The organism is Pseudomonas sp. NPDC090201 (assembly GCF_044746825.1).
Lineage (GTDB): Bacteria > Pseudomonadota > Gammaproteobacteria > Pseudomonadales > Pseudomonadaceae > Aquipseudomonas > Aquipseudomonas putida_AD.
In genome coordinates this window covers 784857-842010 of record NZ_JBIVCX010000002.1, presented here as the reverse complement: position 1 = coordinate 842010, position 57154 = coordinate 784857, and the positions used below count along the sequence as shown (strand labels likewise).

Genomic DNA, 57154 nt, shown 5'->3' with positions numbered 1-57154 from the left:
GACTCAAGCTTTGGGATGGCAACGAGTTCGACCTTGGGTCCGACCCAAGCGTCACCATCGTCGTGAAGGACCCCGCATTGGTGTCCGATTTCAGTCACCCCAGCCTTGACCTTCTGGGCAGCGCCTTCGTTGAAGGCCGGCTTGACCTTGTGGGTTCGATCAGCGAAGTGATGCGGGTCTGTGACGAACTGACCCTGGCCCTCGCCGACGAAGACGACACCAGCGCGCCCACCCGCACGCAGCACGACAAGGACACCGACGCCAAGTCGATCTCCTACCACTATGACCTTTCCAACGACTTCTACCGGCTGTGGCTGGACAAGGACATGGTCTATTCCTGCGCCTACTTCAAGACCGGCAACGAGACGCTGGATCAGGCGCAGCAGGACAAATTTCATCACCTGTGCCGCAAGCTGCGCCTCAAGCCCGGCGAGTATCTGCTCGACGTGGGCTGCGGCTGGGGCGGCCTGTCACGTTTCGCGGCGCGCGAGTACGGGGTGAAGGTGTTCGGCATTACCCTGAGCCGCGAGCAACTGGCGCTGGCGCGGGAGCGAGTCAAAGCCGAGGGGCTGGAGGACCGGGTGGAGCTGCAGTTGCTCGACTATCGCGACCTGCCCAAGGACGGCCGCTTCGACAAGGTCGTGAGTGTGGGCATGTTCGAGCACGTCGGCCACGCCAACCTCGACCTCTACGCCAAGTGCCTGTTCGCGGCGGTGAAGGAGGGCGGGCTGGTGATGAACCATGGCATCACCGCCAAGCACACCGATGGGCGCCCTGTGGGGCGCGGGGCGGGTGATTTCATCGACCGCTATGTGTTTCCCAACGGCGAACTGCCGCACCTGTCGATGATCACCGGTTTCATCAGCGAGGCGGGGCTGGAGGTGGTGGACGTCGAAAGCCTGCGCCTGCACTACGCCCGTACCCTGGATCACTGGAGCACGCGGCTGGAAGAAAAGCTGGAGGTGGCAGCGGCGATGGTGCCGGAGCAGGCCTTGCGGATCTTCCGCCTGTACCTGGCCGGATGCGCTTATGCGTTCTCCAAGGGCTGGATCAACCTGCATCAGATTCTGGCGGTGAAACCCCGCGCCGATGGCAGCCATGATTTGCCGTGGACCCGTGAGGATCTTTACCCCTGACGAAGACCTGTAGGAGCGCGCTTGCCCGCGATGGCGTCAGATCGGACGACATCGCAGCGGATGGTCGATCGCCGTCGCGGGCAAGCGCGCTCCTACAGTAATCGTCCGTCAGAGTATCGGTGAAATCAGCCGCGCCACGCGCATCCCCAGGCGCTGCAACTGATGCGTCTCGCGACTATCCTGCGTCGAGATTTCAACCGCATTGGCGAAGTCGTCACTGAGCATTGCCTCCACCTCCCGCGCGAAGTCTTCGTCGACGGTCAGCAGCATCAATTCGAAATTCAGCCGGAACGAGCGGTTGTCCAGGTTGGCGCTGCCGATCGCAGTGATCTCGTTGTCCACCAGCACCACCTTCTGATGCAGGAACCCCGGCTGGTAGCGAAACATGCGCACACCGGCACGCACCGCCTCGAACGCGAACAGGCTGGAGGCCGCGTACACCGTGTAGTGGTCGGGGCGCGATGGCAGCAGCAACCGCACGTCAACGCCGCGCAGTACCGCCAGACGCAGCGCGGCAAATACGGCCTCGTCGGGCACGAAGTAGGGCGTGGTGATCCACACCCGTTCGGTGGCTGCGTGGATCGCCTCGACGAAAAACAGCGAGCAGGTCTCCTGCCGATCCGCAGGGCCGGTGGCGAGCAACTGGCAGAGCACGCCGTCTTCGGGGTAGTGCTCGGGCAGAATCAGCGGCGGCAACTCCCGGGTTGCCCAGAACCAGTCCTCGGCAAAGGACTCCTGCAGGCACGCCACCACCGGCCCGATGATCGCCACATGGGTATCACGCCACGGCGCCAATGGAGGCTTGAGCCCCAGGTATTCATCACCGACGTTATGCCCGCCGACAAAGCCGCGCACGCCATCGACCACCACGATCTTGCGATGATTGCGGAAGTTGATCTGGAAGCGATTGAGCCACCCGCTTCGAGTGGCGAAGGCTTTGATCTGCACGCCACCGGCGCGCAGCTTATCGACGTAGCTGGCGGGCAGGGCGTGGCTGCCGATGCGGTCGTAGAGCACGAAAATCTCGACGCCTTCCGCGGCCTTTTCCAGAAGCAGGGTTTGCAGGCGGCGGCCCAGATCGTCGTCATGGATGATGAAGAACTGCACGAACACCACACGCTTCGCCGCCCGGATGGCGTCGAATATCGCGCTGAATGTCGCATCGCCGTTAATCAGCAGCTTCACTTCGTTATTGGCCAGGCACGGCATGCGGCCCAGCTTGGGCATCGCCCGCAGTGATTCGTAGGCGTCGGAGCGCCGTGCGGCGACAGCCTCTTCGATCCAGGGCTTCCAGTTGAAATCGGCGATGGCCTCACGCATCTCGGTGTTGGCCTGACGCCGCGCCTTGATATACGCATCAAAGGTGCTGCGGCCAAAGACGAGGTAGGGAATGAGGGTGATATAGGGGATGAAAATGAGCGGCATGGCCCAGGCGATGGAGCCTTGCGCGGTGCGCACCGTCAGCAATGCATGAATCGCTGCTACGATGCCCAGCAGGTGAGTGAAGCCGATCAGATAGCCGAAAAAATACGGGCTGTGATAGTCCATGAGCGACCTTGTTGCGGGTTCGATTGTGTCTAACAGACCACAGCCCGCCGCGATTGTCGCTATTTAATTCGGCCTGCAACTGGTTACCGGATTTGTCGTCTAAGCGTCATTGTCTACGGTAACGACAGGCCGCAACCGAACTGTCTCAGAAAAGAAGGAAACAGGGTTCATGAAAAAGCGCGTACTGGCGTTGATGGTGGGTCTGGCAGCGCCGTTCGTTCAGGCCCAGGTGCTGCAACCCGGATTGTGGGAACTGACGTCCAGCAACATGCAGGTCGATGGTCAGCAGATGCCCGACATGCAGGTCATGCTCGCCCAGCTGCAGATGATGGCTCCACAGCAACGTGCGGCCATGGAACAAATGCTGGAAAAACAAGGCATTACCCTGGGCGGCAAAGGCGTGCGGGTTTGCCTGACGCCGGAGCAGGTGAAGAACGAACAGATTCCACTGACCGATCCCAAGTCCGGGTGCAGTCAGCAAATCACTGATCGCAATGGGCCGACCTGGAAATTCAAGTTCAGTTGCCCTCGTGCACAAGGTACCGGCACCGCGCAGTTCCTCAGTGATCGCGAGTTCAACACCCACGTTGTGGGCTCGTTCAATGCCACCGGACAGCAGCAGAACGGCAGCATGGACACCAAGGCCGTCTGGCTGGGCCAGAACTGTGGAACCGTTAAGCCTCGCACCTGATTGACCGTTTGTCCGAACGCCCCGTTTACCGGGGCGTTTCTGTTTTCAGTGACCAATCCCCTGTCCATGTTCCACGTGGAACATCCTCTTGTTTCACATGAGTTTTTGCCCTTAGCCTTTGATTTTCAGCTTAAAAGTCCGGCCAATTCTGTAAAAAGCTTCATCTTCGAGTTCCCGGCGGCATGTTATATTGTTACGAACAATGTTCATGCCTACCAGAGCCGGGATGCTCGTCTTTTTTCGGAACGTGCCATGCATCGACGTCAAATGCTGCTCAATATGCTTTTGGCCAGCGCCGCTTTCGCGCTTCCTTTCTCCGTCAATGCCACGCAGATTCGCAACGCGCGACTATGGCGCTCCGAAAACAAGTCGCGGCTGGTGTTCGACCTTAGCGGTCCGGTGAAGTACAAGACCTTCACCCTGAGTGCACCTGAACGCATCATCATCGACGTCAGCGGTGCGCGACTGGAAGGCGACTTCAGTCAACTGGCGCTGGAAAACTCGCCAATCAAGGCGATCCGCTCCGGTCACTTCGGCCAGGGGGATACCCGTATCGTGCTCGACCTGGCTTCGCCCGTGCAGCTCAACAGCTTTTTGCTCGGGCCTGAGGGCGCGCAGGGCAACCGCCTGGTAGTGGACCTGGGTCATGACGTCGCCGCGCACCCTCCCGTGCAGCTGGCCGCAGCAGCGCCTGCCGCCGTCGTGGCCAAAGAGCCGCCTGCGCCAGTGCCTGACAAGAATCACCCCAAGCGCGACATCATGGTGGTGGTCGATGCCGGGCACGGCGGCAAGGACCCAGGCGCCATCGGCTCCAAGGGCGAGCGCGAGAAAGACGTGGTGTTGTCCATCGCCCAGTTGCTGGCCAAGCGGCTCAAGCGCGAGAAGGGCTTCGATGTGCGCCTGGTGCGCAACGACGACTTCTTCGTGCCGCTGCGCAAGCGCGTGGACATTGCCCGCAAATACAACGCCGACATGTTCATTTCGGTGCATGCCGATGCGGCGCCACGCCTGACTGCATCGGGCGCGTCGGTGTTTGCCTTGTCGGAGAACGGCGCGACCTCCGCGACCGCGCGTTTCATGGCCCAGCGCGAAAACGGCGCGGACCTGATCGGCGCCAACAGCTTGCTCAACCTGAAAGACAAGGACCCGATGCTGGCCGGGGTGATTCTCGACATGTCGATGAACGCCACCATCGCCGCCAGCCTGCAACTGGGCCACACCGTGCTCGGCAGCCTGGAGGGTGTGACGACGCTGCACCAGAAGCGCGTGGAACAGGCCGGATTTGCCGTGTTGAAATCCCCGGACGTGCCATCGATTCTGGTGGAGACCGGCTTCATCTCCAACAGCCGCGACAGCCAGCGCCTGGTGACGGCGCGTCATCAGCAGGCCGTGGCCGACGGGCTGTTCGATGGAATGAAGCAGTACTTCGAGCGCAACCCTCCGGCAGGTTCGTTCATTGCCTGGCGGCAGGAGCAGAAGGCGGCGGAGCAGGCGGTAGTCTAACGACAACCCGTCACGCGACTGCAGGTGATCTTGCTCCGGCTGCCGCTGGAGCTAGACACCCGGCTGATCGTCGTCCAGCCGACTTTCTGGATATACCCCACCCACGCCTCGCCATCCGAGGCCAGCCCCGTGAAGAACGTCAGCGACCCATAGCGGCTGTTGGTCTGCGCCCAGCGTCGCTTGCCGTCGCTTTCATACCCGCGCAGGAACATGGTGGTGCCTGACATCGCCACGCTGTAGCTGTTGCCATACGCGTCGATGCACGCCAGCACGGTGGCACTTCGCGTGCACAGCGCCTGATCCAGCCTGGGCGAGGGCGGTGCGGCAAACGCCTGTGTACTCAGCAGCAGAACAAGCCCCGAGAAAATACTGAAAACCCTGACCATTGAGCCGACCTTGCAAAATAAAGTTAGCAGCTTTGTATTGTTATATTATAACGTAAAAAGTATCCGAACCTGCTACCTGATGAGACCATGATGAACCGCCTCCCCGTTACCGTCCTGTCCGGCTTTCTCGGCGCCGGCAAAAGCACGCTGCTCAACCATATCCTGCGTAACCGCGAAGACCTGCGAGTGGCGGTCATCGTCAATGACATGAGCGAAATCAACATCGATGGCGGTGAGGTCCAGCGCGACGTCAGCCTCAACCGCGCCGAAGAAAAGCTCGTGGAAATGAGCAACGGCTGCATCTGCTGCACCCTGCGCGAAGACCTTCTGGAAGAAGTCAGCCGGCTGGCGCGCGATGGCCGCTTCGATTATCTGCTGATCGAGTCCACCGGCATTTCCGAGCCGCTGCCGGTGGCGGAAACCTTCACCTTTCGCGACGAGGCGGGACAGAGTCTGGCTGATATTGCGCGCCTGGACACCATGGTCACCGTGGTCGATGGCCTGAATTTCCTACAGGACTACCAGGCTGCGGAAAGCCTCGACTCTCGCGGTGAAACCATGGGCGAGGACGACGAGCGTTCCATCACCGATTTGCTGATCGAGCAGGTGGAGTTCGCCGACGTGATCCTCATCAGCAAGATCGACCTCATCAGCTCGGCCGAGCGCCAGGAGTTGATGGCGATCCTGAAAAGCCTCAACAGCCAGGCGGAAATACTGCCGATGGTGATGGGCGCAGTGCCGCTGGGCAAGATTCTGGATACCGGCCGCTTCGATTTCGAGCGCGCGGCCCAGGCGCCGGGCTGGCTCAAGGAACTGCGGGGTGAGCATGTGCCGGAAACCGAAGAGTACGGCATCGCCTCGACGCCCTATCGCGCGCGCCGACCGTTTCACCCGCAGCGGTTTTTCGATTTCATCAATGGCGACTGGAGCAACGGCAAACTGCTGCGTTCCAAGGGCTTCTTCTGGCTGGCGAGCAAGCATCAGGAGGCCGGCAGTTGGTCACAGGCGGGCGGGTTGATGCGATATGGCTTCGCCGGGCGCTGGTGGCGTTTCGTGCCCAAGGAGCACTGGCCGCAGGATCAGGAAAGCACCGAGGTCATCATGCGCAACTGGATGGCGCAGAGTGGGGATTGCCGGCAGGAACTGGTATTCATCGGCCAGAACATCGATTTCGCCCGGCTGAACGCCGACCTGGATGCATGCCTGTTGACCGATGTCGAGATGGCGGTGGGTGTTGAAGGGTGGAGAGAGTTGGCCGATCCGTTTGGTGATTGGCATGGGGAAGCGGCGTAGGTCCCCCGATCAAATACCCTGCACCGTCCCGTAGCAGCACGGCCGGGCGGCGCTTCGCTTGCCGGCGTCGGCGATATCGAAACCGCCGACGCCGGCAAGCCGGACTGCTACGGGAACGGAGGTGTTCTCATTGCGCCTTCCACACACCCTTGCTCTGCTGCTCGCAAAAGGGCTTGAGGAAGGCGGCATCGCTGGCCACGCCGTAATAGTGAATGTTCTGCCGATAGGGCATATTGGCGACTTGTGCGTTGCTGCACTGGCCGAAGGACCCCGAGGGGCATTGCTCCATGTAGGCGACTTCGACCTTCTGGTCCTTGAGCTGCGGTTTGCAGAAACCGTTGCGGAAGAGATCTGGCGGAATATTGAGATTTTCCTGACAGACTTTCACGTCAAGTCGCTCGGCCTGACTATGAACCACGCAGGATTCAGCCCACGCCTGACCCGACGTGACCGCCAACAGCACCAACGCCAGCCGCACGGGCAGCCAGTTTGCTCGCATCGATTACCTCCGTCTGCGCTCATTTTCGGGAGCGACGTTCAACAATGGCCGGACATGCTGCAGAACATTCCCACCCATGTCATTGCTGGCCCTTTGGGTGCCGGCAAGACCAGCCTCATCAAGCACCTGCTTTCGCTCAAGCCAGCGGGTGAGCGCTGGGCCATCCTGATCAACGAATTCGGTCAGATCGGCCTGGACGCTGCGCTGCTCAGCACGGCCGAGGATGGTATCGCACTTGGCGAAGTGGCTGGTGGTTGCCTGTGCTGCGTCAATGGCGCGCCGTTCCAGATCGGCTTGGGGCGCCTTTTGCGCAAGGCAAAGCCTGACCGGCTGTTCATAGAGCCATCCGGGCTGGGTCACCCGGTGCAACTGATGGCGCAACTGAAAGACGCGCCGTGGGCAGGTGTGCTAGCGGTGCAGCCTTGCGTCATGGTGCTCGATGCACTGGCGCTTGCCCAAGGCAAACCCTTGCCCGCAACCCAGCACGATGCGATGACGGACGCCGGGCTGCTGGTGCTGAATAAGTCGGCAGGGCTGGACGCAGCGGCTCGACAGGCAATCATCCACTCGCTGCCTGATCGCCCTGTGGTCTGGACCGAGTCGGGCGTCGTTGCGCTGGATCAACTGCCCGGTATCGACGTGCGTGCGCGTGAGGGTGTGGATAACTTCGTTGCGCCCAAGACCCTGGCGCAGATGCCGGCCGTCTGGACCGACCCGATGACGCCGATCTGCCTGAGCCAGGCGCAGCCCGAGGGCTGGAGCATCGGCTGGCGTTGGCATCCGGATCGGGTGTTCGATTCAGGGAAAGTGCGCGAATGGCTGCAAAGCCTTGCCTGGCGCCGGGCCAAGCTGGTTATCCACAGTCAGGAAGGGTGGGTGTCGGGCAACGGGCTCGATGGCAGCGACATCCAGTGGGCGCCGAGTGAGTGGCGCAAGGATTCGCGGTTGGAGTTGATCTTTGCCGAGCCGCAGGATGAGGCGCAGTTGAGCGAGCGATTGACCGGTTGCAGGGTCTAGAGGCCGCTCACTGCTTCCACTTGTTGTGTTCCTGGCGCCACTCGTTGAGCTGGATGATTTCCGCGGTCGGCTTGGGATTCTTGATTTCGAACGGGTAGGGCGCCAGTTCGATCTGGGCGGTGTGCTTGCCGAACATGGTGATGGTGCCGGGGTGGCGTTGCTCGCCGGTCACGGTGAACTCGAAGTTGTACACCCGGGCCAGACGCTTGCGGCCCTCGTTGTCGCGCTTGAACGTGATACGACGCAGGGCGACGTTGCCATCGAGCAATTCGATGTCGAGCTTGGCACAGTGCTGTTTCACGCGCTCAAGGGCACGTTCGCGCAGGCCATGGGAATGCCACAGCCAGGCGCCAGCGGTTGCCAGCAGCATCAGGACGAAAATGTTGCCCAGGGTCAGCATGGAAAGAGAGCTCCAACGGAAGATGTCCAGCTTAACTGTCTCAGGTCACCGACAGCCATAGTCCGGTCGTTTAATTTCGCTTCACTTCGTCCGGCTTCACTACTAAGGTGCTTTCCCGGCTTCAGGAACCTGTCATGAAACGTTCGCCTCATTTACTCGCCATCCAGTCTCACGTGGTCTTCGGACATGCTGGCAACAGCGCTGCGGTATTTCCCATGCAGCGGATCGGCATCAATGTCTGGCCGCTCAACACGGTGCAGTTCTCCAACCATACTCAGTATGGACACTGGGCGGGCGAAGTGTTGGCGCCGCAGCAAATTCCTGCGTTGGTCGAAGGGATCGCGGCCATCGGCGAGCTGGGCAATTGCGATGCGGTATTGTCGGGTTATCTGGGCAGCGCGGCGCAGGGGCGGGCGATTCTGACGGCAGTGGCGCAGATCAAGCGCGCCAACCCCCGTGCGCTGTACCTGTGTGATCCGGTCATGGGGCACCCCGAGAAAGGCTGCATCGTGCCCCAGGAAGTCAGTGATTTCCTGCTGGATGAAGCGGCTGCAGTGGCGGATTTCCTCTGCCCGAACCAGTTGGAACTGGACAGCTTTTCAGGGCGCAAGCCAAGCTCCTTGATGGATTGCCTGGCCATGGCCCGCGCATTGTTGGCCCGGGGGCCGAAAGCCATCGTGGTCAAGCACCTGGATTACCCCGGAAAACCCGCCGACGGCTTTGAAATGCTGCTGGTGACCGAGCACGAAAGCTGGCACCTGCGCAGGCCGCTGTTGGCCTTCCCGCGCCAGCCGGTCGGCGTGGGCGACCTGACTTCGGGACTGTTCCTGTCGAAGGTGTTGCTGGGGGATGATTTGCGCAGCGCCTTCGAATACACGGCCTCGGCGGTGCATGAGGTGCTGCTGGAGACCCAGGCGTGCGGCAGCTACGAGCTGGAACTGGTACGCGCCCAGGACCGGATTGCGCATCCGCGGGTGAAGTTCGAGGCGGTGCGTTTGCACCCTTGACCCGTAGCAGCCCGGCCGTGCGGCGTCCGCTTGCCGGCGGGGCGGCTGCCTGACACACCGCGAATGCCGATTGTAGGAGCGCGCTTGCCCGCGACCGCGGTGTATCAGACCCACACCGGGCTCAGACACACCGCCGTCGCGGGCAAGCGCGCTCCTACAGATGGATGTCGCCTTACACGCCATCCTCACGGATTTCGCGGTAGCGCTTTTCCAGTTCCTGGCGAATCTGGCGGCGTTGCTGGGCCTGGACGTAGCGGCGCTTGCCCTCGCTGGTCTCGGGCACCAGAGGCGGCACGCTCACCGGCTTGCGCTGGTCATCCACGGCCACCATGGTGAAGAAGCAGCTGTTGGAGTGACGCACCGAGCGCTCGCGGATGTTCTCGGTCACGACCTTGATCCCGACTTCCATTGAGGTGTTGCCGGTGTAGTTCACCGAGGCGAGAAAGGTCACCAGCTCGCCGACATGCACCGGCTCGCGGAAGATCACCTGATCCACCGACAGCGTCACGACATACCGGCCGGCATAACGGGCCGCGCAGGCGTAAGCCACTTCGTCGAGGTATTTGAGCAGGGTGCCGCCGTGCACGTTGCCAGAGAAGTTGGCCATGTCCGGGGTCATCAATACAGTCATCGACAGCTGGGCGTTTCCGGGTTCCATAGCGTGCTCACGGTCAATTGAGTCAAGTTGGCACCTTGGACGGTGCTCGGGTGTGGATTGGCAATCAAAGCCAACGTTATCGGGACGCAAACCGCCGCGTCGTCGTCACGCTTGAAGCCTATCTGTTTCTATATATTGCACCGGCTTTATCGGCTTTTGTGCGGTGTTAACCTGCAAAAACCCTTGGATGGGGTAATTCCTGCGTTCCTGTCAGATTAAACCGACACCGTTGGCGGCTTTTCGCACAGCAGTCGCTTCTCTATCGAGGCGAGAACGCGCATACCACTGCTAGTGACAAGGAGCCGCGCCCATGCACGCCATCAGTTTCATTCAGGATCTGGCCGTCATCATGCTCGTGGCCGGGGTGGTGACGGTGCTGTTTCATCGTCTCAAACAACCGGTGGTGCTGGGCTATATCGTGGCCGGCTTCATCATCGGTCCGCACACCCCGCCGTTCGGCCTGATCCACGACGAAGACACCATCAAGACCCTCGCCGAGCTTGGAGTGATCTTCCTGATGTTCTGCCTGGGGCTCGAATTCAGCCTGCGCAAACTGTTCAAGGTCGGCGCCACGGCGTTCATTGCCGCGTTTCTCGAAATCATGCTGATGATCTGGATCGGCTACGAGATCGGCCAGTATTTCGGCTGGAGCACCATGGATTCGCTGTTTCTGGGAGCGATCCTGGCCATTTCCTCAACGACCATCATCGTCAAGGCCCTCAACGACCTGAAGATGAAAAACCAGCGTTTTGCCCAACTGATCTTCGGCGTGCTGATCGTCGAGGACATATTGGGTATCGGTATCATCGCCTTGCTGTCCGGCATCGCGGTCAGCGGCACGGTCAGCTCCGGCGAAGTTTTCTCCACCGTCGGCAAGCTCTCGCTGTTCATGATCGTCGCCCTGGTCATTGGCATTCTGCTGGTGCCGCGCCTGTTGGCCTACGTGGCGAAGTTCGAAAGCAACGAGATGCTGCTCATCACCGTATTGGGCCTGTGTTTCGGCTTTTGCCTGCTGGTGGTGAAGCTGGAATACAGCATGGTGCTCGGCGCGTTCCTGATCGGCGCGATCATGGCCGAATCCCGGCAATTGATGAAAATCGAGCACCTGATCGAACCCATTCGCGACATGTTCAGCGCCATCTTCTTCGTCGCCATCGGTTTGATGATCGATCCGAAGATCCTGCTCGACTATGCCTGGCCAATCGCAGTCATCACCGTGGCCGTGGTGCTGGGCAAGATGTTGTCCTGCGGACTGGGGGCATTCATTGCCGGTAACGACGGCAAGACTTCACTGCGGGTCGGGATGGGCCTGTCACAGATTGGCGAATTTTCCTTCATCATCGCGGCGCTGGGTATGACGTTGCAGGTCACCAGCGACTTCCTCTATCCGGTCGCGGTGGCTGTGTCGGCGATCACCACGCTGCTGACGCCTTACCTGATCCGGGCGGCCGATCCGCTCTCGCACTCCCTGGGCAATATCGTGCCTGCGCGCGTCGCCCGGGTTTTCGGCCTGTACGGGGAATGGCTGCGCAGCATCCAGCCCCAGGGGCAGGGCGCGTTGCTGGCATCGATGATTCGCAAGATTCTGCTGCAAGTGGGCGTGAACCTGGCGCTGGTGGTGGCGATCTTCTTCTGCGGCGGGTATTTCGGCGAGCGCATCGGCGAATACTTCAGCGAGTGGGTCAGTGAAGTCGGCCAGCAGAAGGCATGGGTCTGGGGCGCGTCGTTGCTGCTGTCGCTGCCGTTCCTGATCGCGGCCTATCGCAAGCTCAAGGCGCTGTCGATGCTGCTGGCAGAGATGGGGGTCAAGCCGGAAATGGCGGGGCGCCATACCAAGCGGGTGCGCCGGGTGATCGCCGAAGTGATCCCGCTGCTGTCGCTGTCGGTGCTGTTTGTGCTGATCGCATTGCTCTCGGCGAGCATGCTGCCGACCAGCGAGTGGCTGCTGCTGATCGTGATGGTCGCGGCGGTGGTGGCCGCCGTGCTGTGGCGCTGGTTCATCCGCGTGCACACGCGCATGCAGATCGCGCTGCTGGAGACGCTGGGCAACAACCAGGAACCTTCGGAGCGCTAAGCTCGCAAACTTGAGCCCCGAAGGTCGAAAGGTGAGGGCAGGCGCGGCTCAGCTTTCCAGCCAGACGTCCCGCGCCCAGTGCCACACCGATTCCCAGCTCTCTTCGGTGACCAGCTCTTCTTCGCCGGACCACAGCACCACGGTGCCGTCTTCCTCGACGCAGTAGTAGTCGTCACCGTCCTGGCAGATCGGGATCAGGTCGCGGGGCACGCCTGCGTCCCAGGCGTTGGCCGCCACTTCCGGAAGGTAGGTGTGCGAGCCGGGGTCGGTGACCGTGACCGGCTCCAGGCTGCCGTATACCACGTCGCTGACCGTCAGCAGAAATTCCTTGAACACGAAAGGAATGTTGATGAACAGCTCTTCTTCGATTTCGACCAGCTGATCTTCGTCCGGCAGCTCAAGCGGGACGGGAACCGGCTCATTGGCTTCACGGAGTTGTTCGATGACTTCTTCCACGACGTGGATCCTCTAACAAATTGCGCGGGTTATACAGTAGCTTAAAGACATCACCAAATTAATCGCAGAACTCAAAAAAGCAAAACCCCGAAACGAGTTCGGGGTTTTTGACTAGAGCGATGCCGCAGAGTTTCAGCCGTTCTGGCGAATACCTGCCACCAGCCAAGGCTGGTTCTCGCCCGGAGCACGTTCCATGTTCCAGCTTTCGCTGAACACTTCACCCTGGTCGAAACGCGAAGTCTTCGAGACGCCGCTGAAGGTCAGCGTGGCAATGGTCTTGTCGGCGCGGTCGTCGACACCTTCCAGTTGCACGCTCAGGTTGTCGATGTAGGTCGACTGGAAGCCGTCACCCAGATCGGCGCGTTCCTTTTTCAGGAACTGCAGCATTTGCGGGGTTACGAACTCGGCGATCTTGTCCATCTCGTTCGCGTCCCAGTGCTGCTGCAGCGACTGGAAGTGATTGCGTGCGGCTTCAATGAAGCGCTCTTCGTTGAACCAGGCTGGTGCGTTGATCACCGCACGGGCCGACGCGGCAGGCGAGCCGCCGAACATCGAGTTGGTGTTCTGCGCAGGCTGCTCGATGGTTTCACGCTGGTACGGAGCACCGGCTGGAGCCATGTGTGGCTGCTGTTTGCGACGACGGGCCGCGATGAAGCGGAAGATCACGAAGGCGATGACCGCCATGATCAGGATGTCGAAGAACTGCATGCCCTGGAAACCGCCGCCCATGAACATGGAGGCCAGCAGGCCACCGGCAGCGATACCGGCCAATGGACCCAGCCATTTGGAAGCACCGCCTGCCGCAGGCGCAGGGCGACCGGCGGCGTTAGGTGCTGCGGCTGGAGCGGATGGTGCTGTCTGACGCGCCTGGTGGCTAGGCGCCGAGCCCATGCTCTTGCCGCCACCGAAACGCGCGGCGTTGGCATCCAGACTCATGGTGAGCCCGATGACCAGCGCCAAGGCGATGCTTAGAAAACGTTGCATATAGGGAATTCCCGTTTGTGGATTGCACGCGCGCCATATTGAACAGGACAAATGTGTCTGACCAGCGACCATATGTTTCTGGCTTTTGCGTGGATCTCAATAGAGCCCGTACTACTTGGGTCGTAGGGCAGTTGAGAAAGTTCTGTAGGAAAGATGGGGGCACAACGTAGGAATGCAAGTGGACCCTGTAGGAGCGCGCTTGCCCGCGATTGCGGTGTGTCAGACGATTCATTCGTTACAGACACGCCGCAATCGCGGGCAAGCGCGCTCCTACAGAGGTCCGGCGTCAGACCGGAATCAAACCGGCTCCAGCTTCGCGTAGCCCAGCATCAGCCACTTGCTGCCTTCGGCGAAGTTCACCTGGACCCGCGCCTGGGCGCCCGAGCCTTCGAAGTTGAGGATCACGCCTTCGCCGAACACCGCGTGCTGTACGCGCTGGCCGAGGGAGAACTGGCTCTGGGGGATGCCTTCGCCGTCGAACAGCCGGCTGGGCGCCATGGTCTTGGAGCCGCCGAACGGGCGCGAGACGCTGTTGGACAGGCGCACTTCCTGAATCAGATTCGGTGGAACCTCGCGTACGAAGCGCGACACCTTGTTGTAGGTCTCGCTGCCGTACAGGCGTCGGGTTTCGGCGTAGGTCAGCACCAGGTGCTGCATCGCGCGGGTGATGCCAACGTAGGCCAGGCGGCGTTCTTCTTCAAGACGGCCGGGCTCTTCCAGGCTCATCTTGTGCGGGAACAGGCCTTCTTCCATGCCGACCAGGAACACGTAAGGGAACTCCAGGCCCTTGGCGCTGTGCAGCGTCATCAGCTGGATGCTGTCTTCGTGTTCATCGGCCTGGGTATCGCCGGCTTCCAGCGATGCGTGGCCGAGGAACGCGGCCAGCGGCGTCAGGTCTTCCTCGCCCTCGCTGGTTTCGAAGGCGCGGGCGGCGCTGACCAGTTCCTCAAGGTTTTCTACCCGAGCCTGGCCCTTTTCGCCTTTCTCTTCCTGGTGATAGGTGATCAGACCCGACTGCTCGATGACGGTCTGGGTCATCAGGTGCAGCGGCATGTCCATGACCTTGGCCGAAAGGTTCTCGATCAGCTCGATAAAGGCGCCCAGCGCGCTGGCGGCGCGCCCGGTGACACCTTTGTTGGCCACCAGCAGGCGCACAGATTCCCACATCGACACGTCGGCGTGGCGGGCGTGCTCGCGGATCGCCTCGACGGTCTTCTCGCCGATGCCTCGCGGCGGTACGTTGATCACGCGCTCCAGGGCCGAATCGTTGCCACGGCCATCGAGCAGGCGCAGATAGGCCATGGCGTTCTTGATCTCGGCGCGCTCGAAGAAGCGCTGGCCGCCATAGATACGGTAGGGGATGCGCTCGCGCAGCAAGGCCTCTTCCAGCACCCGGGACTGGGCGTTGGAGCGGTAGAGAATGGCGATATCGCTGCGCGACATGCCGGTCTTGATCGCGCTTTCGATGGTCTCGACCACGTAGCGCGCTTCGTCGTGTTCGTTGAACGCGGCGTACAGGCTGATCAACTCGCCGTCGCCGACGTCGGTCCACAGCTCTTTGCCCAAGCGGCCGCTGTTGTTGACGATCAGCCCGTTGGCGGCTTTCAGGATGCTGGCCGTGGAGCGGTAGTTCTGCTCCAGGCGGATGGTTTCGGTATCCGGGAAGTCATCGGAATACTGATGAATGTTTTCGATCTTCGCGCCGCGCCAGCCGTAAATCGACTGGTCGTCGTCGCCGACCACCATCAGACTGTCGCCGCCCTTGGCCAGCAGGCGCAACCAGGCGTACTGCACGGCGTTGGTGTCCTGGAATTCGTCCACCAGGATGTGACGGAAGCGGCGCTGGTAGTGCTCCAGCAGGCCCGGATTGTCGCGCCACAGGTCCAGGGCACGCAGCAGCAGTTCCGAGAAGTCGATGACGCTGGCGCGCTGGCAAGCGGCTTCATACGCCTCGTAAATCGCCTTCATGGTGCCGAGGAACATGTCGCCGGCGGCCTGGATATGCTTGGGCCGCAGGCCTTCGTCTTTCTGACCGTTGATGAACCACTGCGCCTGACGCGCAGGCCATTTCTGCTCGTCCAGGCCCATCTCGCGGATCACGCGCTTGACCAGCCGCTGCTGGTCGTCGCTGTCCAGGATCTGGAAATTCTGGTTGAGCCCCGCTTCCTGCCAGTGCGCCCGCAACAGGCGGTGCGCCAGGCCGTGGAACGTGCCGACCCACATGCCCGCCGGGCTGATGCCCATCAGTTGCTCGATGCGATGACGCATCTCGGCGGCGGCCTTGTTGGTGAACGTCACCGACAGGACCGAGTGCGGCGAGGCGTTCTCGACCTGCATCAGCCAGGCGATGCGGTGCACGAGCACACGGGTTTTGCCGGAACCAGCGCCGGCCAGGACCAACTGACGACCCACGGAGGCGGCGACCGCCTGGCGTTGGGCATCGTTGAGGGAATTGAGCAGGAGGGAGAGGTCATCAGTATGCATCGGCGCATTCTAGGGTGCGGCGGGGATGGCGGGCAAACTCTAACGCCGGTCGGTCAAAAAGATCACACCACAGCCCTGTAGGAGCGCGCTTGGTCTGGGCCGCATCCGGACGACGGCGGTGTGTCTGTGACGGATGGGTTGGCTGACCCGCCGCCGTCGCGGGCAAGCGCGCTCCTACAAGGAGGTGAGAGCGCGGAAAGCGAGGCCCCCGAGCCATTCATGCAATTTATTTTTCTGACTGTATGGTCCGTGCGATGGCTTGTGTATGCTCCGCTGACGTTCAAGGCCCACTAATTACAAAAATTGCCATGATCTCCAGCAAAGACGCCCCGGCCGACTCTGTGGCGACACGCCGCGTCATCCGCAAACAGTTCGCGACCCAGCTTGCCGTCGAGCGCACACGTCTTCTTTATCAAGGCTCGCTGCTGCCGACCTTGTTCATGTTCATCAACGGCATGCTCTGCGCCTGGCTGCTCTGGAGCCCTGAACGCTATCTGTTGGTGGGCATCTGGGTCGGCTGGCTGTCGGCGCTGGTGTGCCTGCGGGTGTTGCAGGTGGCCGCGTTTCGCGCAGCACCGCCTGAGCGCCAGGCGCAGCCGATCTGGCGGCGCATGTTTCTCGCCGGGGCTTGCGTCAGCGGCCTTACCCTGGCCAGTGCGGCGCTGGTGGTGGTGCCCGTTGAAAGCTTCCTCCAGCAGGCCTGGGTCTTCGGCCTGATCGGCGCGGCGACCCTGTCGGCCAGTGTGGCTTATGCCGCCAGCATTCCGGCGTTCCTGACGTTTACCGTGCCTTGCCTGGCCCCGCCGATCGTTTACCTGTTCTGGGGCGGTGATGTGCCGTTGCGCGGCTGGGCGTGGCTGGGTCTGATCCTTCTATTGGCGCTGATCGTGGTGAGCGCGCAGGTCAACCGGTTGATCCAGCGCGGCCTGACCCGACGCTTTCAGAACCTGGCCCTGATCGAGCATCTGCAAGAGGCCCAGGCCAAAAGCGAGGCGCTCAATCAGGAGCTGGCCCGGCAGTACGAAGAACGCACCCGCTACCTGTCGCACTACGACGAACTGACCGGCCTTGCCAATCGTTCGCTGTTCAACGAGCGGCTGCGCGAGGCCAATCAGCGTGTTCGACAAGGCGGGCAGAACCTGGCCTTGCTGCACATCAACCTGGATCGCTTCAAGCTGCTCAACGACAGCCTGGGGCTGGATGTCGCTGACCAGTTGCTGCGTCAGGTCGGGCGCCGCCTGAGTGCCGAACTGTCCGACGCCGACACCATCGCCCGGCTGTCCGCCGATGAGTTCGCGGTGCTGTTCGACACCCACGGCAACCTCACCACGCTGGCCCGCACCACCACGCGCCTGCTGGCCAAGCTGCGTGCGCCTTTGTCGGTGAGCGGGCATGAACTGGTCGTCAATGCCTCCATCGGCATCGCGCTGTTGCCCGAATCGGGCAAGGACGTGGTCGCGCTGGTCAGCCAGGCCAACATGGCGATGCAACACGCCAAGCACCTGGGCGGGAATAACTTCCAGTTCTACACCGACAGCCTTCAGGCGCGCACCCTGGAGCGATTGCAAATGGAGATTCAACTGCGCCGCGCCATCGAGGAAGGGCAGCTTGAAGTGTTTTACCAACCCAAGCTTGAGCTGGCGACCGGGCTGCTGAGTTCCGCCGAGGCGCTGGTGCGCTGGCGGCATCCGGTCCGGGGCATGGTGCCGCCGGGGGAGTTCATCGGGTTGGCAGAGGAGAGCGGGCTGATCGCCGATATCGGGGAGTTCGTCCTGCGCCGCGCCTGTCGGCAGGCGTGCGAGTGGCAGCGCAGCGGCCTGGCGCCGATCCGGGTGTCGGTGAACCTGTCCGTGCACCAGTTGCGTCAGGGCAAGCTGGTCAGTTTGGTGCGCCAGGTGCTCGATGAAACCGGGCTGATGCCCGAATACCTTGAACTGGAATTGACCGAAAGCCAGTTGCTCGACAGCGTCGAACACATCATCAGCACCTTCCAGCAGTTGCGTGAGCTGGGGGTGAAGCTGGCCATCGACGACTTTGGAACCGGCTACTCGTCCTTGAGTTACCTCAAGCGCTTCCCCGTGGACTACGTGAAGATCGACCAGGCGTTCATTCGTGGCCTGAACGAGGGCACCGAAGATGCCGCAATCACTCGCGCCATCATCGCGATGGCCCACAGCTTGGGCCTGAAAGTGGTCGCCGAGGGCGTGGAAGACGCGCAGCAGTTGGCGTTTCTGCGGGCCCATGCCTGCGATGAGGTGCAAGGCTACCTGATCAGTCGGCCGGTGGAGGCGAGTGCCATGGGCAATGTCCTGCGTGATTGTGTAGTGAGTGCCTGGAGTCATGCGTGAAAAGTCCTACACTCCACGGCGACGAGTCGCTCACAAACGATCGTTTGAGCATTGCAGGCTCGTTTAGCTGTGCGGCTTGCAGGTCATGTAGTATAACTACAAGAAAGCTACAACCCGGCCCATCCTTCTAATGAGTCCTGTCCTTTGAATCTGTTGCAGCACATCGCCCAGTCCCGCCATCTCTTGCGTAAGTCGGAGCTCAAGGTAGCCGACCATGTGCTGCTCGATCCTGCGGCAGTGATGCATAGCTCCATGGCCGATCTGGCCCATAGCGTCGGCATCAGCGAGCCCACCATCGTGCGCTTTTGCCGAGCCATCGGCTGCACCGGGTTCCAGGACCTGAAGCTCAAGCTGGCCCAGAGCCTGGCCGCTGGCGCAAGCTTCGGGCAGTTCGCGATCCACGAAGACGATTCGGTCGCGGACTACAGCCTGAAAATCTTCGACACCACGCTGCACACGCTGATGGAAGTGCGCGAGAAGCTCGACCCTCACGCGCTGCAGGCGGCCGTGTCGGTGATGGCCTCGGCCCATCGGGTGGAGTTCTATGGCTTCGGTGCATCGGGAGCTGTAGCGGCTGACGCCCAGCACAAGTTCTTCCGACTGTTGCTGACGGCTGCGTCCTACTCGGATCCGCACATGCAGGCCATGTCGGCGGTGACGCTCAAGCCCACGGATGTTGCGGTGTGCATTTCGCAGTCGGGGCGCTCCAAAGACCTGCTCATCACCGCCAACCTGGTGCGTGAGAGCGGCGCCAACCTGATTACCCTGTGCCCGAGCCAGACCCCGCTGGCGGAACTGTCGACGGTCAACCTGGCCATCGACGTTCACGAAGACACCGAGATCTATACGCCGCTGACCTCGCGCATCGCGCACCTGGTGGTCATCGACGTGCTGGCAATGGGCGTCGCCATGGCTCGCGGCCCAAGCCTGGTCAACCACCTCAAGAGCGTGAAGCGCAGCTTGCGCAGCCTGCGTCTGTCGCCCAAGTCGATCAAATCCTCCGAAGATTGATGGGCAATACCTGCCTGTAGGAGCGCGCTTGCCCGCGATGGCGGTGTGTCATTGACGAATCCATTGACTGACACTCTGCCGTCGTCCGGATGCGGCCCAGACCAAGCGCGCTCCTACAGGTCGGTGCGAGCCTTCACCAACTTGTAACGCTTTCGCCGCTTGATCGTCACGCCCCAAGGCCACCCTGTACTCCCGCACACGCAATGGGAGACAGGATATGCCTCGGCACTACGATGACTCACAGACCTCCAACGTCAAAACCCGCCGTCAGCAGGAAGACCAGCGCCGCATGGCGTTTCGGCGTGCGATTGAAACGCGGTTCGAAGACCGCCGCCTGACCCTCGAATTCGACGATTACCTCGATGTCTCCGGTTCCTTCTGGCAGAGCGCTAGCGCTGCGGAAGCTGGCCATCAAAACGCGCGACCAGCTCGCTGATCTGTGCACGTTCGGTGCGGATGAACGCAAGGAAGGCGTGAGCCACCGGCGATAGGCGCTTATCCCTGGCCTGTACCACGCACCAGCTGCGATACAGCGGCAGCTCGGCCACCGGCAGCTCTTTGAGGGTTGCGGTGGCCAGTTCCAGGCTCAGCGCATGCCGTGTCAGCAGGGCCACACCCAGCCCCGCCACCACGCATTCGCGCTGCGCTTCGGCCGAGGACACTTCAAGCGTGTGCTCGAAGTGAATGCGCTTTTCCTTGAAATACTCTTCACAGGCCCGGCGCGTTCCCGAGCCGTGTTCGCGAACTACCAGTGTGTGGCCTTCAAGATCCTTGAGGGTTGGATTGGCCAGCTGCGACAGCGGGTGGTCCGGACGCGCGACGGCGACAATCGGGTTATTGAGAAACGGCAGAAACTCCAGCCCCATGTCCTGCGGCACCATCGACATCACCACCAGATCGTCACGGTTGTCTGAAAGCCTGCGAATCACCTGCGCTCGGTTGACCACAGTGAGGTTGAGCATGACTTCGGGGTATTGGCGCTTAAAAGCCGCGAACAGGTGAGGAACGAAGTACTTGGCGCTGGATTCGATCGCAAGCTTGAGTTGCCCCTGCAACGAGCCCTGCATGTCGGAGAGCTGCATGTCGAGGTTTTCCAGACGCCCGAAAATGTCACGGCTGGCCAATTGCAGCGCCTCGGCGGCTTCGGTCAGGTACAGCTTCTTGCCGACGTACTCGAACAACGGCTGGCCAATCAGCTCCTCGAGCTGACGAATCTGCAGGCTGACGGCCGGTTGCGTGAGAGACATTTCCTCAGCCGCGCGGCTGTAGGACCGCAGATCGCAGACTTCATTGAAGATCCGCAATTGACGCAATGTCATACGCATCAATGACTTACGCAATTTTCAAGCACTCCGCCAATGGCTGAAAGGTCAACTATAAGGTTTTGCTTATGTTTAACCCAATTTTTACTCATTTTTGTTAATTGCTGATTCGTCATAGGGTGAGGCCATCGCTGCGACGCAACATGCCGCAACATTGATGTAGCGCAACGTCGCTTCGTACAGACCGGGTCTCCGGTCCGTCTGATCATCGGTCGAGGAAATGCCAGTGATAACAAAAATCCTGATCGCCAACCGTGGGGAAATTGCTGTTCGTATCGTGCGCGCCTGCGCCGAGATGGGCATCCGTTCGGTTGCGATCTACTCCGACGCGGACCGCCATGCGCTCCATGTGAAGCGTGCGGACGAGGCTTATGGCATTGGTTCCGAACCGCTCGAGGGTTACCTGAACCCGCGCAAGTTGGTGAACCTGGCCGTGGAAACCGGTTGCGACGCACTGCACCCAGGTTATGGCTTCCTCTCTGAAAACGCCGAACTGGCGGACATCTGCGCCGAACGTGGAATCAAGTTCATCGGTCCTTCGGCTGAAGTCATTCGCCGCATGGGCGACAAGACCGAAGCGCGCCGCAGCATGATCAAGGCCGGGGTTCCGGTCACGCCAGGCACCGAAGGCAACGTCGCGGACATCGCCGAGGCCCTGGACGAAGGCGAACGTATCGGCTATCCGGTGATGCTCAAGGCCACTTCCGGCGGTGGCGGGCGCGGCATTCGTCGCTGCAACAGTCGTGAAGAGCTTGAACAGGCGTTCCCTCGGGTCATTTCCGAGGCGACCAAGGCCTTCGGCAAGGCCGAAGTGTTCCTGGAAAAATGCATCGTCAATCCCAAGCACATCGAGGCGCAGATCCTCGGCGACAGCTTTGGCAATGTGGTGCACCTGTTCGAACGTGACTGCTCGATCCAGCGCCGCAACCAGAAGCTGATCGAGATTGCCCCGAGCCCTCAGCTGACCCCAGAACAGCGCGCCTACATCGGCGACCTGTCGGTGCGCGCGGCCAAGGCCGTGGGCTACGAGAACGCCGGTACCGTGGAGTTCCTGCTCGCCGAGGGCGAGGTGTACTTCATGGAAATGAACACCCGGGTGCAGGTGGAACACACCATCACCGAGGAAATCACCGGGATCGACATCGTTCGCGAGCAGATTCGCATCGCCTCCGGGCTGCCGCTGTCGGTCAAGCAGGAAGACATCATCCACCGTGGTTTCGCGCTGCAGTTCCGCATCAACGCCGAAGACCCGAAGAACAACTTCCTGCCCAGCTTCGGCAAAATCACCCGTTACTACGCGCCCGGCGGGCCCGGTGTGCGGACCGATACGGCGATCTACACCGGTTACACCATTCCGCCGTTCTATGACTCGATGTGCCTGAAGCTGATCGTCTGGGCGCTGACCTGGGAAGAGGCGATGGACCGTGGCCTGCGCGCGCTGGATGACATGCGCCTGCAAGGCGTGAAGACCACCGCCGCGTATTACCAGGAAATCCTGCGCAATCCGGAGTTCCGCAGCGGACAGTTCAACACCAGCTTCGTTGAAAGCCACCCTGAACTGACCAACTACTCGATCAAGCGCAAACCCGAAGAGCTGGCTCTGGCCATCGCCGCCGCCATTGCCGCCCACGCAGGACTTTGAATGCAGCTGCAAGCTGCAAGCGGCAAGCTACAAGTCAAAGCGGATCGGCTTTTTCTTGCGGCTTGTAGCTTGAAGCTTGGAGCTATGAGGAGATAAGAATGACGAAGAAGATCTTTGTAACCGACACCATCCTGCGCGACGCCCACCAATCGCTGCTCGCCACCCGCATGCGCACCGAAGACATGCTGCCGATCTGCGAGAAGCTCGACAAAGTCGGCTACTGGTCGCTGGAAGTCTGGGGCGGCGCGACGTTCGACGCCTGCGTGCGCTTCCTGAAGGAAGACCCGTGGGAGCGCCTGCGCCAGCTGCGCGCTGCACTGCCCAACACCCGTCTGCAAATGCTCCTGCGCGGTCAAAACCTGCTGGGCTACCGCCATTACAGCGACGACGTGGTCAAGGCCTTCGTCGCCAAGGCGGCGGTCAACGGAATCGACGTGTTCCGCATCTTCGACGCCATGAACGACGTGCGTAACCTGCGCGTGGCGATCGAGGCAGTGAAGGCCGCGGGCAAACACGCTCAAGGCACCATCGCGTATACCGTCAGCCCGGTGCATACCATCGAGGCTTTTGTGGCTCAGGCCAAGCAGATGGAGGCCATGGGTTGCGACTCCGTGGCGATCAAGGACATGGCTGGTCTGCTCACGCCGTTCGCGGCTGGCGAGCTGGTCAAGGCGCTGAAAGCCGAGCAGTCGCTGCCAGTGTTCATCCACTCCCACGACACCGCTGGCCTGGCTGCGATGTGTCAGCTCAAGGCGGTGGAAAACGGCGTCGATCACATCGACACCGCGATTTCCAGCTTCGCCTGGGGCACCAGCCACCCTGGCACCGAGTCGATGGTTGCTGCGCTCAAGGGCAGCGAATTCGACACCGGCCTGGACCTGGAGCTGCTGCAGGAAATCGGCCTGTATTTCTACGCCGTGCGTAAGAAATATCACCAGTTCGAGAGCGAATTCACCGCAGTCGACACTCGTGTGCAGGTCAACCAGGTGCCGGGCGGCATGATTTCCAACCTGGCCAACCAGCTCAAGGAACAGGGCGCCCTTAACCGCATGGCCGAAGTGCTGGCCGAGATCCCGCGCGTGCGCAAGGACCTGGGCTACCCGCCGCTGGTGACCCCGACTTCGCAGATCGTCGGCACCCAGGCGTTCTTCAACGTGCTGGCTGGCGAGCGCTACAAGACCATCACCAACGAAGTGAAGCTCTACCTCACCGGCGGCTACGGCAAGGCGCCGGGCGAGGTGGACGAGAAGCTGCGGCGTCAGGCAATCGGCAACGAAGAGCTGATCGACGTGCGCCCGGCCGACCTGCTCAAGCCGGAAATGACCAAGCTGCGTGGCGAAATCGGCGCACTGGCTCAATCCGAAGAGGATGTGCTGACTTACGCGATGTTTCCGGACATTGGCCGCAAGTTCCTCGAAGAACGTGCAGCCGGCACCCTGGCGCCAGAGCCGCTGCTGCCGATTCCGGAGCCGGGTACCGTGGCCAGGGCGGGCGGCGAGGGCGTTCCGACCGAGTTCGTCATTGACGTACACGGCGAAAGCTATCGCGTCGACATCACTGGCGTGGGCGTCAAGGCCGAGGGCAAGCGCCACTTCTACCTGTCCATCGATGGCATGCCGGAAGAGGTGGTGTTCGAACCGCTCAACGAGTTTGTCGGCGGCGGCATCGGCAAGCGCGCCCAGGCCAGCAAACCGGGCCACGTCAGCACCACCATGCCGGGCAACATTGTCGATGTGCTGGTCAAGGAAGGCGACACCGTCAAGGTTGGCCAGGCCGTGCTCATTACCGAAGCCATGAAGATGGAAACCGAGGTACAGGCGTCGATTGCCGGCAAGATCGTGGCGATCAACGTCGCCAAGGGTGATCGCGTGAACCCGGGTGAGATTCTGATCGAGATCGAATGATCGCGATCAAGCAACGATAAACAGCCTCACGCGCATAGACGCGGGAGGCTCAATGGTTACCTCTGGGGGAGCACTCGTGGCTCCCTTTTTTTGCCTGCTTTTTACTGAGCCCGGAAAATCGCCCCCGCCGGCAAGCGGAGCGCCGCCCGGCCGGGCTGCTACGGATTTCGGGGTTGTAGCGCGCGAAGCGGAGTCTGTAGGAGCGCGCTTGCCCGCGACGGCGGTGGGCCAGTCGCACATTCGGCACAGGCACACCGCAATCGCGGGCAAGCGCGCTCCTACGGGCGAGGGTGCCGGGGAGGTCCACGCGAGGGGGAGAGATCGCCCCCGCCGGCAAGCGCGCTCCTGCGGTTCAGGGTTATCGCGTGCGGAAATGGGCAAGCGTGTCGATCTGTTTCCCGTCCTTGAAGTTATCCACAGCCAGCCAGGCGGCAAATGCCGGCTCGATCTGCGGCCATTCGCTGTCCAGGATCGAGTACCAGGCGGTGTCGCGGTTCTTGCCCTTGACGATCATGTGCTGGCGGAAGGTGCCTTCGAAACTGAAACCAAAGCGCTCGGCAGCGCGCATGGAGCGGGCGTTGTTGGCGTTGCACTTCCACTCCAGGCGGCGGTTGCCCAGCGCGAAGGATTCCTTGGCCAGCAGGTACACGGCCTCAGTGCTTTTAGGTGTGCGCTGCATCGATGCGCCGAAGGTCACGTGGCCGATTTCGATGCGCCCGGCGCTCGGCACGATGGACATCAAGCTCAGAAAGCCGTCGATAGCGCCGCTCTGCTGGTCGATGACGGTGTAGAACCAAGGGTCGGTGCTGGCTTGCAGGCCCGCGAGGTAGTCATCGAATGCTGCGCGCTCGGGGAAAGGACCGACGGCCAGGTAATCCCAGAGCTTCGGGTCCGCGCCGGGGCCTTCCAGTGCTTCCCACAGGCCGGCTGCGTGCCTGGCGGCGTCAAGTTTTTCCAGGCGTACGAAGCGTCCGTTGAGGGTGTGGGTGTCCGGCAGTTTCGCCGATTGCCAATGTGCAAGATCTGACATGTTCAGGGTATCCGTACTTACAGCGGTTTGCGGAACTGGATGAAGCCAGGGCGCTCGGCGATGCGTTCGTACAGCTGGATCGCTGTGGCGTTGGTTTCGTGGGTCAGCCAATGCACCTTGTCGGCACCGCCTTTTTTCGCGGCGTCGTAGACGTACTCGATCAGCTTGCGACCCACACCGGTGCCGCGCTGGTCAGGCGTTACCAACAGGTCCTGCAGGTAGCAGGAGTAATTGATGCTCCAGTTGGAGCGGTGATAAATGAAATGGACCATGCCGACCGCCTTGCCGTCTACCCAGGCAAGTGCCGCGTTGGTGGGCTCGTTGCTGTCCAGAAAACGCTGCCAGGTGCTTTGGGTCACGGCGTCCGGCAACTCGGCCTTGTAGAAGGTCAGGTAAGCCTTCCACAGTGGCAGCCAGCTGGCGTGATCGTCTTCGGTGACGGGGCGGATGTGTACGTCAGACACGGTTTTCTCCTTGGCTCATCAAGCGTGCGATTTGCTGATCGTTCTGATCCTGGCTTTCGGCCAGGCCTTTGCTCACGCCGGCGATGTCTTCGGCGCTGCGGTTCTGGTTGAGTTTGCGTTTGCCTTCCAGGCGCTCGATGGGGATGGCAAAGCCGATGATGCCCTTGAGCATGCTCTGAATATAGTCGGCGGGCGCATCGCTCACGGCCCAGGGCTGGGCGCGGGCGGCTTCGTGCTTGTCGGTAAGTCCGCTGACGATGGCCAGCAACGGTTCGGGATCGGTAATGACGTGTGGCCGTCCGTACGCATGCACGGCCAGGTAGTTCCAGGTGGGCACCACTTTGCCGTGCTCGGCCTTGGCGGCATAGAACGACGGGCTGATGTAGGCATCGGCGCCCTGAAAGATGACCAGAACCTCGGCGCCGTTCGCCAACGCCTGGCATTGCGGGTTGGCCTTGGCCAGATGCCCGGTCAGGGTGCCATTGGGGCCTTGCGTCGGATCGAGCAACAGCGGCACGTGGCTGGCCACAAGCCCGGTTTCGTCGAACGTGACCAGAGTGGCCAGGCGCGTACCTTCGATTTGCCGGAACAGGCTGGCCTGGTCCTCATCTTTGAAGTGGCGGGGTGTGTACATGGGATTTTCCTTGGCGATTGGCTCAATCCTAGGCAGGCTATTGGTCTGATGTAAGAACCATTCATGGTCAATTTCATAGGGCCAATCCAATGCCTGCCATCACCCCCTCATTGACGTTCGATTTCGCCGGCATCGAACTCGACCGCCGCCAAGGCTTGAGCCGACAGCTATACCTGGCGCTGCGCCAGCGCATCCTTGACCGGCGTCTGCGCAGCGGTACGCGGTTGCCGGCGAGTAGGGATCTGGCCAGCGCATTGTCGATATCGCGCAACAGCGTTATGCGCGCCTATGACCAGCTGTACGCCGAAGGCTTCACCGAGGGGCGGGTGGGAGATGGCACTTATGTCGCCAGCTTTGCTGATAAAACTGTCGCTTCGAAAAAACTATCCACAAAATTGTCCACAGGGTTATCCCTAGGCTTATCAACAGGTTTATCCACAAAATCGACCGATGGCACTGGAGATTTAGCCAGTAAAGTTATCCACAGTGCATCGCTGGAGCGGCTGCAGCGGCATCATTTGAGTGCGCCAAAAACCGGATTGCCAAGGGCATTTCGGGTTGGGGTGCCAGCGTTCGACCTGTTCCCGTTCGATGTGTGGGGCAAGCTGCACGCGGCTTTCTGGCGAAAACCCGGCCTGCATCAGCTCGGTTATGGCGACCCGGCAGGCGAGTGGCGGCTGCGCGAACTGATCGCCGTGTATTTAAGAACGTCTCGTGACATGCACTGCCTGCCTGAGCAAATTGTGATCACCAGCGGCGCACAGCAGGCAATCACCCTTTGTGCACAGTTGCTGCTCGATGAGGGCGATAGTGTCGCCATCGAGAATCCGGGCTATCGCGCCGCAGGGCATGCCTTTGCCGTGGCCGGCGCCCGGTTGCGTGGAATGCCCATCGATGCCCAGGGCATGCGCGCGCCCGAGCCCGATGACCGCAGTTGCAAGCTGGCGTACGTCACGCCGTCGCACCAGTACCCCTTGGGCGTGACCATGAGCCTGGCGCGCCGAGTCGAGTTGCTGGCCTGGGCAGAACGCACCGGCGGCTGGATCGTGGAGGACGACTACGACGGCGAGTATCGCTACAGCGGCGCGCCACTGGCACCGCTGGCTGCCCTGGACCGCAGCGGGCGAGTGCTCTACGTCGGTACGTTCGGCAAGGTGGCGTTCCCGGCGCTGCGCCTGGGGTATCTGGTGTTGCCACTGGATCTGGTCCAACCGTTCAGCCAGCGCCGGGCTGTGGACATGCGTCACTCGGAAATCGGCACTCAGGCGGTGATGGCCGAGTTCATCGCGGCGGGGCATTTCCAGCGGCATATCCGCAGGATGCGCCGTGCGGCCTTGAGTCGGCGTGACGCCTTGCTGGCCGGCTGGCCGCAGGATCTGCCCGGTTGCAGTCCGATGCCCAAGCCGTTGGCTGGGCTGCATGTGTCGGTGGCGGTGGACAGTCTGGAGCGGGAGCGCGAGCTGGTGGCCAAGGCTGAAAGCGTCGGTGTGGAAGTGGCGTCCTTGAGTGGTTACTGGCTGCACGACTCCGCCGAGCCTGTGGATAACCGGGCAGGGCTGGTGCTGGGGTTCGCGGCGGTGCCGGAGGCGGACATCGCGTCGGCGCTGACGCGGTTGCGGGAAGCTTGGGGCGTGTAACCCAATCTCACCCCCAACGGACACCTGTAGGAGCGCGCTTGCCCGCGATGGCGGTGTGTCAGTCGAAGAATTTCTAACAGCCCCACCGCCATCGTCCGAATGCGGCCCAGACCAAGCGCGCTCCTACAGGGGTGGGTCCGCAGGTTGTCGGGGTATACTCGCGCCCATCGCAAATTTCTCCGAGATACATCATGAGCCTCCCTCTTTCTGCGTCTCCCGAGCGCAAGTTCGGTACGCCGCTGATCGCTTTCATTCTGTTGGTGGTCGGTGCGTTGTTTCTTCAATCGGCCGTCGGCGGCAAGCAGGTGCTGTTGCTGATCGTCGGCGCCGCCCTGGGCCTGACCCTGTACCACGCGGCGTTTGGCTTCACGTCCGCCTGGCGGGTGTTCATCAACGAGCGCCGTGGCGCGGGCCTGCGGGCGCAGATGGTCATGCTGGCCATCGCCGTGGTGCTGTTCTTCCCGGCGTTGGGCGCGGGCACGCTGTTCGGCACGCCGGTTAATGGCCTCGTCGCGCCTGCCGGTGTTTCCGTGGTGTTCGGTGCGTTCATCTTCGGCATCGGCATGCAGATGGGCGGCGGCTGTGCATCGGGCACGCTGTTCACCGTGGGCGGCGGCAATGCGCGGATGCTGGTGACGCTGCTGTTCTTCATCATTGGCTCGCTGATCGCCACGCACCATGTCGACTGGTGGTTCTCGCTGCCTTCGTTCCCCGCGACCTCTATCGTCAAGACCTTCGGCGTGATGCCTGCGCTGGTCATGAGCCTGGCGCTGTTCGCGGTGATCGCGCTGGTGACCGTCAAACTTGAAAAGCGCCGCCATGGCGAACTGGAAGCTGCGGTGACCAGCGAGCACGTTGGCTTGCGCCGCTTCCTGCGCGGACCGTGGCCATTGGTGTGGGGCGCGATTGCCCTGGCGCTGCTCAACTACGCGACGCTGGCGCTGGCTGGCCGTCCGTGGGGCATCACGTCTGCGTTTGCACTCTGGGGTGCGAAGGTGGCCGGTAGCCTGGGTGTGGACGTTGGCAGTTGGGCGTTCTGGCAGATGCCGGCCAACGCCAAGGCACTGGCTGCGCCAGTGTGGGAAGACATCACCACGGTCATGGACATTGGCATCATGCTGGGTGCGGCAGTGGCAGCGGGGCTTGCAGGACGTTTCTCGCCAAGCCTGAAGATTCCGACCCGCTCGCTGGTTGCAGCGGTGATTGGTGGTCTGCTGCTGGGTTATGGCTCGCGTCTGGCCTATGGCTGCAACATCGGCGCGTATTTCAGCGGCATTGCTTCGGGCAGCCTGCATGGCTGGTTGTGGCTGATCGCAGCGTTCGCCGGCAATGCGGTGGGCGTGCGGATTCGTCCGTTCTTCTTCGAAGGTGAACGCCGCCCGGTGGTTCTGAGCGGCTGCTGATCTTCATCTGACAACGGACCGTAGCAGCACGGCCGGGCGGCGTTCCGATGCCGGCGGGGGCGATTTCAAGGACGCCCCCGCCGGCAAGCCGTGCTGCTACGAGAAACGGTGTATCTGATACAAGGTATGTGTCAGTTACACCGTCATCGCGGGCAAGCCCGCTCCTACAGTTGGAGCTGGGCCTTGGCCACCTTCACGATGTTATCCACCGTGAACCCGAACTTGGCCTGCAGCTTGTCGATCGGGGCTGAAGCGCCGAAGGTGTTCATCACGATCTTCGCGCCGCTCTGGCCGACATAACGGTCCCAGCCCACCGGTCCTGCCTGTTCCACCACCACCCGCGCCTTGACGCTGGGCGGGAACACTTCATCGCGGTAGGCCTTGCCTTGGTGCTCGAACAATTCCCAACTGGGCATCGACACCACGCGCGCCTTCACGCCCTCGGCCTTGAGCTTCTCGAACGCTTCCACCGTCATCCCGACTTCACTGCCGGTGGCGATCAGGATCACCTCTGGCTGCTCATGCCCCGAGTCGGCGAGCACGTACGCGCCTCGGGCCAGGCCTTCAGCGCTGGCGTAGATCGAGCGATCCAGCGTCGGCATCGGCTGGCGTGACAGCACGATACAGCTGGGCCGGTGGGTCTGCGCCAGGGCGACTTTCCAGGCTTCGGCGGTTTCGTTGGCATCGCCCGGACGCAAGGTCAGCAGGCCTGGGGTGGCGCGCAGTTGCGTCAGATGCTCGATGGGCTGGTGAGTCGGGCCGTCTTCGCCGACGCCGATGGAGTCGTGGGTGAAGACGAACACCACCGGCAATTCCATGATCGCGGCCAGGCGGATCGGCGGCTTCATGTAGTCGCTGAAGACCAGGAACGTCGAGGTGTAGGGGCGGATGTAGGACAGCGCCAGGCCATTGGCAATCGAGCCCATGGCATGCTCGCGGACCCCGAAATGCAGATTGCGGCCGTTGTAGCTCCCGGCCTCGAAGCTGCCTGCGCCTTCAAAGGTGAGGTTGGTCTTGGTCGAGGGCGAAAGGTCCGCCGAGCCACCCATCAGCCAGGGGATCTGTTGCGCGAAGCCGTTGAGGACCTTGCCGCCGGCAGCCCGGGTAGCGATGCCCTTTTTGTCGGCATCGAAACTCAAGGCCGTGTTGCGCCAGCCCTCGGGCATCTCGCCTGCGCGCATGCGTTGCAGTTGATCGGCCAGCTCGGGTTGGCTTTCTTCGAACTCGGCGAAGGTTTTCTGCCAGGCAATATAGTCGTCCGCGCTGCGCTCCAGCATGGCGTCGCGCAGGTGATGGCGGGCGTTTTCGGGCACCAGGAAACTGCTGTTCTCGTCCCAGCCGTAGGCCTTCTTGGTGAGTTTGATTTCGTCCTCGCCCAGCGGCTCGCCGTGGGCGGAAGCGGTGTTGTGTTTGTTGGGCGAGCCATAGCCGATCACGCTGTCGACGACGATCAGGGTCGGCGCATCGTCGGTCTGCTGGAAGGCCTTGATCGACCTGGCCAGTGCGGCGGCGTCGTTGGCGTCCTTGACGTGGTGAGTCTTCCAGCCATAGCCCTCGAAGCGCTTCTGCACGTCGTCGCTGTAGGCCAGTTCCGTGTGGCCTTCGATGCTGATGGTGTTGTTGTCGTAGATCCAGCACAGGTTCGACAGCTTCAAATGCCCGGCAATCGACGCAGCTTCGGCAGTCACGCCTTCCATCATGTCGCCATCGCCGCAGAGCACGTAGACGTTGTAGGCGAACAGCTTGGCATCCGGCTGGTTGAAATGCTCACCCAGCCAGCGCTCGGCCATCGCCATGCCGACGCTGTTGGCGCAGCCCTGGCCGAGGGGGCCGGTGGTGGTCTCGACCCCCGTGGTCATGCGGTATTCGGGATGGCCCGGGGTTTTCGAGCTCAACTGGCGAAACTGTTTGATGTCTTCAAGGCTGATCGCAGGCTTGCCCGAGCGCTTGCCATGCTCGTCGATTTCCACCACGCCCGCCAGGTGCAGCAGCGAATACAGCAGCATCGAAGCATGGCCCACCGACAGCACGAAGCGGTCGCGGTTTGGCCAGTCAGGGTGTTCCGGGTGGTAGCGCAAGAAATCCTTCCACAGCGTGTAGCCCACCGGGGCCAGCGCCATGGGCGTACCGGGATGGCCGGAATTGGCCTTCTGCACCGCATCCATGGCCAGGGTGCGGATGGTGTTGATGGTCAGTTGGTCGCGTTCATTGGCGTTCGACGTAGCAGGCGAGCCCATGTTGATCTCCTCGTGACGTGTGGCAGTGGCATCCAGATAGATGTCGAGCACGGGGAGGGGGGGATCGTTCCATGAATGTTTGTGGCGAACGATCGGGCCTGAATGCATTCGAATCCCCTGGGGCTTGAATCACACGACAGGGGGTGACCATTGAAGGACACGATCATCAAGAAATACCGCGCCATGATCCGGACCTTTACCTACATCGGTTGGTCGCTGTTCTGGCTGCTGATCTGGGACGTTATCGTGACGGTGGATTTCATGCTCTACCTGGAGCGCAAGATCACCTTGCCGTCGATGCCGCTGACGCTGCTGGGGTCGGCGCTGGTGGTGCTGACCAGTTTCCGCAACTCCAGTGCCTACAACCGCTGGTGGGAAGCGCGCACGCTATGGGGCGCACTGGTGAACAATTCCCGCAGCTTCGCGCGGCAGGTGCTGACGCTGATCGACGACGAAGGCGACATCAACCCGGTGAAACCCTTGCTGCTAAGACGGCATGTGGCCTACGTGGAATGCCTGTCGGCGCATCTGAAGGGCGGCGACTGCGGCGAGGAAGTGACGGCCATGATCCCTCGGGAAGAGTACGACCGGCGCACGCGCACCAATAACTTCCCCAACGCGATTCTCAATGAATCGGCGGCGATCATCGCCCATGAGTACAAGGCTGGTCGGCTGGATAGCATCCGGCTGGAGCGCCTTGAAGCGACCCTGGTGGAAATTTCCAACTGCCAGGGCGGCATGGAGCGCATCGCCAATACACCGTTGCCTTACCCCTACGTGACCTTTCCGCGGCTGTTCATCACGATGTTCTGCATCATCGTGCCGATTGGCCTGGTAGAGACGCTGGGGTGGTTTACGCCATTGGCCTCGACCGTGGTGGGCTTCATGCTGCTGGCCATCGAGAAGATCGGCACCGACCTGCAAAGCCCGTTCAAGGCGTCGGAGCATGAGATTCAGATGAAGGCATTGTGTGAAAACATTTCAGGGAATCTGAATTCGATGTTGCGCGATGCAACAGAAAAACAAAGATAGTCGGCCCCACCTGAAACCGTAGGAGCGCGCTTGCCCGCGATTGCGTCGTGTCAGATGGATACATCTGCAACAGACAGATCGCAGTCGCGGGCAAGCGCGCTCCTACAGGGTTAGGTACCGGACTTGATCTTGGTCCACACCCGCGTACGTGCACGCTCGGCATCGCGCGGCAGCGGCGTCAGGGTGTACAGCGTCTTCATGGCCTCGGCCGTCGGGTACAGGTTCGGGTTGTTGCGGATCGCCGGGTCAACCAGGTCGGTGGCGTCCTTGTTGGGGTTCGGATACCCGACAAAATCACTGATCGGCGCAATCACCTTCGGTTGCAGCAGGTAGTTGATGAAGGTGTGGGCGTCTTCGACGTCTTTTGCACCTTTCGGAATCGCCAGCATGTCGAACCAGATCGGCGCACCTTCCTTGGGCAGGCGCATGTCGACCACGACGCCGTTCTTCGCTTCCTTGGCGCGGTTGGCGGCCTGGGAGAAGCTGCCCGAGTAGCCAACGGCCACGCAGATATCGCCATTGGCGATGTCAGCCATGTACTTGGACGAGTGGAAATAGGTGATGTACGGACGGATCTTCATCAGCAAGGCTTCTGCCTTGTCGTAGTCCTTCGGATTCTTGCTGTTAGGATCGAGCCCCAGATGCTGTAGGGCCAGCGGCAGAATCTCGGAAGGCGAATCCAGCAGTGTCACGCCGCACTGCTTGAGTTTGCTGATGTTCTCTTCCTTGAAGATCAGGTCCCAACTGTCCACCGGCGCCTTGTCACCCAGCACCGCCTTGACCTTGTCCGGGTTGAAGCCGATCAGGATGGTGCCGTACATGTAAGGGACGGCAAACTTGTTGCCCGGATCGTTGGCCTCCAGCAGCTTCATCAGGCTGGGGTCCAGGTGCGAATAGTTGGTCAGCTTCGACTTGTCCAACGGCTGGAACACACCGGCTTCGATCTGCTTGGCCAGGAACACGTTGGACGGCACCACCACGTCGTAGCCGGAGTTGCCGGTCAGAAGCTTGGCTTCCAGGGCTTCGTTGGTGTCGAAGATGTCGTAGATCAGCGGGACCTTGGTGTCCTTCTTGAAGTTTTCCAGGGTCTGCGGGGTGATGTAGTCGAACCAGTTGTAGACGCGCAGGGTCTTGGGCTCGTCGGCGTGCGCTGCGCCGCCGAGCATGACCGCGCCTGAGGTCGTGAGCAGTGCCGATGCGATAAAACGCTTGAGTCTGTTCATCGTTGTTCTCTTCTTCTGATTGATTGGGTCAGACGCTTTCGAAACCTTCAAGCACGTTCACCGCATTGATGCCGATTTCCTCGACGGCATAACCGCCCTCCATCACGAACAGCGTTGGCTTGCCCAGCCGCGCGATGCGCTCGCCCATGCGCAGGTAGTCGGGGCTGTCGAGCTTGAACTGCGAGATCGGGTCATCCTTGTAGGTGTCCACGCCCAGCGAGACCACGACGATATCCGCGTCGTAGCGTTCGATCTCGGCGCAGGCCTGGTCCAGTGCGGCGCTCCAGGTCGGCCAGTCACTGCCTGCGGCCAGCGGATAGTTGAAGTTGAAGCCTTCACCGGCGCCGCTGCCCAGCTCGTCGTCGTAGCCCAGGAAGAACGGAAATTCGGCTTCGGGGTGGCCGTGAATCGAGGTGAACAGCACGTCGCTGCGCTCGTAGAAAATCGACTGCGTGCCGTTGCCGTGGTGGTAGTCGACGTCGAGAATCGCGACCTTCTTGTGGCCCTGGTCGAGGAATGCCTGGGCGGCGATGGCGGCGTTGTTCAGGTAGCAGTAGCCACCCATCACGTCGCTGGCGGCGTGGTGTCCCGGCGGCCGGCACAGGGCAAACGCGCTGCGGGCGCCATTCTGGATCGCGGACTGGGCGGTCAGGGCCACCTGGGCTGCGCTGTAAGCGGCCTGCCAGGTGCCTGCGGTGATCGGCGCGCCGGCATCGAACGTGTAGTAACCCAACTGGCCATGCAGGCTGGTGGGCATGACCGAGCGCAGCGTGCGCGCAGGCCAGGTGTAGGGCAGCAGGTCGCCTTCGGGGTTGGTAGCGGCCCAGCGGTCCCAGGCACCTTTGAAGAAGTCCAGGAAAGCCTGGGTGTGGATGCGCTGGATCGGTTCGATACCGAAATCTTTCGGGGCTTCGACGGCGCCAATCTCGCGGTCCTTGACCCGTTGCAGCACGTGATCGGCACGGGACGGCATCTCGAAGCAGGGCATCAGCTTGCCGTCGATCAACTCGCAGCGGCCATGGTGCAGATGGTGATCGTCTGAATAGATCGTCAGCATTTTCTTGTTCTCCTGTGGGCTAGGTTGTCCGACATTCTTGAGGCGCGGGGCCTTTCGGAGAACGGCGGAAACGGCCAAAAGGGGATTTATTCGGCCATAAAGTCTGTCCGTAAATCGCCCCTGAATAGGGCAAAGCGCCCCGTTTCGAGGCATATGTCCAAACCCGGGTGGCGTGCGGTCAAACCCGAAACTGACTCGGCGCCACGCCGCTCCAGCGAATGAACGCCTGACGAAAGCTCGCGGTTTCACTGAATCCCAGCACTTCGGCGATGCGATGGATCGGAAGTTGATCCTCTTGCAGGAGTTGCTTGGCCCGGTCGAAGCGTAGCTCGTCCAGCAACTGCTGATAGCTGCTGCCGGTGGCTTGCAGGTGGCGGCGCAGGGTGCGCTCGGAGCAGTTCATCTTTTGCGCGATTACGCCAAGGCTCGGCGTCTGTTCGAGCTGGTCTGCCAATAGGTGCCGGATCCGCCCCAGCCAGGCCTGGCGCCCGGTGAATTCGATGTTCTGCTTGCGGCAGCGCTCGCGCATGTCGCGGTGGGTGATGGGGTCGGCGAGGGTCAGGGCTTGATTGAGTAGGCGTTTGTCGAAGGCGAAGGCGTTGTCCTGGGCGCCGAAATACAACGGGCAGTCGAAACTCTCGCGGTAGCTGGCCTGATAGTCGGGGGCGGCATGGGCGAAACGCGCACCGAGCAACGGCAGCGGTTTGCCCAGCAGGTCATCGCAGATCACCTTCAGCGAGGCCAGGCACAGCTCGGCATTGAACACCCGCAGGCTTTCGTCATCGCGGTAGTCGCTGGCACTGAACCATACCCGCTCGCCGTCTTCGATCAATTGCAGTTCGAACAGCGTCCCCAGCAGCGCCGGATACTCCAGCGCCAGGCGCAGGGCGTCACCGAAAGTGGCACTGGTGAGCAGGGCGTAACCGAGAATCCCGTAGGACGACACATGCATGCGCCGCCCCAGCGGCAAGCCGATCTCCCGGCGCAACGCCACGGCGTTGGCGCAGACCTGCATTTCCTGGAAGGTCGTGATACGAATGTCCGGCCGCCCGAGGTCGGCTTGCGTGATCCCGCTCCCGGCCAGCAACGCTTCGCTGGCCCAGCCTTCGGCGCAGAACGTTTCCAGCACCAGGGAAACGGCGTTGAGGGTGGTGAGGTGGGAATGCAGCATGAAGACCTTCCGATGGTTCTTTTGATCGGAAGAGGGGAGCAAGAGGTGTGCCGCATTTTGTGAGACGGACTGTAGGAGCGCGCTTGCCCGCGACCGCGGTGTGTCTGATAGCGATATGTGTCAGATACACCGTGATCGTCCGGATGCAGCCCAGACCAAGCGCGCTCCTACAGGAGGGGTGTGCCGGCTGTAATCAGCGCAACTCCCCACACACGTCCAGCTCCACCAACCGCCGCACGTCTGCGACGGGCAGGCCTGCGCCGAGCAGGGCGTGCAGCTTGCCGAACGCCGCTTCGCGGGTCATGCCGCCGCCGGAGAGTACGCCCACGGTGCGCAGGCGGCTGCCGGCTTCGTAGACGTCCAGTTCGACGCCGCCTTCGTGGCATTGGGTGATCGCGACCACGCAGATGCCTTGTTCCTGGGCCCGTTGCAGGCTGTCCAGGAAGGCGGGGTTGTCGCTGGGGCCGGTGCCGCTGCCGAAGCATTCGAGGATCAGGCCTTGAATGCCGCTGTCGATCAGGCCGTTGAGCTGACTCGCGCCGATGCCCGGAAACAGCGGCAGTACGGCGACTTCGGCCAGGTGTTTAGGCTGGCGGTAGTCCAGCGCCGCAGGCAGATTCCCGGCAGCCTCGCCACCGCGAGCGCGGTTCAGCGCAGCGAAGGGGTTGCGCCCGAAGCTGCGAATTTTTGCGCAGCGGGTCGGTTGCAGCAGCTCGCCGTGGAAATACAGATGCACGCCGGACGCCAGGCCTTCGCCGAGGGCCTGCAGGGCGCCGTTGACGTTTTCCCAGGCATCGCTGTCCGGCACTCCGGCCGGGAGCATGGAACCGGTGAACACCACCGGCGCATTCAGCCCCAGCAATTGAAAGCTCATGGCCGCCGCGCTGTAGGCCAGGGTGTCGGTGCCGTGCAGGATCAGCACAGCGTCGCAACCTTGGCTTTCAACCGCATCGACCACCGCTTCGCGCAGGCGCTGCCAGTAGGCAGGCGTCATGTTGGCGCTGTCGATCAGGGGAGACATTTCGCGAAATTGCCACTGCGGCACCACCAGCGCAGGCTGGCCAGCCAGTTGTGCGGCCATCCGCGCCTGGAATCCGGACGCTGGCGCCAGGCCGTTCTCGCTGGCCTGCATGCCGATGGTGCCACCGGTGTAGAGCACCATCACTTGCTTGGCCGGTGCGTGGTTGTCGCGATTCATGCATGTCTCCCTGGGCTGATGTTCAGATGGTCATGGTGCGTCGGCGAGTGCTTTGTCGCCGGCCTTTGCGGGCTGGGCAGCAGCTTGCTCGTGGCCGGGCTTGGGCCAGGCCTTGAGGTCCAGATCCAGGTCGGGGAACTTGCTGGAGTCGAACACCGGGGTTTCGATGCCTGCCTTACGCTGTTCATCGTAGTCACGCAGGATACGCAAACCGACCTTGAACAGCATCGCTAGCGCGATCAGGTTCACGAACGCCAGCAGCGTCATGGTGATGTCGGCAAATGCGAATACGGTGCCAAGGTCTTCCACCGCGCCCCACAGGATCAGCGCCAGCACCAGTGCACGGTAGCCGAGCAACGCCTTGCGGCTCTCACCGATCAGGAAGCGCAGGCTGTTCTCGCCCAGGTAATAGTTGTAGAGGATCGAGGTGAAGACGAACAGCGCCAGTGCAACGCTGATGAACAGTTTGCCCCAGTCACCGACCACCGCAGCCAGCGAGTTCTGGGTCAGCGCAATGCCGTCGCCTTCGAAGCCCGGGGTGTAGAAGCCCGACAGCAGGATCAGCAGCGCGGTACAGGTGCAGATGACGAAGGTGTCGAGGAACACGCTGAACGCCTGGACCACGCCTTGGGCGACCGGGTGCTTGACCTCGGCGACCGCTGCGACGTTTGGCGCACTGCCAAGGCCCGCTTCGTTGGCGAACACGCCGCGCTTCACGCCCATGACGATCGCGCTGCCCAGCAGGCCGCCGAACACTTCGTCCAGGCCGAAGGCGCTTTTGACGATGGTCATCAGCATGTGCGGAACGTGTTCGAACTGCACGCCGATCACGTACAGGGTCACGGCGATGTAGACCAGCGTCTTGACGGGTACCAGCAGGTCGGCCACGGCCGCGATGCGCTTGATGCCGCCGACGAAGACCAGGCCCAGCAACACCGCCAGTGCGATACCGGCGTAGGTAGGCGATACCCCGAAGGCGTTATTGAGCGAGTGGGTCACGGCGTGGGATTGCAGGCCGTTGAAGGCGAAACCGAAGGTCACCAGCAGCAGGACCGCCATGACCATGCCCAGCCAGCGCTTGCCCAGGCCGTGCTGGATATAGAAAGAAGGGCCTCCGCGATACTGGCCTTCGGAGTCGCAGCGCTTGTACAACTGACCCAGAGAACATTCGAAGAAGCTGCTGGCCATGCCGACCAGGGCAGTGACCCACATCCAGAACACCGCGCCCGGTCCGCCCAGGGTCACGGCGATGCCGACCCCGGCGATGTTACCCGCGCCCACTCGGCCAGCCAGGCTGAGCATCAGCGCCTGAAACGAACTCAACTGGCCCGAGCTGCTGCGCAGGCTTTCGCGAAACACTGCGAACATGTGAAAGAAGTGGCGCAATTGAACGAAACGCGAGCGAATCGTGAAATATCCACCGAGCCCGACAATGAGCACGATCAGTAGTTTTCCCGAGAGGAAGTCGTTGATGACTTCAAGCATTGGATGTTCCTCGCTTTTTTAGAGGGGGCGCACTATACCGGTGCGCGTTATCGGAGTCTGTAGACCGTTTCTGCTTTTGATCCGGATTTGGCCTGTAGGAGCGCGCTTGCCCGCGATTGCGGTGTGTCAGTCATGCATGTGGAGCAGATACACCGCTGTCGCGGGCAAGCGCGCTCCTACATGGGCAACTGCGAAACAGCGGGCAAAAAAAAGGGCCTGGAAGCGTGTACTTCCGGCCCTCAAAAGGGTGAGGGGTGTCTAGGCCCTCAGCCTGGTGATCGTGTTGCAGTCAAAACGGGTGTCACGCAATCAGGCCTTCAGGGGCACCAATCGTGGAGCGATCATGTTTTCCGGGCGCAGGATGTCGGCGAGCATCACTTCGTCGAGCAGGCCTTCCTCGCGCACCAGTTCCAGCACGCCACGGCCTGTTTCCAGGGCGACGCGGGCGATGCGGGTGGCGTTTTCGTAACCGATGTACGGGTTCAGCGCGGTGACCAGGCCGATCGAGTGCTCGACCAGCTCGCGGCAACGCTGTTCGTTGGCGGTGATGCCGACGATGCAGTGCTCGCGCAGCATGTCCATGGCGCGCTGCAGCAGGCGGATCGAGTCGAAGATCTTGTAGGCGATCAGCGGCTCCATCACGTTCAGTTGCAGTTGGCCGCCTTCGGCTGCCACGGTCAGGGCCAGGTCGTTGCCCATGATTTCGAAGGCGCACATGTTCACGGCCTCCGGAATCACCGGGTTGACCTTGCCCGGCATGATCGAACTGCCTGGCTGGCGCGCCGGCAGGTTGATTTCGTTGATGCCGGTGCGCGGGCCGCTGGACAGCAGGCGCAGGTCGTTGCAGATCTTCGACAGCTTGACCGCGGTGCGCTTGAGCATGCCGGAGAACAGCACGAAGGCGCCCATGTCGGAGGTGGCTTCGATCAGGTCGGCGGCTGGAACCAGTGGCTGGCCGCTGATGATTGCCAGGCGTTCCACGGCCAGGTGCTGGTAGCCGGGGTCTGCGTTGATGCCGGTGCCGATGGCGGTGCCGCCCAGGTTCACTTCGGTCAGCAGCTCAGGCGCCAGGCTGCGCAGGCGGTTGAGGTCTTCGGTCAGCGTGGTGGCGAAGGCGCGGAATTCCTGGCCGAGGGTCATCGGCACGGCATCCTGCAGCTGAGTGCGGCCCATCTTCAGGACGTGGGAGAACTCCTGGCCCTTGGCGGCGAACGCCTGGATCAGGCTGTCGAGGCTGGCGAGCAGGGCGTCGTGGCCCAACAGCAGACCCAGGCGGATGGCCGTCGGGTAGGCGTCGTTGGTCGACTGCGCCATGTTCACATCGTTGTTGGGGTGCAGGTATTTGTATTCGCCCTTGGCATGGCCCATCGCTTCGAGGGCAATGTTGGCGATGACTTCGTTGGCGTTCATGTTGGTGGACGTACCGGCGCCACCCTGAATCATGTCGACCACGAACTGCTCGTGGAAATCACCGCGGATCAGGCGTGCACAGGCTTCGCTGATGGCTGCGTGCTTCTCGCTGCTCAAGTGGCCCAGCTGATGGTTCGCATCGGCGGCTGCTTGCTTGACCATGGCCAGGCCCACGACCAGCTTGGGGTAGTGAGAGAGCGGAACGCCGGAGAGGTGAAAGTTGTTCACCGCGCGCAGGGTCTGGATGCCGAAGTAGGCATCAGCGGGGACTTCGAGGGTGCCAAGCAGATCTTTTTCGATGCGAAATGATGCAGCGGAGGACATGATAGAGAAACTCTCAAATGGGACACGGTCTGAGCCGGAACGCCTTGAATACTAGGCTTGTGGATGATTGCGGACCAATGCTGTTAAGCGCTAGCCTATGCACAAACGGCATAATGTTGATGTGACGTTCGGATTGTGACGAGCGTGTGAACAGCGAGCCAAGGGACAACATGTTTCCTGTAGGAGCGCGCTTGCCCGCGACCGCAATCTGTCCGCACCACGGGCATCGGCTGACACAACCTGATCGCGGGCAAGCGCGCTCCTACGCAAAGCGGTGCGTTTTGTCCCCCGGAGAACACCATGAATCTGGAAAGCAAATGGCTGGAAGACTTCAGCGCCCTGGCTGCCACTCGCAGCTTCTCCCAGGCGGCCGAGCGGCGGTTTGTGACCCAGCCGGCGTTCAGCCGCAGGATTCGCAGCCTTGAGGCCGCACTGGGCCTGCAACTGGTCAACCGCTCGCGCACGCCCATCGAGTTGACGGCGGCGGGCCAACTGTTCCTGGTCACGGCGCGTACCGTGGTCGATCAGCTCGGCGAAGTGCTGCGCCATCTGCATCATCTGGAGAGCGGGCAGGGCGAGGTCATGCAGATTGCGGCGGCGCACTCGCTGGCATTGAGCTTCTTCCCGCGCTGGATCGCCCAGCTGCGCAACGAAGGCCTGAACATCGCTACCCGGCTGGTCGCCACCAACGTTGGCGACGCCGTGCATGCCTTGCGCGAAGGCGGCTGCGACCTGATGCTGGCTTTCTATGATCCGGATGCCGCGCTGCAGATGGACGCCGAGATTTTCCCTTCGCTGCACCTGGGCATGACCGAGATGCTGCCGGTCTGCTCGGCAGATGCCGACGGCAAACCGTTGTTCGATCTGGAAAGCGATCAGAGCGTGCCGCTTCTGGCTTACAGCGCCGGGGCATTTCTGGGCCGTTCGGTGAATCTGCTGTTGCGCCAGCGCGCGCTGCGCTTCACCACAGTGTATGAAACGGCGATGGCCGACAGCCTCAAGGGCATGGCCCTGCAAGGATTGGGGATCGCCTGGGTGCCCAGGTTGTCCATCGCCGCCGAGCTGGAACGGGGCGAACTGGTGGTCTGCGGTGGTGCGCAATGGCATGTGCCGCTGGAGATTCGCCTGTACCGCTGCGCCCTGGTGCGCAAGGCCAACGTGCGGTTGCTGTGGCGCAAGCTCGAGGGTGGCGTGGCGCAGCCGGTCACTTGACCTGCAGGTCAGTAATCACGGGCGCTGGCGGCTGTTTGCGGGCTGCTGACAGGAGGTCATCAGCCGTCTGTCAAACCTCACTCTTTGCGGTATACTGCGCGGCCTTTGGCCGGTTGCACTGGTCATAATTCGTACGACAAGCCACGCCGGTTCTCCCGCGTGGCTTGTTGTTTTTAGACGCGCCTGCGGGCGCCCGATGAAGAGGCACGACGATGAGCGCACTGGTTGGCGTGATCATGGGCTCCAAGTCCGATTGGTCCACCCTTAGCCACACCGCCGATATGCTGGAAAAGCTCGGCATTCCGTACGAAGTCAAAGTGGTATCGGCCCACCGCACTCCGGACTTGCTGTTCCAGTACGCTGAAGAGGCTGAAGGCCGTGGCATCGAGGTGATCATCGCCGGTGCTGGCGGTGCTGCTCACCTGCCGGGCATGTGCGCCGCCAAGACCCACCTGCCGGTGCTGGGCGTGCCTGTGCAATCCTCGATGCTGTCGGGTGTCGATTCGCTGCTGTCCATCGTGCAGATGCCAGCAGGCATTCCGGTTGCCACCCTGGCGATTGGCAAGGCCGGTGCGATCAACGCAGCGCTGCTGTCGGCCAGCATCCTGGGCGCCAAGCACCCGCAATTCCATGCAGTGTTGAAAAAATTCCGCACTGAGCAGACAGACAGCGTTCTGGACAATCCAGACCCACGCGAGGCCTGAGTTTTCATGAAGATCGGCGTAATCGGTGGCGGCCAGCTGGGTCGCATGTTGGCACTGGCGGGCACCCCGCTGGGTATGAACTTCGCCTTCCTGGACCCTGCGCCGGACGCGTGCGCCGCTGCACTGGGCGAGCATCTGCGTGCCGATTACGGCGATCAGAACCACTTGCGTCAGCTGGCTGACGAAGTGGACCTGGTGACCTTCGAATTCGAAAGCGTGCCTGCTGAAACCGTGGCGTTCCTGTCGCAGTTCGTGCCGGTCTACCCGAGCGCCGAAGCCCTGCGCATCGCCCGGGACCGCTGGTTCGAGAAGAGCATGTTCAAGGACCTGGGCATCCCGACGCCTGCGTTCGCCGACATCCAGTCCCAGGCGGACCTGGATGCGGCAGTCGCCAGCATCGGCCTGCCGGCGGTGCTGAAAACCCGCACCCTGGGTTACGACGGCAAGGGCCAGAAAGTCCTGCGCAAGCCGGAAGATGTGGTCGATACCTTCGCCGAGCTGGGCAGCGTGCCTTGCCTGCTCGAAGGCTTCGTGCCGTTCACCGGTGAAGTGTCGCTGATCGCCGTGCGTGCCCGCGATGGCGAAACCCGTTTCTACCCGCTGGTGCACAACACCCATGACAGCGGCATCCTGCGCCTGTCGATCGCCAGCACCGACCACCCGTTGCAGGCGCTGGCCGAGGATTACTCGAGCCGTGTGCTCAAGCAGCTGGATTACGTGGGCGTGATGGCATTCGAGTTCTTTGAAGTCGACGGCGGCCTGAAAGCCAACGAAATCGCCCCGCGCGTTCACAACTCCGGTCACTGGACCACCGAAGGCGCCGAGTGCAGCCAGTTCGAAAACCACCTGCGCGCCGTTGCCGGCCTGCCACTGGGTTCGACGGCCAAGGTGGGCGAGAGCGCGATGCTCAACTTCATCGGTGAAGTGCCGGCCGTGGACAAGGTCATCGCGGTCGATGACTGCCACCTGCACCACTACGGCAAGGCGTTCAAGGTCGGTCGCAAGGTGGGTCATGCCACCGTGCGCAGCAAGGACCGCGCAACGCTGGATCGCCAGGTGAAGCTGGTGGAAGCGCTGATCAAGAACTGATCCCCGCCACAATCCTCGGTCCGGATCACAATCTTTGATGCGGACCGTTGCCCTGTAGGAGCGCGCTTGCCCGCGATCGCGGTGTGTCAGGCCCCGCATGTGGTACAGATACACTGCGGTCGCGGGCAAGCGCGCTCCTACAGGTTCGTGGGGAATCGTGTTGAACCATTCATCCCCCCAACCCCTCTCATAGCGTGTTGCCGATAGCCGACTAGGCTTTGGCATATTCATTCAAACAGAGGGAAATGGCATGGGCATCATCGGAACCATCTTCATCGGCCTGATCGTGGGGCTGCTGGCTCGTTTTCTGAAACCCGGCGACGACAGCATGGGCTGGATCATGACCATCATCCTGGGTATCGCAGGCTCGCTGGTCGCGACCTACGGCGGTCAGGCACTGGGTATCTATCAGGCAGGCGAGGGCGCCGGTTTCCTGGGTGCTCTGGTCGGTGCAATCGTGCTGCTGGTCATCTACGGCATGATCAAAAAGAAATGAAACCGGTTCCGGCCCTCTGCGCGATCGACGCGCGGAGGGCTAGAATGCGCGGCACTTGAATTCCCCTTGCCGAGCCTATCGATGCGTCGTCTTCTCCTGCTTCCCCTGCTGCTGGTCTGTGCACTGGCCAGCGCCGCCGAACCCCCTGAAACCGACTGGCTGGAACTGATGCCCAAGTCGGACCAGAAAGCCCTCGAAGCCATGCCCGAGATCGATCACAACTCCCCGGAAGCCAAGGGGACATTCGATGCCAAGGGCGGCCTCAAGCAGAGCAAGGGCTTGCCCGCCGTGATGTACTCGACCAAGACTGTCGCGGCCATGAACAACAAGATCATTCGCCTGGGCGGCTATCCGGTGCCACTGGAAACCGACGCCAAGGGCCACAGCACCCTGTTCTTCCTGGTGCCTTACCCGGGCGCCTGCATCCACGTACCGCCACCGCCGCCCAACCAACTGGTGCTGGTGCGCTATCCCAAGGGTCTGAAGATCGACGATATCTACACGCCGCTGTGGGTCATCGGCACGCTGAAGATCGAGACGGTCAACCATGACCTGGCCGACGCGGCCTACGCGCTGGATGCATCGAAGGTGCGGGTGGTGACTGAGGCGGATTTGTAAGCGCGATCCCCGGCCTGAACTCTGCATTGCAGGAGCGCGCTTGCCCGCGACAGCGGTGTGTCAGACGACACGTATGCCAGAGAGACACCGCCATCGCGGGCAAGCGCGCTCCTACAGGCGGGGGCGTTCTTCAGATCGCTCCCGCCGGCAAGCCGTGCTGCTACGAATGTGGATTACTCGTCCGTCAGCGGCTCGGCGCGAATGCTCACGCTCATCGCGTGCATGTCGCCCGGCTTGAGCGTCACGATGTCGCTCATGACGTTCGCGGTCTCGACGCACACCATGCTCTGCCAGCCATCGGCCTGCATGTCGCTGAAGGTTTTGGTCTTCTCGATCCACGGGTTCCACACCACCGAGGAGTTCGAGCCAAGGGTCTGGATCTGGATCCGGCGCTTCCAGCCAGGGTCGACAATGGAAATCAGGTCCGGGGTGCCCTGGTAAATCCGGTCGGTCTCGCCCGTGAAGGTGATGTCACCGGCCTGCACTTGCGGCGTGTCCCAGCTTTCCAGTGTGTTCAGGTAGCTCACCCCGTCCAGGCCTTCGATGCTGACCTGGCGCACGTCGCTGACGGCGAAATAGCTGTGCAGTGCCTGGCTGATGGTGACGTCTTCGGGACCGGCGTTGAAGCTCAGCAGGCTGACGTTCAGCGCAGCGTCCATGCGGATCTGCAGCTTCACGCCGACAGTGTGCGGCCAGCCGGGCAGATGACCTTCGGCCTTGGGCTGAATGAACTCGACGATCAGCGCATCGCCATCTTCGCCCATGCCCATCAACTCCCAGTCGATGGCACGGACTTCACCGTGGGCGTTGGCCGGCTCGCTGCTCTGGCGCATGTCTTGTACAGCTTGCGGGTTGCGCTGGAAATTGCCGAACCACGGCCAGCAAATCGGCATGCCGCCGCGAATTGCCTTGCCGTGCTTGAACACCGCGCCTGGGTTGGACCAGATCAGCGGCTCGTCGCCGTCGATCTGATAGCTGACGATGTGCGCACCCTGCTGGGCGACCACCAGTTCGGCCTGGCCGTGGCGGATGCGCCAGCAATTGAGCTCACCGAGCTGGATGGATTCGACTTCTGGCGTAGGCATAGGGGTACTCACTCAAAGGACAGTGACTGAATCAGACTCTGCCAAGCTTGATGAGTTTACCGCCCGATGCCAAGTGCGTTGACGCCTGCCCTGCGCTTAGCGCCGCGCCGGTACCGAACGGGTGCGCCCGCTGCCATCGATGGCCACGAACACGAACATGGCCTCGGTGACCTTGCGCCATTCGCTGGACAGCGGATCGTCGCTCCACACTTCGACCATCATGCGGATCGAGCTGCGGCCGATTTCCAGGGTCTGGGTATAAAAGGACAGCTGCGCGCCCACCGCCACCGGCACCAGAAACGCCATGCGGTCGATGGCCACGGTCGCCACGCGGCCACCTGCGACCTTGCTGGCCATGGCCGTGCCGGCCAGATCCATCTGGGCAACCAGCCAGCCGCCGAAGATATCGCCAAAGCCGTTCGTTTCGCGCGGAAGCGCAGTGATTTGCAGAGCCAGATCGCCCTGCGGGATTGGATCTTCCTGTTCAAGTTCGTTCATTGCGGGGTCCCTCTGACCCATGACTCTCTAAGTCTTCAATACATTTAATTAGGGAAACTCTGCGAAAACGACTTGGGTAAATGGTTTCGCACAACTTCCCTCAAAGACCGGTTGAGTCGCGGTCGGCAAGTATATCGGTCCATGCGTCACGAGACGACCGCCGGGTTCCCATTGTGGCGGGCTCTCGTTGCAATCCATGTGCATTCACGCGCAATTTGCTATCGTGCCGAACCGATTTGGCGCACTACGCCGTTATTGGCACGCAATTTTGATGCCCGATTACCTCTTCGAGACGATAAATCGCGTGTAGCACCGTTACCCACGGCTGCCTCGTTGTTGATTTTTTGTCCCAGGAAAGCCTCAAAAGAGAAGCCATTGTCATGTCCTCTGTGTCTTCAAGTGCCGCGCAACCTTCGCGCCCACTGACCCGCAACGATTACAAAACCCTGTCGCTGTCTGCCTTGGGCGGCGCGCTGGAGTTCTACGATTTCATCATCTTCGTCTTCTTCGCAGCCGTGGTGGGCAAGCTGTTCTTCCCCGTGGACATGCCTGAATGGCTGCGTCTGATGCAAACGTTTGGCATCTTCGCCGCTGGCTATCTGGCTCGCCCACTGGGCGGCATCGTGATGGCGCACTTCGGTGACCTGCTGGGCCGCAAGAAAATGTTCACCCTGAGCATTTTTCTGATGGCTGTGCCGACCCTCATCATGGGCCTGCTGCCCACCTATGCGCAGATTGGCATCTGGGCGCCGCTTTTGTTGCTGCTGATGCGCGTCATTCAGGGCGCCGCCATTGGTGGCGAAGTGCCAGGGGCGTGGGTATTCGTTTCCGAGCACGTTCCCGCACGTAACGTCGGTTACGCTTGTGGCACCCTCACCTCGGGTCTGACTGCGGGCATTCTGCTCGGCTCGCTGGTCGCCACCTGGATCAACAGCATTTACACACCGGCCGAGGTTTCGGACTACGCCTGGCGCATTCCTTTCCTGCTGGGTGGGGTGTTCGGCCTGATGTCGGTGTACCTGCGCCGCTGGCTGCACGAGACGCCGGTGTTCGCCGAGCTGCAACAGCGCAAGGCCCTGGCCGAGGAAGTCCCGCTCAAGGCCGTGCTGCGCGATCATCGCGGCGCCGTGGTGTTGTCGATGCTGCTGACATGGCTGCTGTCGGCAGGTGTGGTGGTGGTCATCCTCATGACCCCGACCCTTCTGCAGACCAGCTACGGTTTCGCCCCGGCAGACACCCTCAAGGCCAACAGCCTGGCCATCGTCCTGCTGAGCCTGGGTTGCATCGGCGCAGGCGCCCTGGCAGACCGCTTCGGCGCGGGCCTGGTGTTCCTGATCGGCTCGCTTGGGTTGTTGATCACTTCGTGGACTTTCTACCACACGGTCGGCGCCCACCCGGACCTGCTGTATCCGTTGTACGCGCTGACCGGCCTGTTCGTCGGCACCATCGGCGCCGTGCCGTTCGTGATGGTCAAGGCATTCCCACCGGTGGTGCGTTTCTCCGGGCTGTCGTTTTCCTACAACCTGGCGTATGCGATCTTCGGTGGCCTGACGCCCATGGTCGTGACACTGATGCTCAAGGCCAACCCGATGGGCCCGGCCTGGTATGTGGCGATCCTGTGTGGACTGGGGATGGGAATCGGGCTGTTTCTGCTCAAGAAAAAGGTCGCTTGATTCAGTCTGCTGACTGAGCAATATCCTGTAGCAAATTCATGGCTCCATTAAAGGCCGTTCCTTCAAAAGAGGCGCGGCCTTTCATTTCATTGTCACAATTCGGACATAGAGTAGTCACATGGCCATCATTGATCCCGGCCGACTCTCTTTTCTCGCCAGGAGCCAGGCATGACATTCAAGCGTTTGATGACCGCATTCACCCTGGTAGCCGTCAGCGTGCCCGCTGTCCAGGCCGTTGCTGCGGTCGATCCGGCGATCAAGCCTTACGTTAAAACCACCGGTGTATCGGGCAACCTGTCCAGCGTCGGCTCCGACACCCTGGCCAACCTGATGACCTTGTGGGCCGAGGCCTACAAGAAAGAGTACCCCACGGTAAACATCCAGATTCAGGCGGCCGGTTCCTCCACTGCGCCACCGGCGCTGACCGAAGGTACCGCGACCCTGGGCCCGATGAGCCGCAAGATGAAGGACGGCGAGTTGTCGGCCTTTGAGCAGAAATACGGCTACAAGCCCACCGCGATTCCCGTGGCGGTGGATGCGCTGGCCGTGTTCGTGCACAAGGACAACCCGATCAAGGGCCTGACGATGCAGCAGGTCGATGCGATTTTCTCCGCCACGCGGCTGTGCGGCGCCAAGGCCGAAGCCAAAACCTGGGGCGACGTGGGCGTAGCGGGGGATCTGGCGGGCAAGACCATCCAGCTGTTCGGCCGCAATTCGGTGTCGGGCACCTACGGTTATTTCAAGGAAGAGGCCCTGTGCAAGGGCGACTTCAAGGCCAACGTCAACGAGCAGCCGGGCTCTGCCTCGGTGGTGAGCTCCATCAGCAGCTCGCTGAACGGCATCGGTTATTCCGGCATTGGTTATAAAACGTCCAGCGTGCGCACGGTGCCGCTGGCGAAGAAAGAAGGCGGCGAATTCGTCGAAGACAACGAAGCGAACGCTCTGAACGGCACCTATCCGTTGGCGCGCTTCCTTTATGTGTACGTCAACAAGGCACCCAACAAGCCGCTCAACCCGCTTGAGGCCGAGTTCGTGAAACTGATTTTGTCCAAACAAGGTCAGGAAGTTGTCATCAAAGACGGGTACATTCCACTTCCAGCCAAGGTTGCCAGCAAGGCATTGGCTGATCTGGGGCTTTAACAAGGGGGTGGCACGCAGAGCCGTCCTGCCGTTATAAAAAGTGCATCCCAGGGGCGGGCAACAGGTTCGTCCCGCCAATTGAACGAAAAGGCCTTATGGAACGAGGCTCGCAAAAATGAGCAGTCCGTTGCCACGATTATCGAGGCGGCGGGCTTTTTTGCGTCACCACGCTGTCATGTATTTGTCATGTGCAGTGACTAGGGTGTGCGCATGAATGATTTGGCCAATTCATCGATGACCGACAAGTCTCCACCCGAGCGCATTGATTTCAATACGCCGCAGCTACAACGCAAGCGTCGTATTCGTGCGCTAAAGGACCGGCTCACACGCTGGTACGTGCTGGTGGGCGGCCTTGCCGTGCTGGCCGCAATCACTCTGATTTTCTTCTACCTGGCCTACGTCGTGGTGCCGCTGTTCCAGGGCGCGAAACTGACCACCCGGCCTGCCCTGGCCCCAGCTTGGTTGCAGGATGCCGGCAATCCCATGGTCTTCGCCATCGAGGAGCAGAACGAGGTCGGCATGCGTGTGTCCGACAATGGCCAGGCGATATTCTTCCTCATCAAGGATGGCTCCGAGCTGTCTCGCGTGAGCCTGCCGGTGCCTGCGGGCGCCCACGTGACCTCCGTCGCCAAGGATCAACCCGGCAAGCCGGTGATCGCCGTCGGCCTGTCCAACGGCCAGGTACTGGTGTTCAAGCACGCCTATCCGATCAGCTACCCGGACAACAAGAAAACCATTACTCCTGCCATCACCTATCCGTACGGCGAGACTCCGCTGGGGCTGGATCAGGAAGGCCGGGCGGTGGAGCACGTCAGCCTCAATGCCGGCGACTCCACGCTGATCGTGGCCGGTTCCACCGGGACTCAGCTGCATGTGGTCTCGGTTAGCCAGACTGAAAACCTGATGACCGGCGAGACCACCAACGATCAAAGCCGCATCGAGCTGCCGCAGTTGTCCGCCACCGTGAAGGCGATCTACGTCGATCCGCGCCAGCAGTGGCTGTACGTCATCAACGGCCGCGCCCAAGCGGACGTGTTCGACCTGCGCGATCGCAGCCTCAACGGTCGCTACAAGCTTCTGGAAGATGCCAACGCCGAGATCACTGCCAGCATCCAGCTGGTGGGCGGTATCTCGCTGATGATCGGCAACTCCAAGGGCGGCATTGCCCAGTGGTTCATGGCGCGGGACGTCGATGGCGAGATGCGCCTGCAACACATCCGCGATTTCAGCATGAACGGCGCGCCGATCTCGCAGATCGTGCCTGAGCAACGCCGCAAGGGTTTCATTGCCATGGACAGCGCCGGCAAGCTCGGCGTGTTCCACAGCACCGCACACCGCACGCTGCTGATCGATCAGGTGGCCGATGGCCCGGCGCTGATGGCCATGTCGCCTCGGGCCAACCTGGTGCTGGTCGAGCAGCACGGCAAGCTGCAGCCGCTGAGCCTGAGCAATCCGCACCCGGAAGTCTCGTGGAGCGCGCTGTGGGACAAGGTCTGGTATGAAAACTACGACAAGCCCCAGTACATCTGGCAGTCCACGGCGGCCAACACCGACTTCGAGCCCAAGCTGAGCCTGGCGCCACTGACCTACGGCACGCTCAAGGCCGCGATCTACGCGATGTTGCTGGCAGCACCGCTGGCGGTGGCTGCGGCGATCTACACCGCCTACTTCATGGCCCCGGGCATGCGCCGCAAGGTCAAGCCGGTGATCGAATTGATGGAAGCCATGCCCACGGTGATCCTCGGTTTCTTCGCCGGGCTGTTTCTGGCGCCGTACCTGGAAGGCCATCTGCCGGGGATCTTCAGCCTGCTGCTTTTCACGCCCGTTGGCATCCTGCTGGCCGGGTTTGCCTGGTCGCGCCTGCCCCAGTCGCTGCGCCTGCGGGTGCCCGAAGGCTGGGAAAGCGCGATCCTGATCCCGGTGATCCTGCTGGTGGGCTGGGTGTCGCTGGGCATGAGTTCGCACCTGGAGAACTGGTTCTTCGGCGGCGACATGCGCTCCTGGATCACCAATGATCTGGGCATTACCTACGATCAGCGCAACGCGCTGGTGGTCGGCCTGGCCATGGGCTTTGCGGTGATCCCCAACATCTACTCCATCGCCGAAGACGCCGTGTTCAGCGTGCCGCGCAGCCTGACCTTGGGTTCACTGGCGCTGGGTGCGACGCCTTGGCAGACCCTGACTCGCGTGGTGATCCTGACCGCCAGCCCCGGCATCTTCTCGGCGCTGATGATCGGCATGGGCCGCGCGGTGGGCGAAACCATGATCGTGCTGATGGCCACCGGCAACACGCCGATCATGGACATGAACCTGTTCGAAGGCATGCGCACCCTGGCGGCCAACGTCGCAGTGGAGATGCCCGAGTCCGAAGTGGGCGGCAGCCATTACCGCGTGCTGTTCCTGGCGGCGCTGGTGTTGCTGATGTTCACCTTCGTCATGAACACCTTGGCAGAGCTGATTCGTCAGCGCCTGCGCAAGAAGTATTCGTCTCTCTAGGGCAGGTAGAAACTGATGAAAAAGACCTCCCTGAAGAACTGGTTCAAAAGCGGCGCCCCCGGCGTGTGGATGAGTGCGGGCGCGGTTTCCATTGCCGTCATCATGACCATTGGCCTGCTGGCAGTGATTGCTGTGCGCGGGCTGGGGCATTTCTGGCCCGCCGATGTCATCTCTGCACAATACGACGTGCCCGGCCAGGAGCGGCATGTGCTGGTGGGCGAGCTGGTGCAGTCCGAGCAAGTGCCTCGCGCGCGGCTCAAGAGCGCCGGGCTGCCGGTGCCCGACCAGGGCCCGGAATTCATGACCCGCGACCTGTTCAAGGTCGGCAACCGTGACATCAACCGCAGTGACTTCAACTGGATCGTCGGCGACTGGCTGACCGACCAGCGCAAGCCTGCCGATGTGATGACGATCGAGCGCCGCGAGTGGGGCAACTTCTACGGCTATCTGGTCAACGTCAAGGAAGGCGAGCGCGTGGTGGCCGAGGGTGAGGCCGCGTGGCCGCAGCTTCACGAGCGCATCAAGCGGGTGCAGAAGATCGCCGATGAGCTGAACCGTCTTGAGAAAACCGAAATCGGCGCGGTCAACCACGGGATCGAGCGCTTGCGCCTCCAGGCCCGCAAGCTTGAGCTCAACGGCAGGCTGGATGCCCAGGCCCAAGCCGATATGGCCAGCGAGCGCGCCGAGTACGATGCCCGCTACAAGGCAATTGAATCGCAACTGCTCGCCCTGCACGCCGACTTCAACCGCGACAGCCTCACCGCGCGCGATGCCAACGGCAAAGAGGTGGTCATCAGCCTGGGCAAGGTGGTGCATGCCTACCAGCCCAACGCCATGGGCGTTGCGACCAAGCTGGGCTTCTACTTCACCAAGCTCTGGGAGTTCCTGAGCGACGATCCGCGGGAAGCCAACACCGAAGGCGGGATCTTCCCGGCGATTTTCGGCACCGTGATGATGACCCTGATCATGGCCGTGATCGTGACGCCGTTCGGCGTGCTGGCGGCGGTCTATCTGCGCGAATACGCCCGTCAGGGCCCGATGACCCGGCTGATCCGTATTGCGGTGAACAACCTGGCGGGTGTGCCGGCCATCGTCTACGGCGTGTTTGGCCTCGGCTTCTTCGTCTATGTGCTGGGTGGCTCCCTCGACCGGCTGTTCTTCCCCGAGGCGCTGCCTGCGCCCACCTTCGGTACGCCGGGCTTGCTGTGGGCATCGCTGACCCTGGCGCTGCTGGCGGTGCCGGTGGTGATCGTCGCGACAGAAGAGGGCCTGGCGCGCATACCGCTGACCCTGCGCGAAGGTTCGCTGGCGCTGGGCGCGACCAAGGCCGAAACCCTGTGGAAAATCGTCCTGCCCATGGCCAGCCCCGCGATGATGACCGGCCTGATCCTGGCCGTGGCCCGTGCCGCTGGTGAAGTCGCGCCGCTGATGCTGGTGGGTGTGGTCAAGCTCGCGCCATCGCTGCCGGTGGACGGCAACTACCCTTATCTGCACCTTGACCAGAAGATCATGCACCTGGGCTTCCACATCTATGACGTCGGCTTCCAGAGCCCCAACGTCGAAGCGGCGCGGCCGCTGGTGTACGCCACGGCGCTGTTGCTGGTGCTGGTGATTGCCCTGCTGAACCTGTCGGCAGTGACCATCCGCAACCGCCTGCGCGAGAAATACCGGGCGCTCGATGGATAAAACCAGCGTCAAGCGGCAAGCAATAAGCGGCAAGCAAAGCCGTAGTCGCGTTTGCCCGAACTTGCAGCTTACGGCTTGAAACTTGCCGCCAAGAACGAACAGAGAACCGAAGATGCAGAAAGATCCCCACACCCACGGCATCAACATGTCGGCCCTGGGTCGCAAGCGCCAGGGGCTGGACCTCGCCCGTGAAGACATCGCCCTGGAAGTGCCGGGCCTGAACCTGTTCTACGGTGAAAAACAGGCGCTGTTCGATATCGCGCTGAACATTCCCAAGCAGCGGGTGACCTCGTTCATTGGCCCGTCGGGCTGTGGCAAATCGACCCTGCTGCGCAGCTTCAACCGCATGAACGATCTGGTGGACGGCTGCCGGGTGCAGGGCGAGATCAAGCTCTACGGGCGTGACATCAACACCCGCACCGAAGACGTCGCCGAACTGCGTCGCCAAGTGGGCATGGTGTTCCAGAAGCCCAACCCGTTCCCCAAGACCATTTACGAGAATGTGGTCTACGGCCTGCGGATTCAGGGCATCAACAAGAAGCGTGCGCTCGACGAAGCGGTCGAGTGGGCACTGCGTGGCGCGGCACTGTGGGATGAGGTCAAGGACCGCCTGCACGAGTCGGCGCTCGGGCTTTCCGGTGGTCAGCAGCAACGTCTGGTGATCGCCCGCACTATCGCCGTCGAACCCGAAGTACTGCTGCTCGATGAGCCGTGCTCCGCGCTCGACCCGATTTCGACGTTAAAAGTCGAAGAGTTGATCTACGAACTGAAATCCAAATACACCATTGTGATCGTTACCCACAACATGCAGCAGGCGGCGCGTGTATCGGATTACACCGCATTTCTGTACATGGGCAAGGTGGTCGAGTACGGCGACACCGATACGGTGTTCACCAACCCGGCCAAAAAACAGACTGAAGACTACATAACCGGTCGTTACGGCTAGCACGTGTTTCGTCAGCCCTGAACCACCGCGCAATCAATCGGACGGACACTCAGCATGATCAAAGACAGCCATACACATCACATCTCCCAGCAGTTCAACGCTGAACTGGAAGAAGTTCGCAGCCACCTGCTGGAAATGGGTGGTCTGGTCGAGAAGCAGGTCAACGACGCGGTTACCGCACTGATCGACGCCGACTCGGGCCTGGCCCAGCGCGTTCGTGAAGTCGACGACCGCATCAACCAGATGGAACGCAACATCGACGAAGAGTGCCTGCGCATTCTGGCGCGTCGTCAGCCTGCGGCCTCGGACCTGCGTCTGATCATCAGCATCTCCAAGTCGGTGATCGACCTGGAGCGCATCGGCGACGAATCCACCAAGATCGCCCGCCGCGCCATCCAGCTCTGCGAAGAAGGCGAGTCGCCACGCGGCTACGTGGAAGTGCGCCACATCGGCGACCAGGTACGCAGCATGGTGCGTGATGCACTGGACTCCTTCGCTCGCTTCGACGCGGACCTGGCGCTGTCGGTCGCCCAGTACGACAAGACCATCGACCGTGAGTACAAGACCGCCCTGCGTGAACTTGTGACCTACATGATGGAAGATCCACGCTCGATCTCCCGCGTTCTGAACGTGATCTGGGCGCTGCGTTCGCTGGAGCGCATCGGTGACCACGCTCGCAACATCTCGGAGCTGGTGATCTACCTGGTGCGCGGCACCGACGTGCGTCACCTGGGCCTCAAGCGCATGCAGGAAGAAGTCAAAGGGCTGTCTGCCGAAATGCCTAATGTTCCGGACTCGCCTGACGATAAGTAAGATTGCCTGAGAAAAAACGCCTGGCCGATGCCAGGCTTTTTTTTGGGCCAACCGGCTGTTTTGGGGCCGCTTATTTCAGTCACCCGCGAATAAATATCCCGGTGCCGTCAAACAATTTGGCAGTTGGCCACTAGCCAGCGATATGCTCGCCATTTGCGGTGAACACGCCATCAGGAGCGTCAATGAGTAAAGTCAGTGTGTTGGTGGTGGATGATGCGCCGTTCATCCGCGATCTGGTGAAGAAAGGTTTGCGTAACGCGTTTCCCGGCATCACCCTGGAAGACGCGGTCAACGGCCGTAAAGCTCAGGTGCTCCTGACCCGCGAAGCGTTTGACTTGGTGCTGTGCGACTGGGAGATGCCCGAGATGTCGGGTCTGGAACTGTTGACCTGGTGCCGCCAGCAGGAAAGCCTCAAGGGCATGCCGTTCATCATGGTGACCAGCCGTGGCGACAAGGAAAACGTGATCCAGGCCATTCAGGCCGGGGTCTCGGACTTCATCGGCAAACCGTTCACCAACGAGCAACTGCTGACCAAGGTCAAGAAGGCGCTGCACAAGGTCGGCAAGCTGGAGGCCCTGATGAGCAGCGGCCCGGCTCGCGTGAACGCGGCTTTCGCCAATGACTCGCTGGGCGCTCTGACTGGCAACCGTCCGGAAGTGGTCAACGCAACCCCTGCGGCCGCCGCACCTGCGCAGCCGTTGGTCAAACCCATGGCCAAGCCGGCGGCACCTGCCGAGCCGAGTGGCCGTGGCCAGGGCCAATTGCGCCTGTCCAGCGGCATCCAGCAGTGCATCATCAAGGCGCTGACCCTCAAGGAAGCCTCGCTGGTTGTCCGTCGCAGCGAAGCCTTGCCGCAGATCCTCGACAGCGCCGTACTCGACCTTGAGCAGGGCGAGAACGCAGAAGTGGCGCGTTTGAACGGTTATCTGCACGCCATCGCGGCGTTCGAGCAGAAGCCCGACAGCGACTGGCTGCAACTGACGTTCCGTTTCGTCGACCAGGACACCCAGAAGCTCGACTACCTGTCGCGCCTGATCGCCCGGGGTACGGCGCAGAAGCACTTTATTCCTGGCGCCTGACCGTTTGCCCCGGCGGCGTTCTCGTGGACGCCCCGCCGGCAAGCCGTGCTGCTACGGGCCAGCGGTTCGACACAGATTTGTGTGGCAGCGGATTTCCTGTAGGAGCGCGCTTGCCCGCGAAGGCGTCAGGTCAGACAATTCAACCCTCAATGACACACGTGGAGCCGTAGCAGCACGGCCTTCTTCCTTGCATAGAAATTGCACATTCCCTCGCGCTCGCCCCTGACGCGAATTCCTTGACGCTTCGTCTGTCACCGATTGATACGGATGAGTCCTTTTCCGTAGGTTTCGCTGTTAGGCTGGGCGCCAATCGTCCCCTTAGCCAGGCCTATCCTGATGTTAGAGCGCTTGCTGGTGGTGTGTGTGTTGTTGCTGGCTGCGCAATCGGCCGCAGCTGTCACTATCTACCGATTCACCGATGCCAACGGAGTGGTCTCGTTTACCGATCAACCCGTCCCCGGCGCGCAAGTGATGAAATTGCGCGAGCGCATGGTCGAGCGCATCGACAGCCAGGTGCGGCTGAACGTCAAGAAAGCCAAGGGCGTGGACAGCCTCTACGTGCGCAACGACCTGTATGCGCCGGTCGAAGTGGAACTCAGGCTCTCGGGCGTGAAGAACGTGGTCGGGGTTGCCGATCAGGTCATCCGCCGCACCATTCCCGCCCGCAGCAACGAACGTCTCATCGCGCTGAGCCCACAGATCCCCAGCAGGGCCATGGCCTACAAGTCCAGCCTGCGCTCCATCGTCGGCGATCCGCAGCGCAGCGCGTCTTTCGCAGGCCTTGGCTACCGTTATCCGCTGCCGTGGGTGGGCGGGCCGTTCCGCATCAGCCAGGGGCCCAACGGGCAGTACAGCCACACCGGCGCCAAGAGCCGCTACGCCATCGACATCGCGATGCCTGAAGGCACGCAGATCATCGCGGCGCGCAGTGGCACAGTGATCAAGACCGAG

49 protein-coding genes (2 of these 49 only partly in view) are annotated in these 57154 nt (G+C 61.7%); 28 read left to right on the top strand and 21 right to left on the bottom strand.

Annotated elements, in window-relative coordinates:
- On the top strand, nt 1-1136 hold the 3' portion of the coding sequence (gene cfaB, locus ACIPOO_RS09995) for a C17 cyclopropane fatty acid synthase CfaB (protein WP_274132134.1). Its footprint begins 49 nt before the window's first position; 1136 of the gene's 1185 nt are visible here — the last part of the coding sequence; its start codon lies off the left edge, out of view; its stop codon occupies nt 1134-1136.
- Nucleotides 1137-1244: 108 nt separating this feature from the next.
- Here cfaB and cls read toward each other — a convergent pair whose 3' ends face one another.
- Nucleotides 1245-2684, bottom strand: coding sequence for a cardiolipin synthase (cls, locus tag ACIPOO_RS09990; protein ID WP_400606245.1), 1440 nt, complete (start codon nt 2682-2684; stop codon nt 1245-1247).
- A 169-nt stretch (nt 2685-2853) separates the two neighbouring features.
- Between cls and ACIPOO_RS09985 the strand changes: the two genes are divergently transcribed.
- Both ACIPOO_RS09985 and ACIPOO_RS09980 read left to right on the top strand, forming a co-directional pair.
- The gene (locus tag ACIPOO_RS09985) at nt 2854-3375 is read left to right on the top strand and encodes a DUF3617 domain-containing protein (RefSeq protein WP_274132136.1); all 522 of its coding nucleotides are present in this window, start codon (nt 2854-2856) and stop codon (nt 3373-3375) included.
- A gap of 252 nt (nt 3376-3627) precedes the next feature.
- Entirely contained in the window at nt 3628-4878 is a 1251-nt protein-coding gene (locus tag ACIPOO_RS09980) for an N-acetylmuramoyl-L-alanine amidase (protein ID WP_400606243.1), read from the top strand.
- Here the strand turns inward: ACIPOO_RS09980 and ACIPOO_RS09975 are convergent.
- On the bottom strand, nt 4875-5264 hold the full coding sequence (locus ACIPOO_RS09975; protein WP_400606240.1) for a glutamine synthetase: 390 nt from the start codon (nt 5262-5264) through the stop codon (nt 4875-4877). The two genes, ACIPOO_RS09980 and ACIPOO_RS09975, sit on opposite strands and share 4 nt — an antisense overlap.
- A gap of 87 nt (nt 5265-5351) precedes the next feature.
- Between ACIPOO_RS09975 and zigA the strand changes: the two genes are divergently transcribed.
- Nucleotides 5352-6557 carry a zinc metallochaperone GTPase ZigA gene (zigA, locus tag ACIPOO_RS09970; protein ID WP_400606237.1) on the top strand — a complete coding sequence of 402 codons (1206 nt, stop codon included), beginning with the start codon at nt 5352-5354 and terminating at the stop codon, nt 6555-6557.
- Nucleotides 6558-6684: 127 nt separating this feature from the next.
- Here zigA and ACIPOO_RS09965 read toward each other — a convergent pair whose 3' ends face one another.
- On the bottom strand, nt 6685-7056 hold the full coding sequence (locus ACIPOO_RS09965; RefSeq protein WP_274132140.1) for an NADH:ubiquinone oxidoreductase: 372 nt from the start codon (nt 7054-7056) through the stop codon (nt 6685-6687).
- 54 nt (nt 7057-7110) lie between these two features.
- Here ACIPOO_RS09965 and ACIPOO_RS09960 point away from each other — a divergent pair, with 54 nt between their 5' ends.
- Nucleotides 7111-8073 (top strand): CobW family GTP-binding protein, encoded by a 963-nt coding sequence (locus ACIPOO_RS09960; RefSeq protein ID WP_400606235.1) that lies wholly within the window; start codon nt 7111-7113, stop codon nt 8071-8073.
- Between the two features lie 7 nt (nt 8074-8080).
- On the opposite strand, the gene ACIPOO_RS09955 is transcribed toward ACIPOO_RS09960, so the two are convergent.
- Nucleotides 8081-8473 (bottom strand): DUF3301 domain-containing protein, encoded by a 393-nt coding sequence (locus ACIPOO_RS09955; RefSeq protein ID WP_274132142.1) that lies wholly within the window; start codon nt 8471-8473, stop codon nt 8081-8083.
- Nucleotides 8474-8607: 134 nt separating this feature from the next.
- On the opposite strand from ACIPOO_RS09955, the gene pdxY reads away from it, so the two are divergent.
- Nucleotides 8608-9480 carry a pyridoxal kinase PdxY gene (pdxY, locus tag ACIPOO_RS09950; protein WP_400606232.1) on the top strand — a complete coding sequence of 291 codons (873 nt, stop codon included), beginning with the start codon at nt 8608-8610 and terminating at the stop codon, nt 9478-9480.
- 172 nt (nt 9481-9652) lie between these two features.
- On the opposite strand, the gene ACIPOO_RS09945 is transcribed toward pdxY, so the two are convergent.
- On the bottom strand, nt 9653-10138 hold the full coding sequence (locus ACIPOO_RS09945) for an acyl-CoA thioesterase (protein WP_274132144.1): 486 nt from the start codon (nt 10136-10138) through the stop codon (nt 9653-9655).
- A gap of 310 nt (nt 10139-10448) precedes the next feature.
- On the opposite strand from ACIPOO_RS09945, the gene ACIPOO_RS09940 reads away from it, so the two are divergent.
- Nucleotides 10449-12212 carry a cation:proton antiporter gene (locus ACIPOO_RS09940; RefSeq protein ID WP_400606230.1) on the top strand — a complete coding sequence of 588 codons (1764 nt, stop codon included), beginning with the start codon at nt 10449-10451 and terminating at the stop codon, nt 12210-12212.
- 48 nt (nt 12213-12260) lie between these two features.
- Here the strand turns inward: ACIPOO_RS09940 and ACIPOO_RS09935 are convergent, their stop codons facing one another.
- The 3 genes from ACIPOO_RS09935 to uvrD all read right to left on the bottom strand — a co-directional run bounded on the left by ACIPOO_RS09935 (nt 12261) and on the right by uvrD (nt 16136).
- Nucleotides 12261-12668: an SMI1/KNR4 family protein gene (locus ACIPOO_RS09935; protein ID WP_274132146.1), complete on the bottom strand. Its 408-nt coding sequence runs from the start codon at nt 12666-12668 to the stop codon at nt 12261-12263.
- A gap of 132 nt (nt 12669-12800) precedes the next feature.
- Entirely contained in the window at nt 12801-13652 is an 852-nt protein-coding gene (locus tag ACIPOO_RS09930; RefSeq protein ID WP_400606227.1) for a Tim44 domain-containing protein, read from the bottom strand.
- Between the two features lie 297 nt (nt 13653-13949).
- Nucleotides 13950-16136, bottom strand: coding sequence for a DNA helicase II (gene uvrD, locus ACIPOO_RS09925; protein WP_274132148.1), 2187 nt, complete (start codon nt 16134-16136; stop codon nt 13950-13952).
- Nucleotides 16137-16444: 308 nt separating this feature from the next.
- On the opposite strand from uvrD, the gene ACIPOO_RS09920 reads away from it, so the two are divergent.
- From ACIPOO_RS09920 to ACIPOO_RS09910, 3 genes are all read left to right on the top strand, one after another.
- The gene (locus ACIPOO_RS09920; RefSeq protein WP_400606225.1) at nt 16445-18484 is read left to right on the top strand and encodes a putative bifunctional diguanylate cyclase/phosphodiesterase; all 2040 of its coding nucleotides are present in this window, start codon (nt 16445-16447) and stop codon (nt 18482-18484) included.
- 144 nt (nt 18485-18628) lie between these two features.
- Nucleotides 18629-19495 (top strand): transcriptional regulator HexR, encoded by an 867-nt coding sequence (gene hexR, locus ACIPOO_RS09915; RefSeq protein ID WP_274132150.1) that lies wholly within the window; start codon nt 18629-18631, stop codon nt 19493-19495.
- Between the two features lie 217 nt (nt 19496-19712).
- The gene (locus ACIPOO_RS09910) at nt 19713-19931 is read left to right on the top strand and encodes a PA3496 family putative envelope integrity protein (protein ID WP_274132151.1); all 219 of its coding nucleotides are present in this window, start codon (nt 19713-19715) and stop codon (nt 19929-19931) included.
- Here ACIPOO_RS09910 and ACIPOO_RS09905 read toward each other — a convergent pair.
- Complete coding sequence (locus ACIPOO_RS09905) at nt 19885-20835, bottom strand: LysR family transcriptional regulator (protein ID WP_274132152.1); 951 nt, start codon at nt 20833-20835, stop codon at nt 19885-19887. The two genes, ACIPOO_RS09910 and ACIPOO_RS09905, sit on opposite strands and share 47 nt — an antisense overlap.
- A gap of 208 nt (nt 20836-21043) precedes the next feature.
- On the opposite strand from ACIPOO_RS09905, the gene ACIPOO_RS09900 reads away from it, so the two are divergent.
- A complete protein-coding gene (locus tag ACIPOO_RS09900) occupies nt 21044-22459 on the top strand; it encodes an acetyl-CoA carboxylase biotin carboxylase subunit (RefSeq protein ID WP_274132153.1) in 1416 nt (471 codons plus the stop codon).
- Between the two features lie 98 nt (nt 22460-22557).
- Nucleotides 22558-24363, top strand: coding sequence for a sodium-extruding oxaloacetate decarboxylase subunit alpha (gene oadA, locus ACIPOO_RS09895; RefSeq protein ID WP_274132155.1), 1806 nt, complete (start codon nt 22558-22560; stop codon nt 24361-24363).
- Nucleotides 24364-24721: 358 nt separating this feature from the next.
- Here oadA and ACIPOO_RS09890 read toward each other — a convergent pair whose 3' ends face one another.
- Genes ACIPOO_RS09890 through ACIPOO_RS09880 form a run of 3 tightly spaced genes read right to left on the bottom strand, consistent with a single transcriptional unit; the run spans nt 24722 to nt 26491 of the window.
- A complete protein-coding gene (locus ACIPOO_RS09890; protein WP_400606220.1) occupies nt 24722-25393 on the bottom strand; it encodes a GNAT family N-acetyltransferase in 672 nt (223 codons plus the stop codon).
- A gap of 17 nt (nt 25394-25410) precedes the next feature.
- Nucleotides 25411-25857 (bottom strand): GNAT family N-acetyltransferase, encoded by a 447-nt coding sequence (locus tag ACIPOO_RS09885; protein WP_400606218.1) that lies wholly within the window; start codon nt 25855-25857, stop codon nt 25411-25413.
- The gene (locus tag ACIPOO_RS09880) at nt 25850-26491 is read right to left on the bottom strand and encodes an FMN-binding negative transcriptional regulator (protein WP_400606216.1); all 642 of its coding nucleotides are present in this window, start codon (nt 26489-26491) and stop codon (nt 25850-25852) included. The genes ACIPOO_RS09885 and ACIPOO_RS09880 overlap by 8 nt, the downstream gene beginning before the upstream one ends.
- Nucleotides 26492-26580: 89 nt before the next feature.
- Between ACIPOO_RS09880 and ACIPOO_RS09875 the strand changes: the two genes are divergently transcribed.
- The gene (locus ACIPOO_RS09875; RefSeq protein ID WP_400606214.1) at nt 26581-28128 is read left to right on the top strand and encodes a PLP-dependent aminotransferase family protein; all 1548 of its coding nucleotides are present in this window, start codon (nt 26581-26583) and stop codon (nt 28126-28128) included.
- A gap of 191 nt (nt 28129-28319) precedes the next feature.
- Entirely contained in the window at nt 28320-29531 is a 1212-nt protein-coding gene (locus ACIPOO_RS09870; protein WP_274132164.1) for a YeeE/YedE family protein, read from the top strand.
- A 164-nt stretch (nt 29532-29695) separates the two neighbouring features.
- Here ACIPOO_RS09870 and tkt read toward each other — a convergent pair whose 3' ends face one another.
- Nucleotides 29696-31768 (bottom strand): transketolase, encoded by a 2073-nt coding sequence (tkt, locus tag ACIPOO_RS09865; protein ID WP_400606212.1) that lies wholly within the window; start codon nt 31766-31768, stop codon nt 29696-29698.
- Between the two features lie 150 nt (nt 31769-31918).
- On the opposite strand from tkt, the gene ACIPOO_RS09860 reads away from it, so the two are divergent.
- Entirely contained in the window at nt 31919-32800 is an 882-nt protein-coding gene (locus tag ACIPOO_RS09860) for a bestrophin family protein (RefSeq protein WP_274132165.1), read from the top strand.
- Nucleotides 32801-32910: 110 nt separating this feature from the next.
- Here ACIPOO_RS09860 and ACIPOO_RS09855 read toward each other — a convergent pair whose 3' ends face one another.
- The 6 genes from ACIPOO_RS09855 to ACIPOO_RS09830 all read right to left on the bottom strand — a co-directional run bounded on the left by ACIPOO_RS09855 (nt 32911) and on the right by ACIPOO_RS09830 (nt 40668).
- A complete protein-coding gene (locus tag ACIPOO_RS09855) occupies nt 32911-34023 on the bottom strand; it encodes a polyamine ABC transporter substrate-binding protein (protein ID WP_274135597.1) in 1113 nt (370 codons plus the stop codon).
- 28 nt (nt 34024-34051) lie between these two features.
- On the bottom strand, nt 34052-35080 hold the full coding sequence (locus ACIPOO_RS09850; RefSeq protein WP_400606210.1) for a histone deacetylase family protein: 1029 nt from the start codon (nt 35078-35080) through the stop codon (nt 34052-34054).
- 178 nt (nt 35081-35258) lie between these two features.
- Complete coding sequence (locus ACIPOO_RS09845) at nt 35259-36251, bottom strand: AraC family transcriptional regulator (RefSeq protein ID WP_400606208.1); 993 nt, start codon at nt 36249-36251, stop codon at nt 35259-35261.
- Between the two features lie 193 nt (nt 36252-36444).
- Nucleotides 36445-37449 carry an asparaginase gene (locus ACIPOO_RS09840; RefSeq protein ID WP_400606205.1) on the bottom strand — a complete coding sequence of 335 codons (1005 nt, stop codon included), beginning with the start codon at nt 37447-37449 and terminating at the stop codon, nt 36445-36447.
- Nucleotides 37450-37479: 30 nt separating this feature from the next.
- On the bottom strand, nt 37480-38934 hold the full coding sequence (locus ACIPOO_RS09835; protein WP_400606203.1) for an alanine/glycine:cation symporter family protein: 1455 nt from the start codon (nt 38932-38934) through the stop codon (nt 37480-37482).
- A gap of 309 nt (nt 38935-39243) precedes the next feature.
- Nucleotides 39244-40668 carry an aspartate ammonia-lyase gene (locus tag ACIPOO_RS09830; RefSeq protein WP_274135588.1) on the bottom strand — a complete coding sequence of 475 codons (1425 nt, stop codon included), beginning with the start codon at nt 40666-40668 and terminating at the stop codon, nt 39244-39246.
- Between the two features lie 300 nt (nt 40669-40968).
- Between ACIPOO_RS09830 and ACIPOO_RS09825 the strand changes: the two genes are divergently transcribed.
- The 5 genes from ACIPOO_RS09825 (at nt 40969) to ACIPOO_RS09805 (ending at nt 44787) form a co-directional block, all read left to right on the top strand.
- A complete protein-coding gene (locus ACIPOO_RS09825) occupies nt 40969-41880 on the top strand; it encodes a LysR substrate-binding domain-containing protein (protein WP_274135587.1) in 912 nt (303 codons plus the stop codon).
- A 212-nt stretch (nt 41881-42092) separates the two neighbouring features.
- Entirely contained in the window at nt 42093-42584 is a 492-nt protein-coding gene (purE, locus tag ACIPOO_RS09820; RefSeq protein ID WP_074754780.1) for a 5-(carboxyamino)imidazole ribonucleotide mutase, read from the top strand.
- A 6-nt stretch (nt 42585-42590) separates the two neighbouring features.
- A complete protein-coding gene (locus tag ACIPOO_RS09815) occupies nt 42591-43673 on the top strand; it encodes a 5-(carboxyamino)imidazole ribonucleotide synthase (protein ID WP_400606199.1) in 1083 nt (360 codons plus the stop codon).
- 250 nt (nt 43674-43923) lie between these two features.
- Nucleotides 43924-44169, top strand: coding sequence for a GlsB/YeaQ/YmgE family stress response membrane protein (locus tag ACIPOO_RS09810; protein WP_274135582.1), 246 nt, complete (start codon nt 43924-43926; stop codon nt 44167-44169).
- 81 nt (nt 44170-44250) lie between these two features.
- Complete coding sequence (locus tag ACIPOO_RS09805; RefSeq protein ID WP_400606197.1) at nt 44251-44787, top strand: DUF3299 domain-containing protein; 537 nt, start codon at nt 44251-44253, stop codon at nt 44785-44787.
- A gap of 173 nt (nt 44788-44960) precedes the next feature.
- Here ACIPOO_RS09805 and ACIPOO_RS09800 read toward each other — a convergent pair whose 3' ends face one another.
- Nucleotides 44961-45872: a D-hexose-6-phosphate mutarotase gene (locus ACIPOO_RS09800; protein ID WP_400606195.1), complete on the bottom strand. Its 912-nt coding sequence runs from the start codon at nt 45870-45872 to the stop codon at nt 44961-44963.
- 96 nt (nt 45873-45968) lie between these two features.
- Complete coding sequence (locus ACIPOO_RS09795) at nt 45969-46370, bottom strand: acyl-CoA thioesterase (RefSeq protein ID WP_274135576.1); 402 nt, start codon at nt 46368-46370, stop codon at nt 45969-45971.
- 380 nt (nt 46371-46750) lie between these two features.
- On the opposite strand from ACIPOO_RS09795, the gene ACIPOO_RS09790 reads away from it, so the two are divergent.
- The 8 genes from ACIPOO_RS09790 to ACIPOO_RS09755 all read left to right on the top strand — a co-directional run.
- Entirely contained in the window at nt 46751-48043 is a 1293-nt protein-coding gene (locus ACIPOO_RS09790; protein ID WP_274135574.1) for an MFS transporter, read from the top strand.
- A 168-nt stretch (nt 48044-48211) separates the two neighbouring features.
- Nucleotides 48212-49183, top strand: coding sequence for a phosphate ABC transporter substrate-binding protein PstS family protein (locus ACIPOO_RS09785; protein ID WP_274135573.1), 972 nt, complete (start codon nt 48212-48214; stop codon nt 49181-49183).
- A 483-nt stretch (nt 49184-49666) separates the two neighbouring features.
- Entirely contained in the window at nt 49667-51679 is a 2013-nt protein-coding gene (locus tag ACIPOO_RS09780) for an ABC transporter permease subunit (protein WP_400606378.1), read from the top strand.
- Nucleotides 51680-51694: 15 nt separating this feature from the next.
- A complete protein-coding gene (pstA, locus tag ACIPOO_RS09775; RefSeq protein ID WP_400606192.1) occupies nt 51695-53365 on the top strand; it encodes a phosphate ABC transporter permease PstA in 1671 nt (556 codons plus the stop codon).
- Between the two features lie 112 nt (nt 53366-53477).
- Nucleotides 53478-54311 (top strand): phosphate ABC transporter ATP-binding protein PstB, encoded by an 834-nt coding sequence (gene pstB / locus ACIPOO_RS09770; RefSeq protein ID WP_274135570.1) that lies wholly within the window; start codon nt 53478-53480, stop codon nt 54309-54311.
- Between the two features lie 54 nt (nt 54312-54365).
- Complete coding sequence (gene phoU, locus ACIPOO_RS09765) at nt 54366-55124, top strand: phosphate signaling complex protein PhoU (protein WP_274135569.1); 759 nt, start codon at nt 54366-54368, stop codon at nt 55122-55124.
- 182 nt (nt 55125-55306) lie between these two features.
- Nucleotides 55307-56203 carry a response regulator gene (locus ACIPOO_RS09760; protein ID WP_274135568.1) on the top strand — a complete coding sequence of 299 codons (897 nt, stop codon included), beginning with the start codon at nt 55307-55309 and terminating at the stop codon, nt 56201-56203.
- Nucleotides 56204-56539: 336 nt separating this feature from the next.
- Nucleotides 56540-57154, top strand: partial view of a peptidoglycan DD-metalloendopeptidase family protein gene (locus tag ACIPOO_RS09755; protein WP_400606188.1) — the 5' portion only. It continues 294 nt past the right edge of the window; the window shows 615 of its 909 coding nt (coding positions 1-615); its start codon is at nt 56540-56542; the stop codon falls past the right edge of the window.

Bases quoted from the DNA above. Each gene is read 5' to 3' on its own strand.
- uvrD (WP_274132148.1), bottom strand. From the start codon at position 16,136: ATGCATACTGATGACCTCTCCCTCCTGCTCAATTCCCTCAACGATGCC.
- ACIPOO_RS09790 (WP_274135574.1), top strand. From the start codon at position 46,751: ATGTCCTCTGTGTCTTCAAGTGCCGCGCAACCTTCGCGCCCACTGACC.
- ACIPOO_RS09800 (WP_400606195.1), bottom strand. From the start codon at position 45,872: ATGCCTACGCCAGAAGTCGAATCCATCCAGCTCGGTGAGCTCAATTGC.
- ACIPOO_RS09930 (WP_400606227.1), bottom strand. From the start codon at position 13,652: ATGCAACGTTTTCTAAGCATCGCCTTGGCGCTGGTCATCGGGCTCACC.
- ACIPOO_RS09955 (WP_274132142.1), bottom strand. From the start codon at position 8,473: ATGCTGACCCTGGGCAACATTTTCGTCCTGATGCTGCTGGCAACCGCT.
- ACIPOO_RS09830 (WP_274135588.1), bottom strand. From the start codon at position 40,668: ATGTCCTCCGCTGCATCATTTCGCATCGAAAAAGATCTGCTTGGCACC.
- ACIPOO_RS09825 (WP_274135587.1), top strand. From the start codon at position 40,969: ATGAATCTGGAAAGCAAATGGCTGGAAGACTTCAGCGCCCTGGCTGCC.
- ACIPOO_RS09910 (WP_274132151.1), top strand. From the start codon at position 19,713: ATGCCTCGGCACTACGATGACTCACAGACCTCCAACGTCAAAACCCGC.
- pstB (WP_274135570.1), top strand. From the start codon at position 53,478: ATGCAGAAAGATCCCCACACCCACGGCATCAACATGTCGGCCCTGGGT.
- ACIPOO_RS09960 (WP_400606235.1), top strand. From the start codon at position 7,111: ATGCTGCAGAACATTCCCACCCATGTCATTGCTGGCCCTTTGGGTGCC.
- ACIPOO_RS09810 (WP_274135582.1), top strand. From the start codon at position 43,924: ATGGGCATCATCGGAACCATCTTCATCGGCCTGATCGTGGGGCTGCTG.
- ACIPOO_RS09850 (WP_400606210.1), bottom strand. From the start codon at position 35,080: ATGCTGACGATCTATTCAGACGATCACCATCTGCACCATGGCCGCTGC.
- ACIPOO_RS09870 (WP_274132164.1), top strand. From the start codon at position 28,320: ATGAGCCTCCCTCTTTCTGCGTCTCCCGAGCGCAAGTTCGGTACGCCG.
- cls (WP_400606245.1), bottom strand. From the start codon at position 2,684: ATGGACTATCACAGCCCGTATTTTTTCGGCTATCTGATCGGCTTCACT.
- purE (WP_074754780.1), top strand. From the start codon at position 42,093: ATGAGCGCACTGGTTGGCGTGATCATGGGCTCCAAGTCCGATTGGTCC.
- pstA (WP_400606192.1), top strand. From the start codon at position 51,695: ATGAAAAAGACCTCCCTGAAGAACTGGTTCAAAAGCGGCGCCCCCGGC.
- ACIPOO_RS09945 (WP_274132144.1), bottom strand. From the start codon at position 10,138: ATGGAACCCGGAAACGCCCAGCTGTCGATGACTGTATTGATGACCCCG.
- ACIPOO_RS09965 (WP_274132140.1), bottom strand. From the start codon at position 7,056: ATGCGAGCAAACTGGCTGCCCGTGCGGCTGGCGTTGGTGCTGTTGGCG.
- ACIPOO_RS09875 (WP_400606214.1), top strand. From the start codon at position 26,581: ATGCCTGCCATCACCCCCTCATTGACGTTCGATTTCGCCGGCATCGAA.
- ACIPOO_RS09795 (WP_274135576.1), bottom strand. From the start codon at position 46,370: ATGAACGAACTTGAACAGGAAGATCCAATCCCGCAGGGCGATCTGGCT.
- ACIPOO_RS09845 (WP_400606208.1), bottom strand. From the start codon at position 36,251: ATGCTGCATTCCCACCTCACCACCCTCAACGCCGTTTCCCTGGTGCTG.
- ACIPOO_RS09980 (WP_400606243.1), top strand. From the start codon at position 3,628: ATGCATCGACGTCAAATGCTGCTCAATATGCTTTTGGCCAGCGCCGCT.
- ACIPOO_RS09855 (WP_274135597.1), bottom strand. From the start codon at position 34,023: ATGAACAGACTCAAGCGTTTTATCGCATCGGCACTGCTCACGACCTCA.
- ACIPOO_RS09920 (WP_400606225.1), top strand. From the start codon at position 16,445: ATGATCTCCAGCAAAGACGCCCCGGCCGACTCTGTGGCGACACGCCGC.
- ACIPOO_RS09890 (WP_400606220.1), bottom strand. From the start codon at position 25,393: ATGTCAGATCTTGCACATTGGCAATCGGCGAAACTGCCGGACACCCAC.
- oadA (WP_274132155.1), top strand. From the start codon at position 22,558: ATGACGAAGAAGATCTTTGTAACCGACACCATCCTGCGCGACGCCCAC.
- zigA (WP_400606237.1), top strand. From the start codon at position 5,352: ATGATGAACCGCCTCCCCGTTACCGTCCTGTCCGGCTTTCTCGGCGCC.
- ACIPOO_RS09780 (WP_400606378.1), top strand. From the start codon at position 49,667: ATGGTCTTCGCCATCGAGGAGCAGAACGAGGTCGGCATGCGTGTGTCC.
- ACIPOO_RS09805 (WP_400606197.1), top strand. From the start codon at position 44,251: ATGCGTCGTCTTCTCCTGCTTCCCCTGCTGCTGGTCTGTGCACTGGCC.
- tkt (WP_400606212.1), bottom strand. From the start codon at position 31,768: ATGGGCTCGCCTGCTACGTCGAACGCCAATGAACGCGACCAACTGACC.
- phoU (WP_274135569.1), top strand. From the start codon at position 54,366: ATGATCAAAGACAGCCATACACATCACATCTCCCAGCAGTTCAACGCT.
- ACIPOO_RS09880 (WP_400606216.1), bottom strand. From the start codon at position 26,491: ATGTACACACCCCGCCACTTCAAAGATGAGGACCAGGCCAGCCTGTTC.
- ACIPOO_RS09785 (WP_274135573.1), top strand. From the start codon at position 48,212: ATGACATTCAAGCGTTTGATGACCGCATTCACCCTGGTAGCCGTCAGC.
- ACIPOO_RS09985 (WP_274132136.1), top strand. From the start codon at position 2,854: ATGAAAAAGCGCGTACTGGCGTTGATGGTGGGTCTGGCAGCGCCGTTC.
- ACIPOO_RS09840 (WP_400606205.1), bottom strand. From the start codon at position 37,449: ATGAATCGCGACAACCACGCACCGGCCAAGCAAGTGATGGTGCTCTAC.
- ACIPOO_RS09940 (WP_400606230.1), top strand. From the start codon at position 10,449: ATGCACGCCATCAGTTTCATTCAGGATCTGGCCGTCATCATGCTCGTG.
- ACIPOO_RS09760 (WP_274135568.1), top strand. From the start codon at position 55,307: ATGAGTAAAGTCAGTGTGTTGGTGGTGGATGATGCGCCGTTCATCCGC.
- ACIPOO_RS09815 (WP_400606199.1), top strand. From the start codon at position 42,591: ATGAAGATCGGCGTAATCGGTGGCGGCCAGCTGGGTCGCATGTTGGCA.
- pdxY (WP_400606232.1), top strand. From the start codon at position 8,608: ATGAAACGTTCGCCTCATTTACTCGCCATCCAGTCTCACGTGGTCTTC.
- ACIPOO_RS09975 (WP_400606240.1), bottom strand. From the start codon at position 5,264: ATGGTCAGGGTTTTCAGTATTTTCTCGGGGCTTGTTCTGCTGCTGAGT.
- ACIPOO_RS09835 (WP_400606203.1), bottom strand. From the start codon at position 38,934: ATGCTTGAAGTCATCAACGACTTCCTCTCGGGAAAACTACTGATCGTG.